This is a genomic window from Candidatus Contendobacter odensis Run_B_J11 (assembly GCF_000531125.1).
GTDB classification, from domain to species: Bacteria; Pseudomonadota; Gammaproteobacteria; order Competibacterales; family Competibacteraceae; genus Contendibacter; species Contendibacter odensensis.
The window spans coordinates 1-51504 of record NZ_CBTK010000223.1; the positions used below are offsets into that span (position 1 = coordinate 1).

50 protein-coding genes are annotated in these 51504 nt (G+C 58.5%); 30 read left to right on the top strand and 20 right to left on the bottom strand.

Annotated elements, in window-relative coordinates; translation table 11 throughout:
• Positions 1–201 precede the first annotated feature (201 nt).
• Entirely contained in the window at positions 202–447 is a 246-nt protein-coding gene (locus tag BN874_RS12870; RefSeq protein ID WP_034434055.1) for a hypothetical protein, read from the top strand.
• A 36-nt stretch (positions 448–483) separates the two neighbouring features.
• The gene (locus BN874_RS12875) at positions 484–1236 is read left to right on the top strand and encodes a DUF8198 family protein (RefSeq protein ID WP_051497813.1); all 753 of its coding nucleotides are present in this window, start codon (positions 484–486) and stop codon (positions 1234–1236) included.
• Here BN874_RS12875 and BN874_RS12880 read toward each other — a convergent pair.
• Both BN874_RS12880 and BN874_RS12885 read right to left on the bottom strand, forming a co-directional pair.
• A complete protein-coding gene (locus BN874_RS12880; protein ID WP_034434059.1) occupies positions 1215–1505 on the bottom strand; it encodes a polyhydroxyalkanoic acid system family protein in 291 nt (96 codons plus the stop codon). The genes BN874_RS12875 and BN874_RS12880 overlap by 22 nt on opposite strands.
• A 20-nt stretch (positions 1506–1525) precedes the next feature.
• Positions 1526–2752, bottom strand: coding sequence for an esterase/lipase family protein (locus BN874_RS12885; protein WP_154724923.1), 1227 nt, complete (start codon positions 2750–2752; stop codon positions 1526–1528).
• A 309-nt stretch (positions 2753–3061) separates the two neighbouring features.
• On the opposite strand from BN874_RS12885, the gene BN874_RS24600 reads away from it, so the two are divergent.
• Together BN874_RS24600 and BN874_RS12890 are read left to right on the top strand one after the other, a co-directional pair.
• Positions 3062–3202: a hypothetical protein gene (locus BN874_RS24600; protein WP_154724924.1), complete on the top strand. Its 141-nt coding sequence runs from the start codon at positions 3062–3064 to the stop codon at positions 3200–3202.
• A gap of 461 nt (positions 3203–3663) precedes the next feature.
• The gene (locus BN874_RS12890; protein WP_051497814.1) at positions 3664–5214 is read left to right on the top strand and encodes a complex I subunit 4 family protein; all 1551 of its coding nucleotides are present in this window, start codon (positions 3664–3666) and stop codon (positions 5212–5214) included.
• A gap of 59 nt (positions 5215–5273) precedes the next feature.
• Here BN874_RS12890 and BN874_RS12895 read toward each other — a convergent pair whose 3' ends face one another.
• Positions 5274–6215 (bottom strand): serine/threonine-protein kinase, encoded by a 942-nt coding sequence (locus BN874_RS12895; protein WP_034434062.1) that lies wholly within the window; start codon positions 6213–6215, stop codon positions 5274–5276.
• Between the two features lie 167 nt (positions 6216–6382).
• On the opposite strand from BN874_RS12895, the gene BN874_RS12900 reads away from it, so the two are divergent.
• From BN874_RS12900 to BN874_RS12910, 3 genes are all read left to right on the top strand, one after another.
• Positions 6383–8167, top strand: a complete 1785-nt coding sequence (locus BN874_RS12900) for a vWA domain-containing protein (RefSeq protein ID WP_034434064.1) — start codon at positions 6383–6385, stop codon at positions 8165–8167.
• 86 nt (positions 8168–8253) lie between these two features.
• On the top strand, positions 8254–8820 hold the full coding sequence (locus BN874_RS12905) for an RNA polymerase sigma factor (RefSeq protein ID WP_034434067.1): 567 nt from the start codon (positions 8254–8256) through the stop codon (positions 8818–8820).
• The gene (locus tag BN874_RS12910; RefSeq protein WP_034434070.1) at positions 8817–9527 is read left to right on the top strand and encodes a hypothetical protein; all 711 of its coding nucleotides are present in this window, start codon (positions 8817–8819) and stop codon (positions 9525–9527) included. The genes BN874_RS12905 and BN874_RS12910 overlap by 4 nt, the downstream gene beginning before the upstream one ends.
• Positions 9528–9579: 52 nt before the next feature.
• On the opposite strand, the gene BN874_RS12915 is transcribed toward BN874_RS12910, so the two are convergent.
• A complete protein-coding gene (locus BN874_RS12915; RefSeq protein WP_034434071.1) occupies positions 9580–9945 on the bottom strand; it encodes a response regulator in 366 nt (121 codons plus the stop codon).
• A gap of 222 nt (positions 9946–10167) precedes the next feature.
• On the opposite strand from BN874_RS12915, the gene BN874_RS12920 reads away from it, so the two are divergent.
• Both BN874_RS12920 and BN874_RS12925 read left to right on the top strand, forming a co-directional pair.
• On the top strand, positions 10168–10722 hold the full coding sequence (locus BN874_RS12920; protein ID WP_034434073.1) for a DUF2760 domain-containing protein: 555 nt from the start codon (positions 10168–10170) through the stop codon (positions 10720–10722).
• Positions 10719–12563 carry an Hsp70 family protein gene (locus tag BN874_RS12925; protein WP_034434075.1) on the top strand — a complete coding sequence of 615 codons (1845 nt, stop codon included), beginning with the start codon at positions 10719–10721 and terminating at the stop codon, positions 12561–12563. Before BN874_RS12920 ends, BN874_RS12925 begins: the two co-directional genes overlap by 4 nt.
• A gap of 107 nt (positions 12564–12670) precedes the next feature.
• On the opposite strand, the gene BN874_RS12930 is transcribed toward BN874_RS12925, so the two are convergent.
• Complete coding sequence (locus BN874_RS12930) at positions 12671–13258, bottom strand: class II aldolase/adducin family protein (RefSeq protein WP_320411473.1); 588 nt, start codon at positions 13256–13258, stop codon at positions 12671–12673.
• Positions 13255–14055, bottom strand: a complete 801-nt coding sequence (gene cpdA, locus BN874_RS12935) for a 3',5'-cyclic-AMP phosphodiesterase (protein WP_034434078.1) — start codon at positions 14053–14055, stop codon at positions 13255–13257. Before cpdA ends, BN874_RS12930 begins: the two co-directional genes overlap by 4 nt.
• 204 nt (positions 14056–14259) lie before the next feature.
• Here cpdA and BN874_RS12940 point away from each other — a divergent pair, with 204 nt between their 5' ends.
• Entirely contained in the window at positions 14260–16491 is a 2232-nt protein-coding gene (locus tag BN874_RS12940; protein WP_051497815.1) for an AAA family ATPase, read from the top strand.
• 299 nt (positions 16492–16790) lie between these two features.
• Here BN874_RS12940 and BN874_RS12945 read toward each other — a convergent pair whose 3' ends face one another.
• Positions 16791–18254 carry a DEAD/DEAH box helicase family protein gene (locus BN874_RS12945; protein WP_230314430.1) on the bottom strand — a complete coding sequence of 488 codons (1464 nt, stop codon included), beginning with the start codon at positions 18252–18254 and terminating at the stop codon, positions 16791–16793.
• Between the two features lie 220 nt (positions 18255–18474).
• On the opposite strand from BN874_RS12945, the gene BN874_RS12950 reads away from it, so the two are divergent.
• On the top strand, positions 18475–19821 hold the full coding sequence (locus tag BN874_RS12950; protein ID WP_081756379.1) for a cyclic nucleotide-gated ion channel: 1347 nt from the start codon (positions 18475–18477) through the stop codon (positions 19819–19821).
• Positions 19822–19839: 18 nt separating this feature from the next.
• Here BN874_RS12950 and BN874_RS12955 read toward each other — a convergent pair whose 3' ends face one another.
• The 6 genes from BN874_RS12955 to galU form a co-directional block, all read right to left on the bottom strand.
• Positions 19840–20949: an ATP-binding protein gene (locus BN874_RS12955; RefSeq protein WP_034434082.1), complete on the bottom strand. Its 1110-nt coding sequence runs from the start codon at positions 20947–20949 to the stop codon at positions 19840–19842.
• A 20-nt stretch (positions 20950–20969) separates the two neighbouring features.
• Entirely contained in the window at positions 20970–21833 is an 864-nt protein-coding gene (gene trxA, locus BN874_RS12960; protein WP_034434083.1) for a thioredoxin, read from the bottom strand.
• A gap of 126 nt (positions 21834–21959) precedes the next feature.
• Complete coding sequence (gene fdxA, locus BN874_RS12965; RefSeq protein WP_034434084.1) at positions 21960–22283, bottom strand: ferredoxin FdxA; 324 nt, start codon at positions 22281–22283, stop codon at positions 21960–21962.
• 66 nt (positions 22284–22349) lie between these two features.
• Positions 22350–22757, bottom strand: a complete 408-nt coding sequence (locus tag BN874_RS12970; protein ID WP_051497816.1) for a YajD family HNH nuclease — start codon at positions 22755–22757, stop codon at positions 22350–22352.
• A 6-nt stretch (positions 22758–22763) separates the two neighbouring features.
• Positions 22764–24602, bottom strand: a complete 1839-nt coding sequence (gene glmS, locus BN874_RS12975; RefSeq protein ID WP_034434087.1) for a glutamine--fructose-6-phosphate transaminase (isomerizing) — start codon at positions 24600–24602, stop codon at positions 22764–22766.
• 57 nt (positions 24603–24659) lie between these two features.
• The gene (galU, locus tag BN874_RS12980) at positions 24660–25601 is read right to left on the bottom strand and encodes a UTP--glucose-1-phosphate uridylyltransferase GalU (protein WP_230314431.1); all 942 of its coding nucleotides are present in this window, start codon (positions 25599–25601) and stop codon (positions 24660–24662) included.
• Between the two features lie 171 nt (positions 25602–25772).
• Here galU and pmbA point away from each other — a divergent pair, with 171 nt between their 5' ends.
• Positions 25773–27128 carry a metalloprotease PmbA gene (pmbA, locus tag BN874_RS12985; RefSeq protein ID WP_195912188.1) on the top strand — a complete coding sequence of 452 codons (1356 nt, stop codon included), beginning with the start codon at positions 25773–25775 and terminating at the stop codon, positions 27126–27128.
• 23 nt (positions 27129–27151) lie between these two features.
• Here the strand turns inward: pmbA and BN874_RS12990 are convergent, their stop codons facing one another.
• The 3 genes from BN874_RS12990 to BN874_RS13000 all read right to left on the bottom strand — a co-directional run bounded on the left by BN874_RS12990 (position 27152) and on the right by BN874_RS13000 (position 28155).
• Positions 27152–27382: a sulfurtransferase TusA family protein gene (locus BN874_RS12990; RefSeq protein ID WP_034434088.1), complete on the bottom strand. Its 231-nt coding sequence runs from the start codon at positions 27380–27382 to the stop codon at positions 27152–27154.
• Between the two features lie 102 nt (positions 27383–27484).
• Positions 27485–27901, bottom strand: coding sequence for a type II toxin-antitoxin system VapC family toxin (locus BN874_RS12995; RefSeq protein WP_034434090.1), 417 nt, complete (start codon positions 27899–27901; stop codon positions 27485–27487).
• Positions 27898–28155, bottom strand: coding sequence for an AbrB/MazE/SpoVT family DNA-binding domain-containing protein (locus BN874_RS13000; protein ID WP_034434091.1), 258 nt, complete (start codon positions 28153–28155; stop codon positions 27898–27900). The genes BN874_RS12995 and BN874_RS13000 overlap by 4 nt, the downstream gene beginning before the upstream one ends.
• A gap of 40 nt (positions 28156–28195) precedes the next feature.
• Between BN874_RS13000 and BN874_RS13005 the strand changes: the two genes are divergently transcribed.
• From BN874_RS13005 to BN874_RS13040, 8 genes are all read left to right on the top strand, one after another.
• A complete protein-coding gene (locus BN874_RS13005; protein WP_034434093.1) occupies positions 28196–28564 on the top strand; it encodes a hypothetical protein in 369 nt (122 codons plus the stop codon).
• The gene (locus BN874_RS13010; RefSeq protein ID WP_051497817.1) at positions 28539–28796 is read left to right on the top strand and encodes a hypothetical protein; all 258 of its coding nucleotides are present in this window, start codon (positions 28539–28541) and stop codon (positions 28794–28796) included. Before BN874_RS13005 ends, BN874_RS13010 begins: the two co-directional genes overlap by 26 nt.
• A gap of 30 nt (positions 28797–28826) precedes the next feature.
• Positions 28827–30440, top strand: a complete 1614-nt coding sequence (locus BN874_RS13015) for a site-specific DNA-methyltransferase (protein ID WP_034434094.1) — start codon at positions 28827–28829, stop codon at positions 30438–30440.
• Entirely contained in the window at positions 30437–32938 is a 2502-nt protein-coding gene (locus tag BN874_RS13020; RefSeq protein ID WP_034434097.1) for a DEAD/DEAH box helicase, read from the top strand. Before BN874_RS13015 ends, BN874_RS13020 begins: the two co-directional genes overlap by 4 nt.
• Entirely contained in the window at positions 32935–33192 is a 258-nt protein-coding gene (locus BN874_RS13025; protein WP_154724925.1) for a hypothetical protein, read from the top strand. The genes BN874_RS13020 and BN874_RS13025 overlap by 4 nt, the downstream gene beginning before the upstream one ends.
• On the top strand, positions 33180–33590 hold the full coding sequence (locus BN874_RS13030) for a type II toxin-antitoxin system VapC family toxin (RefSeq protein ID WP_034434102.1): 411 nt from the start codon (positions 33180–33182) through the stop codon (positions 33588–33590). Before BN874_RS13025 ends, BN874_RS13030 begins: the two co-directional genes overlap by 13 nt.
• A 78-nt stretch (positions 33591–33668) precedes the next feature.
• The gene (locus BN874_RS13035; protein WP_034434105.1) at positions 33669–35564 is read left to right on the top strand and encodes an ATP-binding cassette domain-containing protein; all 1896 of its coding nucleotides are present in this window, start codon (positions 33669–33671) and stop codon (positions 35562–35564) included.
• A 263-nt stretch (positions 35565–35827) separates the two neighbouring features.
• Positions 35828–37096 carry an ammonium transporter gene (locus BN874_RS13040; RefSeq protein WP_034434107.1) on the top strand — a complete coding sequence of 423 codons (1269 nt, stop codon included), beginning with the start codon at positions 35828–35830 and terminating at the stop codon, positions 37094–37096.
• 51 nt (positions 37097–37147) lie between these two features.
• Here BN874_RS13040 and BN874_RS13045 read toward each other — a convergent pair whose 3' ends face one another.
• Both BN874_RS13045 and BN874_RS13050 read right to left on the bottom strand, forming a co-directional pair.
• Entirely contained in the window at positions 37148–38308 is a 1161-nt protein-coding gene (locus tag BN874_RS13045; RefSeq protein WP_034434109.1) for an iron-containing alcohol dehydrogenase, read from the bottom strand.
• 25 nt (positions 38309–38333) lie between these two features.
• Positions 38334–39266: an NADP-dependent oxidoreductase gene (locus BN874_RS13050; RefSeq protein ID WP_034434151.1), complete on the bottom strand. Its 933-nt coding sequence runs from the start codon at positions 39264–39266 to the stop codon at positions 38334–38336.
• A gap of 152 nt (positions 39267–39418) precedes the next feature.
• Between BN874_RS13050 and BN874_RS13055 the strand changes: the two genes are divergently transcribed.
• The gene (locus tag BN874_RS13055) at positions 39419–40564 is read left to right on the top strand and encodes a succinylglutamate desuccinylase/aspartoacylase family protein (protein WP_034434110.1); all 1146 of its coding nucleotides are present in this window, start codon (positions 39419–39421) and stop codon (positions 40562–40564) included.
• Between the two features lie 20 nt (positions 40565–40584).
• Here the strand turns inward: BN874_RS13055 and BN874_RS13060 are convergent, their stop codons facing one another.
• Together BN874_RS13060 and argA are read right to left on the bottom strand one after the other, a co-directional pair.
• Positions 40585–41364: a bestrophin-like domain gene (locus tag BN874_RS13060; RefSeq protein WP_034434111.1), complete on the bottom strand. Its 780-nt coding sequence runs from the start codon at positions 41362–41364 to the stop codon at positions 40585–40587.
• Between the two features lie 45 nt (positions 41365–41409).
• Positions 41410–42723, bottom strand: coding sequence for an amino-acid N-acetyltransferase (argA, locus tag BN874_RS13065; protein ID WP_034434113.1), 1314 nt, complete (start codon positions 42721–42723; stop codon positions 41410–41412).
• 107 nt (positions 42724–42830) lie between these two features.
• On the opposite strand from argA, the gene BN874_RS13070 reads away from it, so the two are divergent.
• The 9 genes from BN874_RS13070 to BN874_RS13110 all read left to right on the top strand — a co-directional run bounded on the left by BN874_RS13070 (position 42831) and on the right by BN874_RS13110 (position 51463).
• Positions 42831–44183, top strand: a complete 1353-nt coding sequence (locus BN874_RS13070) for a phosphohexomutase domain-containing protein (RefSeq protein WP_034434115.1) — start codon at positions 42831–42833, stop codon at positions 44181–44183.
• Positions 44184–44233: 50 nt separating this feature from the next.
• Positions 44234–45394, top strand: a complete 1161-nt coding sequence (locus BN874_RS13075) for a trans-sulfuration enzyme family protein (RefSeq protein WP_034434154.1) — start codon at positions 44234–44236, stop codon at positions 45392–45394.
• A gap of 67 nt (positions 45395–45461) precedes the next feature.
• Positions 45462–46871 (top strand): phospholipase D-like domain-containing protein, encoded by a 1410-nt coding sequence (locus tag BN874_RS13080; RefSeq protein WP_034434116.1) that lies wholly within the window; start codon positions 45462–45464, stop codon positions 46869–46871.
• Positions 46864–48150, top strand: a complete 1287-nt coding sequence (locus BN874_RS13085) for a hypothetical protein (protein WP_034434118.1) — start codon at positions 46864–46866, stop codon at positions 48148–48150. Before BN874_RS13080 ends, BN874_RS13085 begins: the two co-directional genes overlap by 8 nt.
• 27 nt (positions 48151–48177) lie before the next feature.
• Complete coding sequence (locus tag BN874_RS13090; protein ID WP_034434121.1) at positions 48178–48639, top strand: hypothetical protein; 462 nt, start codon at positions 48178–48180, stop codon at positions 48637–48639.
• 156 nt (positions 48640–48795) lie between these two features.
• Entirely contained in the window at positions 48796–49047 is a 252-nt protein-coding gene (locus BN874_RS13095) for a hypothetical protein (RefSeq protein ID WP_034434124.1), read from the top strand.
• 46 nt (positions 49048–49093) lie between these two features.
• Entirely contained in the window at positions 49094–49813 is a 720-nt protein-coding gene (locus tag BN874_RS13100; RefSeq protein WP_051497818.1) for a macro domain-containing protein, read from the top strand.
• A gap of 11 nt (positions 49814–49824) precedes the next feature.
• On the top strand, positions 49825–50466 hold the full coding sequence (locus tag BN874_RS13105) for a DUF4433 domain-containing protein (RefSeq protein ID WP_081756380.1): 642 nt from the start codon (positions 49825–49827) through the stop codon (positions 50464–50466).
• 412 nt (positions 50467–50878) lie between these two features.
• Positions 50879–51463, top strand: a complete 585-nt coding sequence (locus BN874_RS13110; RefSeq protein WP_051497819.1) for an IS5 family transposase — start codon at positions 50879–50881, stop codon at positions 51461–51463.
• Positions 51464–51504 lie beyond the last annotated feature (41 nt).

Sequence of the window (51504 nt, forward strand, 5' to 3'; positions counted from 1 at the left end):
TAGAAATCGTAAATTTCACCATAGACAATCACATCTTCCTCTGCTGCTATCGCCCGGCCCCAGCGCCGCCCGCCGCCGATTCTGGTCGCAGTCAGCCACATTGATCAATTACGCCCGCCGCGCCAATGGCAACCGCCCTACGATCTGCTGCATCCACAGGGTTCCGCCAAGGCGACCAACATCCGGGCGGCGGTGGAAGCAGTGGCGGTAGATTTGGCGATGCCGGTGGCGGCAGTCATTCCGGTCTGTCTGGCCGAGGGGCGGATTTACAATGTGAACGATACCCTGTGGGCTGCCATTTTTGCGCAGGAAAGCGCAGCGGATCGGGTGCGCTTTCTGCGCTGTCTGGAAGCGCGCAAGCGAGCGGAAAATTGGACGCTGCTCGGACATCAACTGGCGAACACGGGACGATTCCTGCTGGATTTGCCGGGGCAACTTCTAAAATGACCGCAGAAAATCTCGCCGGCCTCATGGGTTATCGCCATGACTGATCACGATAAAACCCACAACGCGGCGCGATTGCTGGAACAGTTGCAACGCAATCAGGCGTTCCGCAGCAGCGAAACTGGCGGACTGGAGCGGGAATTGAGCCTCCTGCGCCGCTGGCAGTCGGCGCGGCTGGCGCGCACCTATGCGGATCTGCGCCAGAACGCCCGCTATCGGCTGGCGGCAGAGTTCTTTCTGCACGAACTCTACGGCGATGGGGATCTGGGTCAACGCGAGCAGGATTTGGCTCGCATCGTGCCAATGATGACCCACATTCTGCCGGGAAATGTGCTGTACACCACCGCGCTGGCACTGGAACTCAACGCCCTGTCTCGCGAACTGGATGCTCGACTGACCCGAATTCTGGTCGCGGAATTCGACTTTCGCGACTCGCTGGACGAAGCGACCTATGTCGCTGCCTACCGGCAATGCGCCCGCTACCAGCAGCGCAGTGATCAGATCGAACTGGTTGAACAACTCGGACGGGATTTGCAGAGCATCGTCCCCAGACGCTTTATTCATACCGCGCTGAAGCTGGCGAAGACGCCGGCGCGATTAGCCGGACTGGTGGAGTTGCACCGATTTTTGAGCGCGGGCTTTGAGGCTTTCCGCTGCATGGGCGCGGACGCGGAGACCTTTATTACTACCATCACCCGCCGTGAACGCGCCATTCTGGAGCGCATTCGCAGCGGTCATTCCCAGCCGCTGGAATGGAATGGCGTATCGACTTACCCCGGATCGACCTGCTGAAACACCTCGTCCAACTGGCGGTTAATTTCCTGCTCCAGCCAGGTTTTCTGCCACACCAGCAAAAATCCCAGCCGCACGTTCACCCGAACCGTACCCGGTTCCAGTTCGATGCAACCGCTCACCCCGGAACGCTCGAAATGCAGCGCATCGTCCTGCCAGTGGTAGCTGATCTCATAACGGGCGGCAAGTTGGGTGGCGAGCGTTTCCGCCGCCTGTCGCGCCTGGTCGAGCGGGAGAGAATGGGCGCGGTGTATGGCAATATGAGACATATCGTAGTGGCTCCAGAGGTTCAGGGCGGCAAATCAGCCAGCGTCCGCGCCAGCCGCAGATACCAGTTGCGCACATCGCGCAGGGTGCCGATGCCGACGATGTCCATGTGATCCCAGCCGGCCAACACGCCTTGATCATTCCACAATCCGCGTTGTGGCGGATCGCGCCAAGGCACAATCCGGTCAGACGAATTCAGGGTTGGGCCGGCCATCGAGCGGGTGTTGACCAGACCATCATTCTCCCACCAATCGGCATCAATAGTGACGTGACCGGGTTCATTACGAGAATACGCGCCGATGAACAGCGCGCTGGTCCAAAGTTGCGGCAGCAGGGTAGGAATCGGCACTTGATGATGGAACGGCCAAATCGGCAGGGTCGCCGAGGTCGCCCAGGAAAAATAGTACACCTCCGGCTGAGCCGGGAATTTTCCGTTCAATTCCTGGGCGCCGTCAGGACTGAGATCCCACCCGCTGATGTCGCGGGATTGCCAAATCGGACTGTGTTCAACCCGCGTCAGGTAAGCACTCAACGTCTCGCCAGGCTCGCGCCGCAACCCCCATTGATCCAGCTTAAAATCGTAGGGCAGTTGATCGGGCTGCACCCCAACCAGGGCGGCGAAGCCGAGCAGGCTGGTGCGAACGAAGGGCAACAACGTATCAATGCCGACGGCGATACTGGTGCCATCGTGCGGCGCAGCGAGGGTAGTCACGCTGTGAACCCAGGGCTTACCTCCTTGAAACAGCGGCGATAGTTCCCGTGTTGGCGTAGCGGCTTGTTCCACCACCGCGCCTTGTTCCAGCAAAGCCGTCAGTACCCGCACCGTTTGGCCGCCTTGACTGTGACCGATCAGGTGGATTTTGCGCATCCGGCCGCTGGTGTCCGCCGTACCCCAGTCCGGGTACAGGCCGGTAAAAGTTCGACCGTAACGGTTGTGACCGTGGGTGGCTGCGTGAACCTGACCGTAATCCACCGTGCCGCCCTTGAGGTAGGCATACAACTCGCAGGCGCGATCCCAGTTGCTGGCAAAGGGTCCAACCACGCCGGTGTAGGTGGGGTAGCCCGCCTGATTCAGCGCCTCCTGCAAATCTCCCAGTCCGCCCCAGTACTTGAAGCCGAGCAATTCCTGCCGCCCCCAGCCCATGAAGCCATGAACCAGCACCAGCGGATAGTTGTTGTCAGCATAAGCAAATGGGGAAGCCAGCAGCAGCAATAACAGTAAGAGACGCGGCAATTTGGTTAAATGCATGACGGGTACCTGAACCGGTGGCCGAAACAGGGCAAAGTTTAACGCCACCCCGTGGAAATGCCTTGCCTGAACCGGCATTACAAGACGCTGTAGCGAAGTGATTCACGGGAGTTGGGGATAAGCGGTGGGCAGTGAAAAGCGCCGGAAACTGTGGAACGCTAGCCGCTCGATCAACGAGCAGGCACCAGGATTTGAACCCGACCCCGACCGGCCCATCGCAACCCTCCCCGCTTGCTTCGTCCGCTGGGTTCCTCAACCGCTCAATATCGGCCTCGGCGCAGAACGGATGTCAATGCTGAATGCTCCACCATGAAAAGCAAAATCGTGCCGCTGCAACCCATCTTGGTCAGTTGGATCGGCCATGCCGATCTGAAAGCAGCCGCTGGCGAGGCCGGCGCGGGTTTAGGCCCCATTGCCCAGGCGGTCGCGTTCAAGGAGTTGGTACTGTAAATTTTCCGGTGATGGCGAGGGTTGGTAGCGTCAGGCTAGGGCGTTGACTGAATCCAACCCATTGATCTCAATAGGTGATGTTTATTTTACCTGCCTGCCCCACAGTTCCGATCACAGGAAAATTTACAGGAGGATATTTTTGGTGGATCTAATACTACTGAATTTACGGCAGAAGCTTTAAATAGAAAATGGCTGACCTTCGAGTTGAATCAGGAATATCTTGTATCATCTGCATTTCGGTTCCTTGAAGAGCAGAGTATTGAAACCGTCAAGCGGGTAATTGAAAAACTTAAAAATAATCATGCTAATTTCTTCATGGATGATGTGACCTGTGAACTAGGGCCAGTAAGAAAGACGAAGTTGAAAAAAGATAAACCGTTAGATCAACGAGCCTTGTTTCTTTCCCGAGTAGATGCGACATAGAAAATGCACTTAGAAAACATCTAACAGAGAAACCAACGATGAACCCCGAACCCTTATTTACAGCCGATCCACTCGGCATACCCATCCTGAGCCTGCTAATCCTGTTGCCGCTGGTCTGGGCGTTGCTACTGCCGTTCCTGCGTGAAAACCGCACCGTGCGCATCGTGACGCTGGTTGGAGCTGCTTTGGAATTGGCCTTGTCGCTGGCAATGCTGGCCGCGCTGCGTCCAGAAATTAGCGGGATGCAGTTGGTGGAACGCGCCTCCTGGATTCCCAGCCTGAATGTTCACTATCTGATCGGGATTGACGGCATCGCTGCCCTATTCCCGCCACTGACCGCGCTGCTGTTTTGCGGCGTCATTTTGGCGTCCTGGACCAGCATCCAGTCGATGCCTCGGCTGTATTTCGCGCTGCTGCTGGTGCTGGAAGGCGTTACCATGGGCGTGTTTTGCGCGCTGGATCTGGTGCTGTTTTTCCTGTTCTGGGAACTGACCCTGGCGCCAATCTACTTTCTGATCAGCCTGTGGGGCATCGGGCCGGAACGGCGTTTCGCCGCGACCAAATATACCTTGTTCATGCTGGCCGGCGGGATTCCGCTGCTGTTTGCCCTGATCCTGCTGGCGCTCTATCACGCCGATATTACCGGGAACGGGCTGAGTTTCGATTACCTGACTCTGCTTGCTCACCCACTGCCCGCTCCGTTGCAGACCGCCGTGTTTCTGCTGCTGTTCTTCGGCTTTGCGGTGAAAGCGCCGCTGTTTCCATTCCATACCTGGCTGCCAACCGTGCTGCGGGAGGGGCCGGTAGGACTGAGCGCACTGCTAGTGGGCCTCAAACTCGGTGCATTCGGTATTCTACGTTTTGCCTTGCCGCTGGCACCGACGGCGGCTCGCGAGTATTTCTGGCTGATGGCCGTTCTGGGCGGGTTCGGCGCGATTTACGGGGCGCTGGTGGCGCTGCGGCAGTCCAATCTTCGCAAGATGCTGGCTTTCTCCAGCGTGAGCCACGTTGGTCTGGTCATCGTCGGCATCGCCGCCATGAATATCCAAGGCGTGCAGGGTGCGATTTTCCAACTGGTGAATTTTGGAGTGGTCGCGGGCGGTCTGATGCTCCTCACCGGCTTTCTGCACCATCGCTTAGGCTCAACCGATCTGGCGAGCCTGGGCGGACTGGCGCGCCCGCTGCCGCTGCTGACGGCGTTTTTTCTGCTGCTCGGCATGGCGTCTATCGGCTTACCCGGCACTAACGGTTTTGTCGCCGAATTGCTGATCCTGATCGGCATCTTCCAGGTTTCCCCCGGCGTGGCGTTCATCGCGCTGTTCGGCGTCATTCTGAGCGCCGCCTACTTTCTCGGCCTCTTCCAGCGGGCGTTCCTGGGTCCAGTCACTCAGCCGACGGTCGCCGCCGCTCTTGATCTGCGGCCACGCGAGTTGCTGATTGCAGGCGTCATGGCGGTATTGGTTCTTGCGGGCGGGCTGTTTCCCAGCCTGGTGCAGGAGGTCACGGCGAGCGCAGCGAACGGTTGGGTTGCACGGATGACCACCACAGGTCTGGATTCCGGCCCATCAACTGCATTGCGGGAGCCGTAATGCGGTCTTTCCGCCTCTGAGAATTCAGTATCTACTGCTCTAACGGGATGGACTCAAAATCAGGGAGACGTAACGATAGTAACGGGCCAGAACGAGTAAGTCAGCAGCGCCACCAATCCGGCCAGCAGCGCCGCCAGAATCCAGGGCCGCGCTTGTTGCCACACTGACCGGTCTGGGCCAACGGGCGCGGGAGCAGTCATAGCAACACTCTGAACGGCTTGCGCCAGTTCCTCGCCACTGGCGAACCGCGCCTCTGGATGCTTGGCCAGCAACCGGTCGAGAACCGGCTGAAAGCGGCGCAACGGCTCCGGCAAGGTCGGAATCGGCCCCTTGACATGCATCAGCGCAATCTCGAACGCATCGGCGCCCTGATACGGACGGGTTCCAGTCAGCATCTCGTAAAACACGATGCCCAAGCTGTACAAGTCGCAGCGTGAATCCACCGGCTTACCTAACGCCTGCTCTGGACTCATGTAATTGGGGGTACCAAGCCGCCAGCCGGCAGCAGTCAACTGGGTTTTATCCTCCAGATTTTTGGCGATGCCGAAATCCGACAGCACCGCCACCTCCGGATTACGAAACAGGATATTGGCCGGCTTGATATCGCGGTGAATGCAATTCTGGCGGTGCGCATAATCCAGCGCCTGCGCGATTTGGCATAGAATGTTAACTGCTTGCTCCGGCGTCAGACCCGCCTTGATCCGCTCCTTGAGCGTACCGGCTTCCAGATACTCCATCGCGATGTAATAAATATCCTCATTGCTGCCGGCGTCCCAGGTCAGGACGATATGCGGGTGGCCGAGCTTGGCGATGATCCGACCCTCTTTGATAAAACGCTTGTGGAAGGTGGGATCGGCCGCCAACTTTGGAGTCAGCACCTTGAGCGCCACCGGCCGCCCCAGCGATTCCCGGATCGCCAGATAAACGGTGGACATGGCGCCCTTGCCGATGATTTTTTCGATCCGGTAGCCGGGAATCTGGGGCATTGCCATCGGTTCCATGGAGATGATTACCTTGCGCGGAGATTCCAGGGTGGAATAGACAGTAAATGATGGGACAGGCTGGGATGAACGGCAAGCCGATCAACCTTCTCCCAATTCTTAACCCCATCGCGCGACCAGCAGCGTTTATAACCATGAACTCCTAACTCTTGCTTGTGGAGGATGTGATGAACCCGTCGTTACCGCTTTGCGCCCTGCTCGTCATCGCCCTGCTCGTGGGCTGCTCGCCCAATGCTGAACCGCCATCCAGCCCGCCCAACACCGGCAAAACCGCCGCCGAATCATCGGTCAGACAACACCCAGAGAAAGACACCCAAGTGGCGCAGCCGGTATCGACGCTGCCTCAGTTTTTGGCCTCTGCCGCGCCACCGCCACCCGCACGGGTTGATGCGAAAGCGAGACCCAACGAGGCCAGGCTGGCGTCCGGCGCCACCACGCCGGCCAGCGTCGTCGCTCAATCCCCGGAATTGGGCGGACTGCGCGCCGCCAGCGAACCGACCGACCGCGAGAATTACGCCCATCAGGAAGAAAATCCGGTCAAGCGCGCCGCCGAACAGCCGGTTTCGACCTTCAGCATCGACGTAGACACCGGTTCCTACGCCAACGTCCGCCGCTTTCTCAATGAAGGCCGGCTGCCACCGCATGACGCAGTGCGGGTTGAGGAGCTAATCAACTATTTCGATTACGACTACCCGCTGCCCGAAGGTCGCCAGCCGCCGTTTCGGGTCAGCACCGAACTCGCGCCGACGCCATGGAATCCGAAAACCCTGCTGCTGGCCGTTGGCATCAAGGGCTATAACCTGCCGAAAACCCAGTTGCCGCCGGCCAATCTGGTTTTCCTGATCGATGTTTCCGGCTCAATGGAAGCGCCCAACAAACTGGAACTGCTCAAGCCGGCGCTGAAACTGCTGACCCGGCAATTGCGCCCGGAAGACAAGGTGGCGATTGCGGTTTACGCCGGTGCGGCGGGCACGGTGCTGGAACCGACTCCCGGTAATCAGAAGGCGAAAATCGAAGCCGCGCTGAATCGGCTCAGTGCCGGCGGTTCTACCAACGGCGGCGCCGGCATTCAACTGGCCTACAATCTGGCTCGCGAAGGTTTCATCGAAGGCGGTGTCAACCGGGTGATTCTGGCTACCGACGGTGATTTCAACGTCGGCACCGTCAACTTCGAGGCGCTGAAGAATCTGGTTGAAACCCAGCGTAAAAGCGGCGTCGCCCTGACCACCCTCGGCTTCGGCGCCGGCAATTACAACGACCAGTTGATGGAGCAATTAGCCGACGCCGGCAACGGCAATTACGCTTACATCGACACCTTGCAGGAAGCCAACAAGGTGCTGGTCGAACAGATGAGCGCGACCCTGCTCACCATCGCCAAGGACGTGAAAATCCAGATCGAATTCAACCCGGCCCTGGTCGAGGAATACCGGCTGATCGGCTACGAAAACCGGGTGCTGCGGCGCGAAGACTTCGGCAATGATGCAGTGGACGCCGGCGATATCGGCGCAGGCCATACCGTCACTGCGCTGTACGAAATTGCTCTGAAAGGCGGCGGCGGCAGCCTGACCGAGCCATTGCGCTACGGTCAACCGGCGGCAGCGGAGACCGCAGATCGCGGCAACGAAATCGCCTTCCTGCGGCTGCGCTACAAACAGCCGGACAGCGATTCCAGCCAGTTGCTGGAATGGCCGATCCGCCGCGATCAGGCGGTCAGGGAGACCAAGGACGCCAGCGAGCGGTTTCGCTTCGCAGCGGCGGTCGCCGGCTTTGGTCAGACGCTGCGCGGCGCCCGTTACACCGGCGGTTTCGGCTATGACGAGGTATTGACACTGGCCCGTAGCGCGCGCGGCGCCGATCCCTTCGGCTACCGGGGCGAATTCCTGACCCTGGTTGGGCTGGCGCGGTCGCTCGACCCCGGCAAGCCCGGCGAACAAGGGCAAATGGTGCGTTGAGAGACCCCGCTCCTCGCCCGCTGGCGGGAGAGGCTGGGCGCATAGGGACTTTTCCGCCGTCTGCCAGACGGGTAAAGTCCCATTCCATGCCAACCGATGATGATGCCGACGAAATTCTGATGCTGCGCTACCGCGAGGGCGACGCCGATGCGTTCACGCGGTTATACGCCCGCCACAAGGGACCGCTCTACCGCTATCTGCTGCGTCAGTGCAACCTGCCGGCGATAGCCGAGGAACTGTTTCAGGATGTGTGGCTGAAGCTGGTTGCCGCACGAGCGAGCTACACCGTGCAGGCCAAATTCACCACCTATCTCTACCGGCTGGCTCATAACCGGCTGATCGATCACTATCGCGCCAGCGCCCGTGGCTTGCCGCTGTCTTACGCTGATGATTGCCCGGAATGGGCCGAAGTCCCAGCGCCGGCGGAAGCTCAGCCGGAGAATCAGGACGACCGCCGCCGCCAGGCCGAACAGTTATTGAACCTGCTGGCGGAATTACCTGAAGCCCAGCGCGAGGCGTTTCTGCTGAAGGAAGAAGCGGGGCTGTCGCTGGAGGCGATTGCGCAGGCGACGGGAACGGGCCGGGAAACCGTCAAGAGCCGCTTGCGCTACGCAGTAGCTCGCCTGCGGCGCGGCCTGGGAGGCGCACGATGAACGATCCCCGCCATGACGAATTTCAACCCCTTGATGGTGAATTCCTGTCTGGTTTGTATCGGGAAACTTGCAATGTTGATCCGCCGGACGAGCTGGATCAGCGCATTCTGACGGCAGCCCGAATAGCGGTGAAGCCGCGCCCGACACCCGTGATCCCTTTACCCAAGCCGCATCGCGCCCGGCGATGGACCCTGCCAATAGCCTTGGCGGCGACGGTGGTGCTGGCAGTGGGACTGATCCGGGTACTGCCGCCCGCCGGCGAGAGGAGCGGGATGCCAGCGGCGCTGGAGGAGAAAGCAGCGCGATCCCTGTCCCGGTCTGCTGCCGGGAAGGACGCGCCGGAGGCTAGGAGAGCCGAATCCACGATGGCTGATCATGCCAACCGGGCTGACCGTGCATCGCCGACATCGATTCTGCCCGCCACGCCGGCGGTCGGTGCGCTACAAAGTGCGCCGCTCGCTACGCCGAAAGCGTCAGCGGAACAGCGCCCACAGGAATCTCTCTTGCGAGCGGCGCCAGCAAAGCGGGACGTAGAAACAGTGCCGGATCGAGATCGGGCCAGGAAGCGACCGCCAGCGGAATGGTTGGCGGAAATTGCTGAACTGCGCCGTCAGGGTCGGACCGTCGAGGCCGAGGCCCGTCTGACCGAGTTCCGACAGCATTATCCCGATGAACCGTCAGACACTGTGGCAGAACCACCGCGATAACACACGGCAATGCTGGAGGATGGCGAGAGAGATGGCTGCCGGCGGCGCTGAACTACTGAGGAAGGAACTTATTGATGGTTGCGACCAGAATATCCTCGTCCACCGGCTTGACGACATAGCCTTTGGCGCCTTGGCGCTCACCCCAGATCTTGTCGGTTTCCTGATCCTTGGTGGTGACGATGATCACTGGTATCTGGCTGGTGGAAGGGTTTTTGGTGATCTGTCGGGTCGCCTGAAAACCATTCACTTTGGGCATGACCACATCCATCAGGATGAGATCCGGTAGTTCCGCCTTGGCGATAACGACGCCTTCCATCCCATCCTTGGCGGTGATGATTTCGTGCCCATGTTTTTTGAGTATTTTGGCGAGACTCAACGTCTGGGTGGGCGAGTCGTCGACAATCAGTATGCGGGCCATGCTGCCACTCCTGAAGGGATCATGCGAGCCTTGGTGCTTGGGGAAACGGGGCGACCGGCGCTCTACCAAAAATCTAGCCGACCATTCCGATATTCGCCAATGCTATTTTTAGCATCATAAGCGAAATTCATCGGTTTCGGGGATGCTCTCGTGACCCTCAGCGGTCAGCGAGTGCGTGATAGGATACCAAGAGAACAGGTCTTATTCAGGGGAGTTTGTTGCGTGAAACAGTCACAATTGAGCTTTTTCAATCGCTTGACCTTGGCGCTGCGCGTCTTTGGGCGAATTCTGACCCATGATGAGTTCGCCGAAAACCTACTGCGGCTGGAGCGGGGCGAGCTGGATCTTTCCACGCCGGCAGTTCCAGAATTGCCCAAGCCGGCGGCGCTTCGGCAGACGTTGCCGGATTCTGCGTTGCAACTGCTGGCGCTGTTGCAACAGGAAGGCCGCTTCGTGGATTTTCTGAAGGAGAACGTCACCGCCTACTCCGATGCCGAGATCGGCGGTGCGGCGCGAGTGGTGCATGAAGGTTGCTACAAGGTGATCCGCGATCATTTCCAGATCGATCCAGTGCGATCCGAAACCGAAGGGGTGCAGTTGACCTTGCCATCCGGGTTTGACGCCGCCGCAGTGCGGCTGACCGGTAATGTGGTCGGCCAACCGCCGTTCGTGGGTACCTTGATGCATCGCGGCTGGCAGGTGACCGCGATCAAACTGCCCAAGCTGGCCGAGGGCCACGATGTCCGGGTGCTGGCTCCGGCGGAGGTGGAGCTATGAGCGAGTCCCGCTACGCCGTCGGCATTGATCTGGGCACCACCCATTGCGTTATGGCGGCGGTGGATTTGACCGCCAGCGACCGCGATGCGGTGGTGGACTGGATCGAACGCATTCCGCAATTGACCGCGCCGGGTTCGGTGGAGGAACGGCCGATGCTGCCATCGTTCCTGTACCTGCCGCATCCCGACGAGTTGCGACCGGAAGACCGCGTTTTGCCGTGGGGTGAGCCATCGCCTTTGGTGATTGGCGAGCTGGCCCGGAGCATGGGCGGACGCACTCCGATCCGGCTGGTCGCCAGTGCCAAGAGCTGGCTGTGTCATCCTGGCGTTGACCGGCGCGCCGCTATTCTGCCGGTGGAAGCGCCGGAAGAAGTGGCACGAGTGTCGCCGCTGGAGGCGTCCACCCGCTATCTGGCGCATTTATGCGCGGCTTGGGATCAACAACATCCCGATGCGCCGCTGCCGGAACAGGAGGTCGTGCTAACGGTGCCGGCTTCCTTCGATCCCGTCGCTCGTGAACTGACCGCCGAGGCGGCAGCAGCGGTCGGTTTGGGCCATCTGGTATTGCTGGAGGAGCCACAGGCGGCGCTGTATCACTGGATTCTGGCTGCCCAGGGCGCCTGGCGTAAACAGGTCCAGCTCGGCGACATTATCCTGGTGGTGGATCTCGGCGGCGGCACCACCGATTTCTCGCTGATCGCGGTGACGGAGCGCGATGGTTCGCTGGAACTGGTACGGGTGGCGGTGGGCGATCACATCCTGCTGGGGGGCGACAACATGGATCTGGCGCTGGCGCATACGGTTCGCGCCAAGCTGTCCGGGCAGGGCGTTAATCTCGATCCCTGGCAGTTGCAGGCGCTGACCCACGGCTGCCGCCACGCCAAGGAAAGCCTGCTGAGCGAGGGTAGCGAAGCCGAGGCAGTTCCGGTGGTGGTGCCAAGTCGAGGTTCCCGGCTGATCGGCGGTACGCTGCGCACCGAACTGACTCGCGAAGAAGTCAGAACTACTCTGGTCGAGGGCTTTTTCCCATGGGTGGAGGCGACGGCGCGGCCTGCGATCCGGGCGCGGGCGGCATTGACCAAGCTGGGGTTGCCCTATGCCCAGGATGCGGCCATGACCCGCCATCTGGCGGCGTTTCTGGGCCGACAGGTGGGCGCCACCCGCGATCTGGCCGGTTTCGACCGGCCGATGCCAGAGAACGCCAGCTTCCTGCATCCTACCGCTGTGCTGTTCAACGGCGGCGTGTTCAAGGCCCAGTCGCTGTTGACGCGGACCCTGGAGGTGCTAAACGGCTGGCTGGCTGCGGAGGATGCGCCGCCGGTGCGACTGCTGGAAGGGGCCGATCTTGATCTGGCGGTGGCGCGTGGCGCGGCTTATTACGGCTATGTGCGACGTGGGCGTGGGGTGCGGATTCGGGGCGGCACCGCCAAGTCCTACTACGTTGGCGTGGAGAGCGCCATGCCGGCCGTGCCGGGGATGGAACCGCTGATTGAGGCGCTCTGTATTGCGCCCTTCGGCATGGAGGAGGGCACCCAGGCCGAACTGCCGCCACAGGAAGTCGGACTGGTGGTCGGCGAGCCGGTGCGTTTCCGCTTCTTCGGTTCCTCGGTGCGACGGTCGGACCATGTGGGCACGGTGCTGGAGCAATGGGCACCAGACGAGATGGAAGAGCTGGAGGAGATCGAGGCAACGTTGCCTGCCGAGGATCGCCAGCCGGGCGAAGTGGTGCCGGTGCGTCTGCACGCGGCAGTCACTGAAGTGGGGACGCTGCGTTTGGAAGCGGTGCCGCGATCCGGCGGGGAAAGTTGGAAGATCGAATTCGATGTGCGCGGGGAAAATTGAGACTGGATAGGGCGAGTGTCTATTGGCGATCCCTTGATAAAGACTAAACTAAGCTTAGTCTAAAACAGGTATGACAGCTTCATTGGCGAACGTCCTGATTCCGCTGCTTAGATTTTGCCCGCCTGCTGGGCGATGAAAGCGGTCTTGGCCGACAATTCCAGCGAGCAGGTCCATTTATAGGCGAGGTTAAGGCTGTTGGCGCAGGCGTAGACCCCATGGCCGCGTACCACGGCAATGGGATAGTCCGCCAGAATTTCGGCGACCATGCGGGGCGAACGGGCTTCATACTGATCGTAGGGAATCGTCAGCACCGGCACCCGGCTGAAATATAACTGGCCCTCAAAGTCAGCCGGCAAAAATTCTTCGTTGTCCATGGTCATCGCCACCGAATAGGGGCCGTGGCTATGCAGCACGGCGCAGATTTCGGGGTTAGACTGGTAGATGGCCAGATGCAGGCGAGCGTCCATCGAAGCACCCTTGCCAATGAATCCATCAAGGCGGCACTCAACCAGATCGCCGCTGCTGAGCGTGTCCGCGCAGCAGCCGGTCGGCGTGATCCAGAGAGAATCACTATCCCGCACCGAGGCGTTGCCGCTGTGAGAATCGTTGAGGCCATACTGGCGCAGCCAGTGGTAGTGTCGAACCAGATCGTCTTTGCTGTTCATGGTAGCGAATAATAAAGGAATGAGACTCAAGCGGGAACCCGCCGCGTCAGACCGTGCGGGCGAACCGGCCACTCGACCCGCTCCACTCCGGTCTTCAACCCGCCATCGGGATATAATTCAAACCAGCGATAACCGGGTGGCAATTCATCCGCCTCTGGCTCCAGCGCCCCCGGCTTGAATTGAATGCAAGTGGCCGGAGTCGCCAGCAGTTGAATCGTGCCCCGCCGGGCGGCGAATTCGCCATGGATATGCCCCCATACCACCGCCCGCACCTGGGGATAACGATCCACCACTGCAAACAGTGCTTCACCATTGCTGACCGTCATGGTGTCGAGCCAGACCGTGCCGACCGGTAGCGGGTTGTGATGCAGACAAACCAGGGTGTGTAATTCGGGGTGGAGGGCCAGCGCGGTATCGAGCAGCGCCAGCTCGCCGGGGGCCAGATGACCGCCGGGCGTACCGGGAAAGCTGGAATCCAGCAGCACGAACTGCCAGTGATCAGCGACCAAATACCGCTCCATCCGCACCGATCCGCCGCGCAGTACCCGCCCCATGATTCCGGGAAAATCGTGATTGCCTGGCAAGCAGTAAACCGGCACCCCCAGCGACTCCAGTATCTGCCGCAGCCGGATATACGCTTCCGGTTCATCGCCGACCAAATCACCGGTAGCGAGGATAAAATCAGCTTGGGGATGTTGCTCCCGGATTCGTGCCAGTACCGCGTTCAATCCTGCGTCCACGTCCACGCCCCACAAGCGACTGCCCGGTTGAGCCTTGAGATGGAGATCGGTGATCTGGATCACTCGAAGTGGGTTGGCAGTCGGCATCGGAACGGGCCTCGCGAGAGATAGATCGTTGTGAAATGGCTTGAGGTTTCTGGAGTCGAACGGTCGAGTTCTGTTTTTCAGCAATGAACGACTCTTCGACTGGCTCAAGATAGCTGAATGGCTGGATGGAGCGGAAATCCTGATACAGTAAGTCTTAGCATAGTGCTGTGGCAACGCATTCGATGACAACGCAGAGGACAGGACATGGCCAATCGGCGACGCGACGCAAAACATGATGGCGAGGAACCGGGGTGGGAAGAGCAAATCCCAGCTATTCCCAGCCTGGGCGAGGGCGATGGCGACCGCTGGTTCAAGGAGTTTCTGCATGACGATCTGGAAGATTGCGAACTGGAGTGTGATGGCGACATTGAAGCCATTCTCGATGAACTGGTCCACCTCAGCCCGGACTATCCCGTTACCCGCCGCCGCTGGGTGCTGCGCGCCTGGCTGAACGTGCGGCAGGAACGCAGCGAGCGCCACCTGCGCCAGAATCGCCAGTGGCGGTTATTGCCTCTTCTCGGCATTACCCTGCGTGGCCCGATTGCCGCAACCTTGCAACGGCAACTGGACAAGCTGGAGGTGGAAAAACCGCATCTCGACCGGCGTCCGCCCTTTGGCAACGCTGCCGCTATCGCCGCCGCTCTGGGTCTGGCCCCGCTGGAGCACGAGTTACTGCTACTGGTTGCCATGCTCCACCTTGATCCCATTCTGCACACCGCCCTCAAGCCACTGGGCGAATTCACTCGCCGGGGCGCCTGTGCGGCGCTGGCAGCGATGCTCGGCGCCCGCGCTGAGGCGGTACATCGCGCCTTGCTGCCAGCGGGTCTACTGGCCCGTGCCGGCCTGATTCGGGTGGATGACAGCAGCAACTACGACTTACGTGCCAAACTGGATCTGCTCGACCGCCTGCCACAGTTGCTCTTGGGCGAGCGCCTGGATACCGCTACCCTGTTCCAGCATTACATCACCCCGGCACGAGTCTCCTCGCTGACACCGGATGATTTCACCCATCTGGCCGAGGATTTTGACCTGGCCCGCCGCTTGCTGGCGCAGGCGACTGCAACCGGCGTCGCGGGCGTCAACATTCTGTTGTACGGCCCGCCCGGCACCGGCAAAACTGAAATGGCGCTGGCACTGGCCCAAGCTGCCGGTGTGGCGCTGCACACGGTACAGGCCAGCGATGAGGATGAAGACCCGCTCAACGCCCGCCAACGGCTGTCCCGCTACGGTCTGGCCCAGCACCTGCTGGCCCGGCGGCGCGAGTGCGCCTTGCTGTTCGACGAGGCCGGCGATGTACTCTCGGAAGGGGGCGAGATGGAATTGCCGTTTTTCTTCACCCGGCGCGAAAGCGGGGTTAACAAGGGTTGGCTGAACGGGGTGCTGGAGCAGAATCAGGTGCCGACGATCTGGATCATCAACCGGATTGACACCATTGATGAAGCCTTTCTGCGCCGTTTCGATCTGCATATCGCTTTGGATATTCCGCCCCGTCCCGTCCGTGAGCGGATCATTCGCCGTCATCTTGGCGAGTTGGCGGTGTCGCCGCGCTGGATCAGCGAGCGAGCGGAAAATCCCCACCTCAGCCCGGCGCTGGTACAAAAAGCGGCGCGGCTGGCACAACTGCTGCCGGAGGCGTTCGCTGAACAGGGCGAGGCGTTGCTGAACCGGATGCTCGATAACGCCTTGACCGCAACGCACTACGGCGAACCGCCCTTCCGGCCAGCGACCGTGGGCATCGCCGACGATTACGATCCCAGCCTGATCAATTGCGATTGCGATTTGCCGAATCTGGTCAAGGGTCTGTCTCGACAGGGCCAAGGCCGGATTTGCCTGTACGGACCTTCGGGAACCGGTAAGAGTGCCTTCGCCGCCTGGTTGGCGCGAACGCTGGATCGGCCTTTGTTGCTGCGCACCGCTTCTGATTTACTGAACTCGCTGGTCGGCGGCACCGAGGAGCGGATCGCCCGCATGTTTCAGGAAGCCCGCCACAGCAAAGCGGTATTGCTGATCGACGAAGCGGATTCCTTTCTGCGTGGCCGTCAGTACGCTCACCAGACTTGGGAAGTCACCCAGGTTAATGAATTGCTGGTGCGGATGGAGCAGTTCGACGGCATTTTGCTGTGCGCTACCAACCGGATTGACGATCTCGACGCGGCGGTACGGCGGCGCTTTGACATCAAGGCGCGGTTCTGGCCGCTGGCCGCCGAACAGGCTGAACACTGCTTTTGCCATGCGCTGAGTGAAGTCGGGACGCTGCCGGCGGAAGGTCTGTCCGATGAGCTGCTGACCCGGCTGTGGGCAGTGGGAGCGCTGACCTTGGGTGATTTCGCCACCGTCCGCCGTCGCGCCAGCCTGCTCGGCCAGACGTTGAGCGCTGAACTGCTGCTGATCGCGCTGACCGAAGAAGCGGCATTGCGGCGGCGGTTGGAGGAGTAAATCTAGGATTTTCGCTTTCCGTCATTCCCGCGTAGGCGGGAATCCAGTCAGCCGCTGAAAAGCCTGGATACCCGCTTTCGCGGGTATGACGAATTTACGGGTTTAGCGAAAGTCCTGAAATCATTATTCAGTCCCTTCTCAAAATTAAGGAGCCTGGAAGCGGGTCTTCAAGCCGGAATCGGGGAATTTCTCAAATTTTCCAAGGCTATTACTATTCAAATCAATATATTAGTTTTTATACAGCCTCTAACCAGCCTGCCTAAGCGAAGATCCTGAGCTGGATCGGGATCGACCGAACGCTACGGATCGAACAACGCCAGCGTGGCTTCGATCCGTTCCGCTCGCTGGCTGGCGCCAGGCGCGATGCGGCGTTGTTCGGCCACCCGTTCCTCACGGGTTTCGCGAGCGATGACTTCATACAGCACCGCCTGCTTGCCCTCGCCGCGCCGCAGAATCCGGCCCAGCCGCTGTACAAATTCCCGCGCCGAGGCGCTGCCGGACAGGATCACCCCAATCGAGGCATCCGGCACGTCCACTCCTTCATTGAGGACGTTGCTGGCAACGATGGCGGTGTAGGTACTGCTTTTGAAACCGTCGAGGATCACCTGCCGTTCCTTGATCACGGTCTGATGGGTCAGGCAGGGAATCAGAAAGCGTTGCGAAACTTCGTAGGCGGTGGCGTTATCTTCGGTGAAGATCACGGTTTTAGCGCCGGGATGGTTGGCGAGGATCAGGCCGAGTACCCGCATTTTAGCCGGGGTGGCGTGAGCAATACGGCGGGCGTCGCGGTGGGCGCGCATGGCGCGGCGACCTTCAACGCTGCGCGCCGACAGCATCACGAAGCGGTTCCAGCCGTCCAGCGTACTCAGCGATAGCCGATTCGCCTGTAAAAAGGCGTTGCGTTCGTCCAATGCCTGCTGATAAGCGGCGCGTTCCGCCGGGGACAGGTCAACATGAATGGGCCGCACCTGAAATTCCGCTAACACGCCGCCGGCCAGTTGTTCCGGGCGTTTGCGATAGACAATGGGACCGATCAGAGCGGGAAAATCGGCATCGCGGCCATCGCCACGTTCCGGGGTCGCGGTCAATCCCAGCCGGTACGGCGCCAGCGAAAATTCGGCGATGATCCGGTAGAACTCCGATGGCAGGTGATGCGCCTCGTCGAAGATCAGCAGGCCGAAACGGTCGCCCAGCCGTTCGATATGGCGGGCGGCGGAATCATAAGTCGCAATCGTCAGCGGTTGCGGTTCGTGGTAGCCGCCGCCGATTAGACCGATCTCGTTGTCGGGGAATGCCGCCCGCAACAGCGCGTACCACTGCTGCATCAAATCCAGCGTCGGCACCATAATCAGCCCGTCACGTCGCGCCCAGCACAGCGCCAGCAATCCGACCAGGGTTTTACCGGCCCCGGTCGGCAGCACCACCACGCCGCGCCCCTTGGCCGCTTGCCACGCCGCGAGCGCCTCCTGCTGATGCGGGTAGGGCGTCATCTCCAGCGCACAGACCAGTTCCCGGCGCTGATAACGCGGCGCCTTGTTGCGGGTGAGTTCACCTTTGAGCGGACCGATGATGTCGTTGTAGCAATTGGCCGGTGCCCGGTAGGCATCGACGCGGGGATCGTAGCAAAACCAGGTGTCCAGCCCGGCGGGCAGTTCAGCCACGCCTTCCAGCAGCAGCGTACCGCGATCAAAACGGAGCTGACGCCCGGTTTCATTGCGGTCGATCCGGTAAAGACCGGCGGTGTCCTTAGTACCGTGTTTCACGAAGAGCCTAATCCGGTTGGAAATGAATCATTGTTGCATATTTTCTCAAACTATAATCTCGGAGGCCGGGATGGCGGTGTGAACGGTTTTCAGCAAAGGCCATCATCAAAAAAATTAGCGATTGGCTGGGGCCGGCGTATCTTGATGCCCTTCCCTTGTCCAACTCGCTTGATGGTTGATTTGCATGATATAGAGCTAAAAGCTTAATTCCGCTCCTGATATGGCCGATTTGCCTCCATCCACGACATCCCCCGATGCGCCGATAGCCCGAAAAGCCGACGGGTGGCGATACTGGGGAATCCACCTCAGCCGCTTCAACCTGATGGGCGCCACCTTGATCGGCGGGTTCTGGATTCCGCTCCGGCTGGCCTTCCCGGCAGTGATCCAGTCACCCTGGGCCGATACCCTCTTCGACTACAGTATCCTGGTGTTGCTGCTGATCCCGCTGCTGGTCGCCGCGAGTGAGTTCAGACGCGCCCACCGGGGAATCATCTGGCCGCTGGCGCTGGGATTGGCCGCCCTGCCGCTGGTCAGCTTGGCCGAACCGACCCTGGGCAATACGGCCACGCTGCTTTATCTGGCCAAGCTCCCGCTGCTGCGCGGGTTCCGCGAAGCCTGGAAGCTGCGGCAACGTCTGGATGCATTGCATCCGGTAGCGGCTCGGCTTGGATCGGTTGGAGCGATGCTACCGCTGGTGATCCATCTGTTCGCCTGCGGCTGGGTCGGGCTGGGCAGCGGCTCCAGCGGCCCGCACCAAGACCTCTTGTTTGAATACGGACGAGCGGTGTACTGGACGATCACCACCTTGGCCACGGTTGGCTATGGCGACATCCACCCGCAAACCCTGCCGCAGATGATGTACGCCTGCCTGGCGATGATGGTGGGGGTCGGCTTCTTCGGCTTTATCCTGGGCAACGTGGCGACGCTGCTGTTTCGGATGGACGCCGAGCGGGAACGCTACCTGACCAAAGTGGATCGAGCTGAGGCGTTCATGCGCCATCACCAGATTCCCAAACCGTTGCGGGTCAAGGTTCGGGCTTATTACCGCTATCTGTGGGAGAGCCGCCACGGCTACGAGGATCGCACGGTGCTGGCGACCCTGCCCCCCATCCTCCGCGCCAAAATCGTCCTGGCCCTCCATGCGGAACTTATCGACCGAGTGCCGTTTTTTCGCGGGGCCGAGCGGCGGTCGGTAGAGGCCATTGTGTTGGCCTTCAAACCCCGGGTGGCGGTGCCCGGCGAAATCCTGTTCCGGGCCGGCGAACCCGCTGATGCGCTGTATGTGATCCAACGCGGTGCGGTGGATATTCTCACCGCGACCGGCGCGGTGATCGCGACGCTGCACAGTGGGGATTTTTTCGGCGAGATGGCGCTGCTGGATCACGCTCCGCGCAACGCCACCGTTCGGGCCACCGATTATTGCGACTTGTTCGTGCTCGCCCGGGAGGCGTTCGATCCTATTCTGGATCGCTATCCCGATTTCGCCCGCCATATCCGGGCCATCGCCGCCGCACGAAACCCCCAACGTCCACCTGGCCCGACTCCCGACCCAACTCCCGCCGCCTGAGCGCGCTTCTCTCCTGCGTCATCCCGTCGCGGAAGTCGCCTTTTTGAGTCCGTCGAGCCGCACTCGAACAGTTGCGCCATACCAGCCGGTTTCCAGCCGCTGATCTTCGCTAGCCGCCAGCGATAACGCGGCTTGATAGCAGCTCTCCGCCTCGCCCAGGGCTGCGGTCGCCAGCGCGGAAAACGGTGCAGAAAGGTCGGTAAACAACGGACCGTAATCGTTATCCACTACCGGCAAGCCCAGCGCCGCCCGCGCCCGATTCAGCGCCCAATCGCCCAGTAGCAACGGAGTTTCAAAGCGGTTGGAATCCAGCGGATGCTGGGATAGCGCGGCCTCCATTTCCGCCCAATAACCCGCCAGCGTCAACACTCGTAATGCTTCTTCGCGTGCGCCTTCGGTCGTTGCCGCCAGCACCGCCAAGGCTATTTCAACCGGCGCGGGTTCGGAAGCAGCGCAGAAAGCGTCCATAGCCCGCCGTGCCCGCCACGACAGCAACCGTGCGCGCTGGACCAGTTGCCGCTCCAAAATCGGAACCGGGCGCAGATCGGCGAGAGTTTCTGTCAGCCGTTCCAGTTCAGCAGGATCGCGGCGGCGGAAAGCGACGCGACACAGCGCCCAAAGATGGGTTGCTGCGGTCAAACGGGGATGCTCGTCGCGCCAACCGGCCCAGGCACGGGAATGCCAGTCCCCGGCGGCGGAAAAATCGCCCCGGCGGTAGGCCAACTCGCCTTCCAGAAAATCCAGCAGCGCCGTCCATGGTTGGCGGATGTCGGCCAGATAGCGCCGGCCCTGGTCCAGTAGCGCGCGACAAAAACGGGCTGGTTTACGCTCCAGGCTGATATGAACGATGGCGATCAGGGCGGCGAAGACATCGGCGGGATCAGCAGTGGCGGCCCGTTCGCCAGCAGCTTGCAGCAAGGCCGCCAGCGCCAGATCGTCTTCACCAGCCTGCCGCAGGCTGTAGCCTTCCCACAGCAGCGCCCGGGTTCGCTCGCCGGTCAGATTCAGCGCTCCGGCCAGTTCCACCGCTTGGCGTTCCAATCGGGCAGCGGCGTGGTAATGACCATCGTCACGGGCTTGACGGGCTTGGGTGCGCAGTTGCGCGAGTACCCGCCGGTCGGAAGTCATACCGGGAGCCTGCCTGGGAATCAATGCAGCAGCGAGAACATCCGCCGCCGGTAGGTGATGACCAGCGGATCTTCATTACCGAGCATCTCGAACATCGCAATCAGACCCTTGCGCCCGGCGCCCTCCTCAAACTGGGGATTGCGGCGCAGGATGTCCATGAATTGCTCCAGAGCCGCTTCGTAATCGCCGGCCAGCACATAGCGGGCGGCCAGTTGCCGGCGCGCGGCGTAATCATCCGGCGTGGCGCGGACCTGAACCTCCAGTGTGGCCAAATCTGGAGCGCCCTGCGCCAGATCGGAAAATTGCAAGCGCGCCAATAGACCGCTGGCCGGTTGGCGACCCTGATCTTCCGCCGGCAGGCTTTGCAGCAGCACCCGCGCTTTCTCGCCGCGATCCAGTTGTAACAGTTTTTCGGCCAGCGCGATTTTCAGTTCAACGCTGTCCGGCTCCTGTTTCAGCGCCTCGCCCAGCAGTTCAACCGCCTGTTTCTGGCGGCCCTGCTGCCACAGCGTTTCTACCTGCTCCAGAATCAGATCACCGGGTTTGGCGAGGAGCTGATCGATCAGCGCACGGTAGGCTGCTTCCGGCTGTACGCCCACCAGTTGTTCCACGATCTGCCCCTGCCACACCACCATCACCGTTGGCAGGCTGCGAACCTGGAAATGGGCAGCCAGCGCCTGCTCGGTCTCGGCGTTGACCTTGGCGAGAATGATGCCGCCCCGGTATTCCTGCGCCAGCTTGGTCAGCAGCGGAGTGAGGGTTTTACAGGGCTGACACCAGTCGGCCCAGAAATCCACCAGCACCGGCGCTCGCTGGGAATTCTCTACCACCACCGAGGCGAAATTGTGTTGATTGACTTCAAAAACGTAGGGGGAATCAGTCATCTTCAAGTATCCGCAAGGAAGCCGCGCCGGGCGGCAGCAAAATTTCGGCAATGGTTTGGAAGTAAGGGCGCAGGCCGGGATTTCAACGGCAGGATCGAAACGACCGCCCAGCAGCGGTCGTCTGGATCAGCGCTCGAGGTATTGCAGTTTGTCGGGCTTGCCGTCCCAATCTGCGGCGTCAGGCGGTGCATCTTTCTTGGTGGTGATCACCGGCCATTGCTTGGAGAGATCGGTGTTGAGCGCCAGGAAGTGTTGCTGGTCGGCGGGTAGGTCATCTTCGGAAAAAATGGCATGGACCGGGCACTCCGGCTCACACAGGGTGCAGTCAATGCATTCGTCGGGATCGATGACCAGGAAATTCGGTCCTTCGTGGAAGCAATCCACCGGGCAGACTTCCACACAATCGGTGTATTTGCACTTGATGCAGTTCTCGGTCACGATAAAAGTCATGGGCAATCCCCAAAAAGGCCGGTCATGAAGGGGCGTTATCTTAACCGCGATCCAGCGACTTGAGCACTATTCTGACGTGTTCCCCTTCCCGCCGCTCAGTAGCGATCTCAGGTCGGCGAACGGGTTATGGGTGGCGCCGCCCGATTTTCGGTCCGCACGATCCATCCCGCCCCGCGCTGCCGCCGCTTCTTCATAGCGCTGATGTTCGTTATCGTGGCAGTAGAGACACAGCAATTCCCAGTTGCTGCCGTCCGGCGGGTTATAGTCATGGTCATGATTGCGATGGTGGACGGTGAGTTCCTGCAGGTTCTGACGGTTGAACTCGCGGGTGCAACGCCCGCAAAGCCACGGATAGAGTTTTAGCGCCTGCTCGCGGTAGTCGCGTTCGCGCTTTTCCCGGCTCTGCCGGGCGGCAGCAACGGTTTGATCCAGTTTGCTGCCGCCGGATGAGGGAGTTTTGGGTTTGATCGGCATCTTGGTTCATTCCACGGTGACGGATTTAGCCAGGTTGCGCGGCTGATCCACGTCGGTGCCTTTGAGAATGGCGACGTGATAAGCCAGCAATTGCAGCGGCACGGTAAACACAATCGGGGCGATGGATTCAGGCACCGCGCCCAGCGACAATACATGGGTGCTGACGCCGCTAAGATGGGTGTCCACCTCGCGGTCGGCGAACAGGAACAGCTCGCCGCCGCGCGCCCGCACTTCCTGAAGATTGGACAACACCTTTTCCAGCAACCCATCCTTCGGCAACACGCAGACCACCGGCATATCGGCATCCACCAGCGCCAGCGGCCCGTGCTTAAGTTCACCAGCGGGATAGGCTTCGGCGTGGATATAGGAAATTTCCTTGAGCTTGAGCGCCCCTTCCATCGCTATCGGATATTGCGGGCCGCGCCCCAGAAATAGCGCGTGATGCTTCTCGGCAAAATGTTCAGCCAGCCGCTCGATGGCGCTGTCCAGCACCAGCGCCTCCTCCAGCACCCGTGGCAACCGTTCCAGATCCCGCACCTGCGCCGCCAGATCACTCTCGCTCAAACCGCGCCGCCGACCCAAGGCCAGCGCCAGCAAGCGCAACGCCACCAGTTGGGTAGTGAACGCCTTGGTGGACGCCACCCCGATTTCGCGACCGGCACGGGTCAGCAAAGTCAGCGCCGATTCGCGCACCAGCGAGCTTTCGGCGACGTTGCAAATGGTCAGAGTAGACAGATAGCCGCGTGCCCCGGTCGCCCGCAACGCCGCCAGGGTGTCGGCGGTTTCGCCCGACTGGGAGATGCTGACGAACAGGGTGCCCAGTGGCGTCACTCCGCGCCGGTAGCGGTATTCGCTGGCGACCTCGACGGTGCAGGGGATGCCCAGGTTTTCCAGCCAGTAGCGGGCGACCAGCCCGGCGTGATAGCTGGTACCGCAGGCGACGATGTGGACGCCCTGCACCTGATCGAATACCGCATTCGCTTCCGGTCCGAAGCTGTCTTCCAGCAATCGGCCCTGATGCACTCGCCCTTCCAGCGTTTCGGCGACCACTGCCGGCTGCTCGAAAATTTCCTTGAGCATGAAATGGCGGTAACTGCCCTTGCCGGCGGCGGCGCCCATCTGGCCGGAATAAGACAGCTTCCGTTCGACCGGCTGGCCGCTGCGGTCGTAAATGGCGAAGCGCTCGCGCTGGATCTCGGCAATATCGCCTTCTTCCAGGAACACAAAGGTTTGGGTCACCGGTGCCAGTGCGAACACATCCGAGGCGATAAAATGCTCGCCGATGCCAATGCCCAGCACCAGCGGACTGCCGGCCCTGGCCGCGATCAGTCGTTCCGGGTCTTCGCGGCAAATGACGCCAAGACTGTAGGCACCGGTCAGTTGCGCCACGCTTTGCCGCACTGCCGCCAGCAGATCAACGCCGTTGTTTCGCAATTGCTGATCGATCAGATGCGCGACCACCTCGGTATCGGTATCGGACTCGAAGCGATAACCGGCGGCGATCAAGCTGGCCTTGAGTTCCTGATAATTCTCAATAATGCCGTTATGCACCACCGCCACCGAGTCATTGCTGAGATGCGGATGGGCGTTACGCTCGCATGGCTCGCCGTGGGTAGCCCAGCGGGTGTGGGCGATGCCGAGCGGTCCGCGCACCGGTTCCTGCTGCAAACGCTCCGCCAGCGCCTGCACCTTGCCGACGGTGCGTAGCCGGTGCAAGCGGTCATCGCGACTGTCCAGAGTGACGATGCCTGCTGAGTCGTAGCCGCGATATTCCAGCCGCCGCAGACCTTCGAGCAGGATGGGAGTGACGTTGCGTTCAGCGATGGCGCCCACGATTCCGCACATGACGATACCCAACCGGTTAGTTTAGTAAGAGAAGTATGGAGGAAAATCAGGCGGCAATCAGTCTTCAGCCGGCAGACCAGCACCGCCGAGGTGCCCGGTCAGCGTTTGCAGATAGGCGCGGAACCGATCCCCGAGTTCGGGATGGCGTAGACCGTATTCAACCGTTGCCACCAGATAGCCGAGCTTACTGCCGCAATCATGACGCCGCCCGGAAAACTCATAGGCCAGCACCTGTTCTTCGTTTAGCAGCGCGGCGATGCCGTCAGTCAACTGGATTTCGTTACCGGCCCCGCGCGGGGTGTTTTCCAGCAGATCGAAGATGCGCGAAGTCAGGATGTAGCGGCCCACTACCGCCAGATTGGAAGGTGCGTTCTCCGGCTTCGGTTTCTCGACGATGCCGTCTACATTGCTGAGTCGGGTGGCGAACGGCAGCGGATGAACGATGCCATATTTTTGGGTCTCCGACTTCGGCACCCGTTCCACGCCCAGAATCGAGCATTGGTACTTGTTGAAATAACGGGTCATCTGGCTCAGCGCCCCGCCTTCGCTGGGGTCTTCCTCGATCAGATCATCGGCCAGAATTACTGCAAACGGTTCGTTGCCGACCACTGGCCGGGCGCACAACACCGCATGACCCAGCCCCAGCGCCTCGGCCTGCCGGACGTAGACGCATTCCACCTTGGGCGGCACGATATTGCGCACGATCTCCAGCAGATCCGCCTTGCCACGGGTTTCCAGCTCGACTTCCAGTTCGTAGGCTTTATCGAAATGGTCGGCAATAGCATTTTTGGTGCGGCCAATGATAAAAATCAGGGTTTCCACTCCCGCCGCCACCGCCTCCTCAACCCCATATTGAATCAATGGCTTATCCACGATGGGCAACATTTCCTTGGGACTGGCCTTGGTCGCCGGCAAGAACCGTGTTCCAAGACCGGCTACCGGGAATACCGCTTTGCGCACTTGCCGTTTCACTGAGTTCACCTCGCTGATAATGAGCATGTTGTTTCTGGATGGGACTGGTTTTGCATTGTCTGGCAACGGGATGAACCGGACAAGGGCTAATCCGCTGCTGTTGCTGCGGAGTGAGCGGTGCAATGCGCAGTTTGAATCAGGTCTAAACTATCCCACAGTCAGCGAAAGCCCTGTCAACCCTCAGCGATGCTCTCCTCCATGCCCACATCCATTGCCCCAACCACCGTACCCCTTCCCTCACGGGAACATCTGGAAGCCCTGGTCGCTGACATTCTGACCGAGGCGCGTGCGCAAGGCGCTACCGCCGCCGAAGCCGCCGTCAGCTTTGGCAGCGCCCTGTCGGTCACGGTGCGACTGGGCGAAGTTGAAACGCTGGAACATCACCGCCAGCGCGGTTTGGCGGTCACGGTCTATTTTGGCCAGAGCCGGGGTTCGGCCAGCACGGGTGACTGGCGACCGGACGCGATCGGTGAAACCGTGCGCAGCGCGTGCGCCATCGCCCGTTATACCGCTGCCGATCCCTATGCCGGGCTGGCCGATCCGGATCGGCTGGCGCGAGAAATTCCCGATCTCGATCTCTATCATCCTTGGGCATTGACCGCCGAGGACGCCATTGAACAGGCCCACGAGTGCGAAGCAGCGGCGCTGGCGCTGGACCCGCGCATCCGCAACTCGGAAGGGGGCAGTGTTGCTACCCATACTGGCTTGTCGCTTTACGGCAACTCGCACGGCTTTTGCGACGGTTATCCCACCACTCGCCATTCACTGAGTTGCTCGGTGATCGCCCAGGACGACAGCGGGATGCAGCGCAATCATTGGTACAGCGGGGCGCGGGATCGCGTCGATTTGGAAACGCCGCTTGCAGTCGGACAAAAAGCGGCGCAACGCGCCCTGCGACGCTTGGGCAGCCGCCGACTGGCCACCCGGCAGGTTCCGGTCCTGTTTGCGCCAGAACTGGCGCGAGGTCTGATCGGCCACTTCATCGCGGCGATTCGCGGCGGGGCGCTGTATCGCAAGGCTTCGTTCCTGCTGGATCGACTGGGTACGGCGGTGTTCCCGGAGTTTGTGAACATTGATGAACGACCGCACCTGTTGAAAGCGCTGTCCAGCGCCCCGTTCGATGGCGAGGGCGTGGCGACCGCAGATCGCGCTGTGGTCAGCGGCGGCGTGTTGCAGGGCTATGTGCTGGACAGTTATTCCGCGCGACGGTTGGGGATGCAGACCACTGGTAACGCCGGCGGTACGCACAATTTGATCGTCGAGGCGGGGCCATTGGGGCATGAGGAATTGATACGGCAACTGGATCGCGGGCTGTGGGTGACGGAGTTGCTCGGCCACGGGGTCAATCCGGTGACCGGCGATTATTCGCGGGGAGCGTCAGGGTTCTGGGTGGAGCACGGCCAGATTCAATATCCGGTGCATGAAATCACTATCGCGGGCAATCTGGCCGACATGTTTCAGGGCATCGTGGCGGTGGGGAACGATGTGGACGCGCGCGGCGGCATTCGTTGCGGTTCGTTGCTGCTGGAACGGATGACGGTGGCGGGAGAGTAGCGGACGTTTTTCGGATCCGCCCGTTAAGCTTTGCGCAGCAGGAAGTAGAACCGGCCCGCCTCTTCACGCACTTCCAGCAGGGTATGGCCCATCTGCTGGCTGAAGACCTGGAAATCCCGAACCGATTCGGGATCGGTGGCGGTGATCTGCAACACTTGGCCGCTGTGCAGCCCAGCGAGGGCTTTTTTGGCTTTGAGAATTGGCAGCGGACAGTTCAGCCCGGAGGTATCAAGTTCGGCGTCAATCGGGGTCATGGGATTTTGATCAGCAGGCGGTGGGTAGCAAAATTTGCTTCTGTTGGACGGTGACACATCCTCGCAGAAGCGCGACATCGAATGCGATCCGGTGGCAAAACATCATGCTTCGATAGTCAGCCAGTTTTCGACCAGGAGTCCCGGTACGCGGGAAACCTCACGCACATTATCAGTAACCAGCGTCAGCCCCAGTGATCGGGCGTGAGCGGCAATCAGCAAATCGTTGGGGCCTATCGGTGTGCCTGCGCGTTCCAGCATATGGCGAATATCAGCATAATGCTCCTCAACCGGCGGCTCCATCGGGAATATCGCTATCTGTCCCAGCACCAAATCTACATGCTGCCTCAAGCGTTGCGATCCGCTTTTAGTGGCGCCAAAGCGGATTTCACAGGCAACGATGATACTTATGCCGATTTGTTCAACTCCAACCGCTGCGATGTGCTGCATGACCCGTCCGCCGGGATGCCGGGCAAGGTCAGAGACGATGTTGGTATCCAACAGGTAGCGCGGGCTGTTCATAGCTGGATGTTGTCCAGCGGTAGCAATCCTTCATCCACATCAGGGAAATCCTCCTCGATGGGTTCCCACGACGCCAGCAGTTCCAGCAAGCCCATCTTTTTTTTCACCGGCTCCATGATCAGGCGATCACCGTCCCGGTAGAGGATGACTTCATCGCCCGGCAATTCAAATTCGCGTGGGATACGCACAGCCTGATTGCGACCATTGCGGAACAGGCGGGCGCGGCGTTCGCTAGCGGGAGTCAGTGTAGACATGGCAGCATCTCCTGTTTTTGCATAGGCAAAAGCATAGGCCATGGGTGAAATTGCGTCAAATACACTGTTGGAGGATAGACTGATCGCAATAGGCAACCTAGGTGGAGTGGCTGTGTCGAATGCGTATGAAGTAGCGAAAACGGTGGGCGCGCCTCATCACGGATGGTTGGAAAAACAGCGTCAGTTGCCGACGGCGAAATTATTGAAATCAATCCGCTCCCTTGAAAAGCAAATTGCACAGCACCGTCAATGGATTGACAATCCATACCTAAAGATTCCGGCGGATATACCAACTGAAGAAGTAGAGTATTTGGTGACTACCAAATGGCCGAATGATATTGCGCGTCAGCGTCAGCATATCGAAATTATTCGAGGAGTTCTCCATGAGCGAAACATTAGCGAAGCGTGATGCCGCGTTGGCGGTATTGGAAGAAGTTTTGTTAGCTGCCCGAAAGGCGGCGATTCAGGCCCAGAAGAAAGAGTTGGAAGATCGTTTTCAGTCTGGCTTGAAAGCGGCGTATTATGACATTCTGACGGTGGCGCTAGAACAAGCGGATCTTTTTGAGTTGGACCCCGTTGAATTTGGTTTGGCCGACTTTGATCCTGACTCGTTGCTGGGCGCTCCCCGCAAAGCAGCGTGACCTTTTTATCTATGCGCTCCTGGAAATTCCATGGCCGACCATTACGACGATTACAGCCGCGAAGAACTGATCCGCGAATTGCGCCAGCGCGACCGGCGACCTCATTTTGGTCTGGTCTGGGAGCGCAAAGAGATTGAACACGAGAAAGCGGTTAATGAGGATTTCGTCGCCCTGGATTTTGACGCTGATTTGTCGTGCGGTGCTGTGCCTTATCGTAATCTGATCATTGAGGGTGATAATTTTGACGCTGTTCGTTATTTGCGGATGACTCATGCTGGACAGGTGAAGTGCATCTACATTGACCCGCCTTACAATACCGGCAACCGGGATTTTATCTACAACGACCGCTTTATAGATAAGGAAGACGCCTACCGGCATTCCAAATGGCTGGAATTTATGTATCGGCGGCTGGAATTGGCGAAAGAGTTATTGGCCGAGGATGGGGTGATCTTTGTTTCAATTGGTGAGGATGAGGTTTTTCATCTTGCACTTCTTATGGATCATACTTTTGGGGAAGAAAATCGCATTGGGACATTGATCTGGAAAACACGGCATAGTGCGGATAGTCGCAATCTGACAGGAGTATCAATAGACCACGAATATGTTTTATGTTTCGGCACAAAATTAAAAGGCGTACCGATTGATGAAAATAAATTTTCTAATCCAGATAACGACTCTCGTGGGCCTTGGCGTAGTGCAGATATGACCGGCTTGGCTACAAAAGAACAGCGGCCTAATCTTCATTATGAATTGCTCAACCCTAACAATAATATAATCTATCCTTGTCCGAATAAAGGCTGGCGCTATGAACCAAAAACCATGCAGCGGCTTATAGAAGAAAAACGAGTTATTTGGCCTTCGATCCGATCTGGTCGGCCTCGCCTAAAGAAATTTTTAGGCGAGTTATCTACAAATAGAAAAGGTTTTTCTACTCTACTTGATGTTGCACTGACATCAGAGGGAACAAAGGAATTAGGTGAACTGGGTTTAGGGGATAGGTTTTATTTTCCAAAACCTACAGGCTTAATCCAGCAGCTTATCGAACAAAATACCAATGCTGGCGATTTAGTACTAGATTTCTTCGCCGGTTCCGGCACCACAGCCCACGCGGTGATGAAACTGAATCAGAAAGACGGCGGTCAGCGACGCTTTATTCTGGTATCCAGCACCGAGGCCACCACTGACGCGCCAGACAAAAATCTCTGCCGTGACGTATGCGCTGAACGGGTGCGGCGGGTAATGCAAGGCTACACCAATAAGAAAGGTGAAGCAGTAGCAGGCTTGGGTGGCGATTTCGCCTATCTCCGCGCTCACCGGCTTCCCGCTGAAACTCTGTTTAGCCAAATCCAGCACCAACAAATCTGGACGGCGCTGCAACTCATTCACAATAGCACACTGTCTACATTCGACGATAATGTGCTTATCCAATCTGTCACTATTGAAAATGGCGCGATGTTGTATGTGCTGAAACTCAATGAAACCACACTGGCGGAGGTCATCAAAATAATTGAAGAACAGGGTTCCACCGTGGTGTATTCGTGGCAACCGGCGTTGCTACATCAATATATCGAAGACGAGCGCGCCAGCTTTCAGCCCATTCCGCAAGCTCTGATTAACCGTTTTGGCGCGGGGAGCAAGCCGTGAGTATCATTCCCCCCAAACGCTATCAAAGCGAAGTAGTCAATAAGACGCTGGAGATTTTTCGTTACGCCGAAAGCCAGCTTCAGGCCGCAGCGGACGAAGACAGCCGCCGCACCGCCAGTGCTTTTAATGGTTGCGTACTGCTGGAAGCACCCACTGGTGCAGGCAAAACTTTAATGGCGGCTCTGATTGCCGAACGATTCGCCCAGCCCGATCACCGCCATAACGCCAAAATCGTCTGGTTCTGGTTTACCCCATTCGCCGGCTTGGTTGAACAGGCCAAAAGCGCATTGAAAAAGGATTTCGCCGGGTTGCGGATACGCGATTTGACCTGTGATCGCGTGGCCTATTCCGCTGCCAGTGGCGATGTATTCGTCACCACTTGGCAATCGGTGGCCGCGCGCAATGCTGACACCCGCAAACTGCGCACCAGTGGCGACACCTCCTTATCACTGGATGAATTCATTCCCGAATTGCGGCAGGCGGACTTTCGGATTGGCGTCGTCGTAGACGAAGCACACCATGGCTTTACCAAAGCGGCTGAAGCGGTGCGTTTTTACCGCGAAATCATGCGCCCGGATTTTACTCTGCTGATTACCGCAACACCTGACGATGCGGATGTGAACAAATTCAAGCAGGCGGCGGGACTGGCTACCCTGCATCGTCAGTCCGTCTCGCGCCGCGACGCAGTGGATGCGGGTCTCATCAAGGCTGGCATCAAGTCCATTGCCTATCTGGCCCCGGACGATCAAAAGACGCTGGTGGATTTGCCGGCTACCGCATTGGAAGACGGTTGGCGCACTCATAACGCGATTAAAACTCAATTAGCCGCTTTAGGTGTACGCATGACGCCGCTGATGCTGGTGCAAGTCGGCAACAGTGGCAAAACTGGCACTACTGCTATTGAGGATGCCAAAACTCGCCTGTTAGCGCTGGACGTACCAGAAGAAGCAATAGCCTGGTATACGGCGGACGATCCAAACGATGATTTACTCGCTGTCGCCCGCGATGAAAGCAAGCAAGTTCTCATCTTCAAAATGGCCGTAGCATTAGGTTTTGACGCGCCCCGCGCTTTTACCTTGGTGTCGCTGCGCGGCGCCAAAGATACTGACTTCGGTATTCAGGTCGTCGGGCGCATTTTGCGGGTGCATCCAAAGTTGCAGGCTCGTGCAGCGAGCAAAACACTGCCAGAGTCGTTGCGCTTTGGTTATGTCTATCTGGCGGATGCTGAAAATCAAACCGGCCTGACTCACGCGGGCGAGAAGATCAATTCCATCCAGACGCAATTATCCGGCATTAGCCCCTACACAATAGTGGTAAAAATCGCCGGACAAAATGAAGTGCAAGTCGTGCAAAACGGCCAGACTTCCCTACTGTCACGGCCTTATACGCCAACTGTTTGGCAACAGCCAGGACAAGTTACTGAGTCCGAGCTAAAATCTGTTCAGGAAGAAATCCAATCAAGTAGTACAACACCCTTGCTGTTATGGCCGGAACTGTTGACACCATCCGGTATTAAATCGCGCCAACAATCCAAGGTTTCTCCAGAACGCTTGCCCGCACCCGGCTATACCTTTTATCCATTACGCGAAAATTCACCACGCCAGTTTCAAATCGAACGCTTGCCATTAACCACTGATGAACTGCTGAAATGCATCGGGGCGCGAGTCAATTTGAGCGCCGAGGTACTTAATGCGGGTTTGCGTAGAAGCGTAAGAATCACCCGCAGAACCGTTACCGACATCTTTGCCGATCATGAAGCCATGGTGGACACCGTGCAGGCTAAACTGTCCAGCGCTGAAATCATCCGCCGGGCGCAAAGAGTATTGACCGATCCAGGATTTATCGATCCATGCGATCTGCACGGCGTATTACTGGCTAGACTGCGAACCGAATACAACGAGCATCAGGGCATCGGTTTTAACGAAGAAAAACTCGCCCGCGCCTTGAACCTGATTTTGGCGACCTACCTGCATCTGGTGCGAATAGCGGCGCGGACTTGCGCAGCACAATTCAAGGAAGTGGTGGACGCCGCCGTATTGCCGCCACAGATGGAACAGTTAGCGAATGCACCGCGCTCACCGCTAAATCTCTATGGAGTCATGCCCCCTGATTTGAATGAGCCGGAGCGCAAATTCGCCGAATTGATCGACGCCGATACCTCGGGAACGGTACTGTGGTGGCATCGCAATGAGCCGCGCAAGCCATGGTCTATCGGTATCGTATTGCCAAATGGTGAGCGCTATTTCCCTGACTTTGCGGTAGGTGTGAATGGACGTACTCGCAGCGCAGGAGTGCTGCTGGTAGAAACCAAAGGCGGACATCTTCTGAACAGTGATGAAACCTTGGAGAAAATCGCCGCCGCCCATAAGAGCTATGGCTCACCTGTAATGCTCAAGCGGCGCGATGATGGGAGTTTCTGGATTGTGCGCTATATCGAAAGCAGGAACCGCATTGAGGAAGATCAAGCCTTTCGCGTGGAAAATATGGCGCAGTATTGAGTGAAAATTACTTTGAGAAGCGAGGTAAAACCATGCAGGCTATTCGCCAAATTTACGACGATGCACCGAATACCATTCCCATTCCCGAAGCCTTCCGTCATCGTAGAATTGAAGTTTTGCTTATTGTAGAAGAAGAAACTTCATCGCCGCACGGGTTGAAATCGCTTTTGGCGGATATGCCAAATGTTGGTGACGATACCGATTTTTCCCGTCAGCGTGACTTTGGAAGACAGGAAGTGATATGGGATTCCTGATCGACACCAACATTCTGGCCGAACTACGCAAGCGCGAACGCAGCAATCCCGGCGTCTATCACTGGTATGCCGGAGTAAAAGATTCCGAAATTTATATCTCCGTTATTGTCTTGGGTGAGATTCGTCGAGGAGTAGAGCTGCTGCGCCGCCGAGATCAAGTTGCTGCGGAAAGTCTGGATGCTTGGCTAAACCGTCTGCGACATTCGCTAGATAACCGATTATTGCCGGTTACGGAGGCAATAACCGACTGTTGGGGTCGGTTAGGCGTCCCAAACCCTATCCCGATCGCCGATGGTTTATTGGCTGCTACTGCATTAATTCATAACCTTACTTTGGTGACTCGTGATACCTGTGATGTAGAACGCACTGGAGTGCGTTTGCTCAATCCCTTCTCGTAATTCATCGTTTCGTAGAAGTTTCTCCCAGCAGATTACAGCGCAAGCGCTGTGTTGCCCTGCGTATGACGGAATTCCTATATGCCCCTATTAAACATCGATAATATCTCTATCGCCTTTGGCGCCGAAAAGCTGCTGGACGGCGCCAGCTTCCAACTCGATCCTGGCGAACGGGTCTGCCTGATTGGCCGCAACGGCACCGGTAAAACCACTCTGCTGCGACTGCTGACCGGCGAATCGCTGCCCGACGGCGGCGAAATCTGGCGTCAACCCAGTTTGCGCGTCGCCACGCTGGCGCAGGAACTGCCGGCGGATACTACCGCCACCGTGTTTGAGGTGGTGGCGGGCGGACTGGAAGGGCTGGGGGCGTTGCTGGCCGAATATCACGAAGCGGCGGCGCAACTCGCGCAGGATCACGCGGCTGAAAAAATGCAGCACATCGAGCGCCTGCAACACGAACTGGAAGCGCGCGACGGCTGGCGCTGGCAGCAGCGGGTCGAAACCGTGCTGAGCCGCCTGCAACTGCCGGCGGATACCCCGCTGGCGGAGCTGTCCGGTGGCTGGCGACGGCGAGTGTTGCTGGGGCGGGCGCTGGTGTGCGAACCGGATGTGCTGCTGCTGGACGAACCGACCAACCATCTCGATCTGGAAACCATCCAGTGGCTGGAAGAAGAGTTGCTGGCCTTTCGCGGCGGGCTGCTGTTCGTCACCCACGACCGCGCCCTGCTCAAACGGCTGGCCACCCGGTTGCTGGAACTGGATCGCGGCCTGTTGACCTCGTGGCCGGGTGATTACGCGAACTTTCTGGAGAAAAAAGCGGCTTGGCTGGAAACTGAAGCCCGCCACAACGCCAAATTTGACAAGCGGCTGGCGCAGGAAGAGGTCTGGATTCGTCAGGGCATCCGGGCGCGGCGCACCCGCAACGAAGGTCGGGTGCGGGCGCTGCTGGCTTTGCGCGAAGAACGCCGCGAGCGCCGCGAACGGGTGGGCAAGGCCAGTTTTGAACTGGAGCAGGCCGAAACTTCCGGCAAACTGGCGATTGAGGCGAAAAAGGTTAGTTACGCCTGGCGCGATGAACCGCTGATCCGCGATTTTTCGGTGCGGATCCAGCGCGGAGATCGCATCGGCCTGATCGGCCCCAATGGCTGCGGAAAAAGCACCCTGCTTGGCCTGTTGTTGGGGCGCTTGACGCCGAACGCCGGCCAAGTGCAAACAGGGACGAAGCTGGAAATCGCCTATTTCGATCAGTTACGCGAACAACTGGACCCCGAACAGACCGTGCTGGACAGCGTTGCCGGCGGGCGGGAAACCATCGAGATCAACGGCCAGCGCCGCCACATCATCAGCTATCTCAGCGATTTCCTGTTCACTCCGCAGCGAGTGCGTTCGCCGATCAAGTCGCTGTCCGGCGGCGAACGCAACCGATTGATGCTGGCGCGGCTGTTCAGTCAGCCGGCCAATCTGCTGGTGCTGGACGAACCGACCAACGACCTGGATCTGGAGACGCTGGAGTTACTGGAAGAACTGCTGCTGGAATTTACCGGCACCCTGCTGCTGGTCAGCCACGACCGGGCCTTTCTGGATAACGTAGTGACCAGTTGCCTGGTGTTCGAGGGTGGCGGGCGCATCCGCGAGTATGTCGGCGGTTATAGCGACTGGTTGCGTCAGCGGCCCGCGCCGGAAGCGGCTGTCGCTGCCGCTAAACCCAAAGTGGAACCCAAACCGGCTGTTCCTCCGCTAAAATTGGCCCCGGCGGGCAAGCTCAGCTTTAACGAGCGGCGGGAACTGGAACGGTTGCCGGCCCGCATCGAGCAATTGGAACAGCGGCAGCAGGATTTACATGCGTTGACCGCCGCCCCGGCGTTCTACAAACAGGAACCGGCGGTTGTCGCTCGGCAATTGGAGGAATTGCGGGCGCTGGAAGCGGAATTGGAAACCGCCTACGGGCGCTGGGAGGAACTGGAAGGGCGGGGATAGGTGGAATAGATGCAAGTGCGAATGCACATCTTCCAAATCCGGTAAAAATATGGTTCTTCGAGGGTTCTTGTGGAAACCGGGTCTTAGTGTCTCATCAATAAGACTTTCGGCGGATTTCTCATCAATAATAGATTGATTTTAATCACTATTAACCCCATCACGAGCCGGCGCAGCGGGTCATCATCCGTCTTGAGAGACCTTCTCCACAAGAACCCTCGAAGAACCACAATAAACGAGCCTTAACCGGGCTTTTTTTCGGTTTACTGGGAGTGTTAGCGCCAGTAGCCGCTGGGGCGCAGGCCGCCGCAGGCCCGAATCTGGGCAACACCGCCTGGGTGCTTACCTCTACGGCGCTGGTGCTGTTTATGACCCTGCCGGGGTTGTCGCTGTTTTACGGCGGGCTGGTGCGATCCAGAAACGTGCTTTCCATTCTGATGCAGTGTTTCGCTATTACCTGCCTGGTGTCGCTGCTGTGGTTCGCTTATGCCTACAGCCTTGCGTTCGGGGTGGGCAATGACTGGATCGGGGGACTGGATAAGATGTTTATGGCCGGAGTGGAAGAAGATTCCTTGACCGGCGACATCCCGGAAACGGTGTTTGCCATGTTCCAGATGACCTTCGCCATCATCACTCCGGCGTTGGTGGTGGGCGCGTTCGCGGAACGGATGAAATTCTCCGCCATGCTGCTGTTCAGCGCGCTGTGGCTAACGCTGGTGTATGCACCGGTGACTCATTGGGTGTGGGGCGGGGGCTGGCTGGGCCAGATGGGAGTGCTGGACTTCGCCGGCGGAATTGTGGTGCATATCACCGCCGGGGTGGCCGCGCTGGTTTCGGCTCTGGTGCTGGGTCGGCGCCACGGCTTTCCAACCACGGCGATGCCGCCCCATAACATGACCATGGTGGTGACCGGGGCCGGCATGTTGTGGGTGGGCTGGTTCGGCTTCAACGCCGGTAGCGCACTGGCGGCCAACGGTAACGCCGGGATGGCGATGCTGGCGACGCACTTGTCCGCCGCCGCCGGCGCGCTGGCGTGGATGACCGCAGAATGGCTGAAGTACCGCAAACCGAGTGTCCTCGGCATCGTCACCGGGATGGTGGCCGGCTTGGGCACTATTACTCCGGCTTCGGGCTATGTGGGGCCAGCCGGCGCGGTGGTGATCGGCACGGTGGCGGGATTGGTCTGCTTTAGCGCCACCCAGTTCGTCAAGCGGGTGCTGAAGGTGGATGATTCGCTGGACGTATTTCCGGTGCATGGGGTGGGCGGAATGCTCGGAACCCTGGCAGTGGGCGTGTTTGCCTCCACCGAACTGGGCCTGTTCAAAGGCCAGGGTTTTGCCCAGGGGATCACCAGCATGGGGCAGCAGCTTGGCGTGCAGTTGGTGGGCGTGGTCACGACCGTTGCTTACACGGCAGTAGTGACCTTCATCGTACTCAAGCTGGTGGATCGGCTGATCGGTCTACGGGTGGGCCGGGAAGACGAGATCGGCGGCCTGGACATCGCGTTGCACGAGGAACGGGGCTACGACCTGTAGTGGATAGAATCCGCCCTCTCCCGTTGGGAGAGGGAATAAAGGCTTGGTTTTTCAAGCTGCTACGCATCGTTCCAGAATCGTTCGGCTGGTCACCAGAGTAACATCCTGATGCTCGCCTAATGCGGTCAAGCCGTGCCGTTCCAGTTGTTGCAGGACGACGGCGACAGCTTCCGGCCCGATGCCATAACCGCGCAAGTAGGTTTTTACTCCCATGTACTCGAAAAACTCGCGGGTTTTGGCGATAGCTGCGTCAATCCGCTCGTCCTCGCCGCCGCTGGTCAGGTTCCAAACCCGGGCCGCATATTGCAGCAACTTCGCCCGCTTCTGGTTGCGCTGCACCGCCATCGTATTCGGCAACACTATCGCCAGCGTCTGCGCGTGATCCAGCCCGTAGCGGGCGGTGATCTCATGGCCGATCATATGGGTCGCCCAATCGCTGGGCACTCCCGCGCCGATCAACCCGTTCAACGCCAGGGTCGCGCACCACATTACATTGGCCCGCACCTCATAATTATCCGGCGTCGCCAGCGCCTTGGGGCCTTCCTCGATCAGCGTCAGCAACAAGCCCTCGGCAAAGCGATCCTGCACCGGCGCATTGACTGGATAGGTCAGGTATTGCTCCATGATGTGAGTGAAGGCGTCTACCACGCCATTCCCGATCTGGCGCGGCGGCAGGGTCAGAGTGGTGCTGGGATCCAGCACCGAGAAGCGCGGAAACACCAGTGGATGACCGAACGCCAGCTTATCCTGGCTGGCGCGGCGGGTGACGACGGCGAAGCTGTTCATTTCCGAACCAGTGGCAGGCAGGGTCAGCACGGTCCCGAACGGCAGCGCCCGCACGATAGGCGCATGTTGGGCGAGAATATCCCACGGTTCACCCTCGAACAACGCCGCAACGGCGATGAATTTGGTGCCGTCAATGACCGAGCCGCCGCCGACCGCCAGCAGAAAATCAATCCGTTGTTCTTTCACCACTCGCACCGCTTCCATCAGCGTTTCGTAAGTGGGATTCGGTTCGATGCCGGCGAACTCAAATACCGTATATCCAGCCAGTGCCGCCATGACCTCCGCGTAAACGCCGTTTTGCTTGATGCTGCCGCCGCCGTAAGTGATCAGCACTCGCTGATTCAGAGGGATTTCCTGGGTGATGCTGGCGATCTGGCCTTTGCCAAACAGGATTTTGGTGGGGTTGTAAAAGGTAAAATTTTGCATGGGTGTGAACTCCAGTGATGAAGGGTTAATCAGCGACGTGAAGCACAATCTTGCCACGGGCATGGCCGCCCTGGCTGATGACCTGAGCCTGCCGGGCATCGCTCAACGGCAACACGGTATGAATGATCGGTTTCATCCGGCCCGCGTCGATTAACCGGGCGATAGCGGTCAGTTGCTGGCCGCTGGGCTGGACGAAGACAAAGGCGCTACGCACGCCATGCTTAGCCGCAGTTTCCTCCGGTGGCGGGTTGATGACTGAAACCAGAATGCCGCCCGGCTTCAAGACCTGCCAGGACCGGTCTTGGGTATCGCCGCCCACCGTGTCGAACACCACATCCACCTCCTTAACGATCTCCTCGAACCGGGTTCTGGTGTAATCCACAAACTGATCGACGCCCAGTTCCGCCACAATGCCGACATTGACCGCTGAGGCCGTCGCGATCACCTGTGCGCCTTTGGCCTTGGCCAGTTGCACCGCGAAACTGCCCACTCCGCCCGCAGCGGCGTGAATCAGCACCCGCTGGCCGACTTGTAACTGGGCGGCATCCACCAAGGCTTGCCAGGCCGTCAGCGCCGCCAACGGCACGGCGGCGGCATGATCGTGATCCAGCTTGGCCGGCTTGTGGGCGGCCTCGCTGGCTTTAACCGCGATGTATTCGGCGTAACTGCCATCGCGTTCGATGTCGGGCCGCGCGTACACCGCGTCGCCGATCTTGAACCCGGTCGCTTCGGGACCCATTTTGACCACTTCGCCGGATACGTCCCAGCCGAGAATCAGCGGCAACTGATGGTTCAGAAAACCTTGCAAATGGCCTTCGCGAATCTTCCAGTCCACCGGATTGACCGCCGCCGCCCGCACCCGGATCAGCAGATCGTCGGGATTCAGCGCCGGACGGGGGATGGTTTCATAGTGCAGCAATTCGGGGCCGCCATAAGCGTGAATGCGAACGGCTTTCATGGTCGTCATGAGCAGAGTTTCTCCAGAGATAAAAATTCAGTGAAGCGTATCGTGCGCTTAGAGCAGGCGACGCGGGCGCGGTTCAGGATCAGGCGCGGTAGGATAGGCTTTCGCGACCTGTCCCCTGATGATGACCGCCCGGAGAATCCGCCATGCCTACGTCCACCACCCGAATTGTTTTGCCCTCAGCCGCGCCCGGCACTGAGCGAACACTGCGGGTTCATCGTTACGGCGCGCCCGGCGCACGCCCTAAAGCGTATGTTCAAGCCGCCCTTCATGCCGATGAAATTCCAGGGTTGCTGGTCGCGCAACATCTGCTGCGCGGGCTGGAACAGGCCCAGGCGGAAGGCCGGATTCGGGGCGAGGTGGTGGTGGTCCCGGTCGCGAATCCGGTGGGTTTAAGCCAACATCTCAATGGGCGGTTGCTGGGACGCTTCGACTGCGAGGGCACGGGTAATTTCAATCGCGGCTTTCCCGATCTGACGACAGCGACGCAGGAGCGGTTGCAGGGCCGAATGAGCGCCGATCCGGCGGTGAACGTGGCGCTCATTCGGCAAACGTTGCGATCCGTATTGGCGGAGCAGCCGGCGGCGCGGGAGACGGAAGCCCTTAAACGAGCGTTGCTGAGCCAGGCTATTGATGCAGACTTTGTATTCGACCTGCATTGCGACGGCGAAGCGCTGCTCCATCTGTACGCTTCGCAGTGGCAGCGGGAGGAGGCCGTTGCACTGGGCGCGGAACTGGGCGCGGCGGCAGTGCTGCTGGAGCAGGAAGCAGGTGGCAATCCCTTCGATGAAGCCTGCGCCGGCCCTTGGTGGAAACTGCGAGAGGCGCTGGCAACGGAAGGACCGGCGCCGCTGGCCTGTTTCGCGACCACGGTGGAACTGCGCGGTCAGGCTGATGTGACGGATGAGGACGCGGCGACCGATGCGGCGGCGCTGCTGCGCTTTTTACAGCGGCGCGGCGTGATCAACGGCGAACCGGGGCCGTTGCCGGAGTTGCGCTGCGAACCGACCCCGCTCAACGGGGTGGATGTGCTGACCGCGCCCGCCGCCGGCGTGCTGGTCTACCGCAAGCGATTGGGCGACGCGGTGGCCGCCGGCGAAGTGGTGGCGGAATTGGTCGATCCGCTCGGCGAACCGCTGGGCATGGCCCGGACGCCGATCCGCAGCAACACCCAGGGTCTGCTGTTGGCCCGCATGACCGAGCGGCTGGCCCGACCGGGGCAAAAATTCTGCAAGGTGGCCGGGCGGGAACCGCTGAACTATCGCCAGGCGGGCCAGTTGCTGGAAGATTGAGTTCGGAGGCATCAACCGGCCTACTTCATGCCCGCCCGGACCTCCATGATGACCTGATCGAAGGCGTCAACCCGGATCAGGCCGATGCGCGGGTATTCAAGATCGAGGATGACATAGATCGCAAACGCCATGATGAGCGCGAACCCGCCCATGTGGATCCAGTTGCGCGACTTGCCGCCGGCCATGCCATAACCGGCCAGCAGTGAACTGGCCAGCGCCAGCACGAAGAGCATGGCGAAAATGATCTTCGGCGGATGCATCTGGGTCGCCATGGTTCGCGTCGTGGTGATGTCAAACATCTGGTTCAGCGCAGGCAGCAGCAGCATCGTGGCGGCGGGTTGCGCCCCCTCCAGTCGGCCAGCGGCAATCGCCTGGTTCCAGATTTCATTCTGTAATTGCGCGGCCTTGGCGAGTTCTACCTTGGCGGCTTCAACATCCGGCAGTTTCCGATACGCTTCCAGCCGCGCATCCACATAACGGCGAACACTCTCCCGCAACTCCGGTTGCGCGCTGGCGGGCAGCAGGTTGATCCGCAGATAGGCGGTGCCGATATCGTTAGCTTCCTCGACGATCAAATTCCGCCGCGTGTCGAAGCGCGAAGCGGCGCCCGAAAAGGTGAAAGCAATCAGCAGGCCCAGCAGGGCAAAAACGGCCCCATCCACCGCGCCGGTTCCCGCCGTCGCGCCATCGGGATCTTGCGCCCGCCGCCGAATGCCGATACGCCGGCCAAGGTCCAGAAGCAACAACATACCGAGAAACAAACCAAGAGTGATTAAGAAAGCAAAGATTGCGTAGTCCATAAAGATTTCCTGCTGGGTTGGTCAAGGGTTGAGGTATGACGATCCTTACAGATTCTTAATAAACACCTTGGAACGGCGCTGCCAGTTGTACAGAGCCTGCTTTTGCACCGGCAGGTCGGCGACCTCGGCCGGTTCAAAGCCGCGCTCGCGAAACCAGTGCGCAGTGCGGGTCGTCAGCACAAACAGCCGCTGTAGATGCTGTTCCCCGGCCTGGCGTTCGATAAAGCGCAGCAGGGTGTCAGCGCGGCCACTATTGCGATAGGCGGGATGCACCGCGACGCAGGCCAACTCACCCAGTCGTTCTTCAGCAAAGGGGTAAAGCGCGGCGCAGCCGATAATCGCGCCATCACGTTCGAGCAGGCTGAACCGTTCGATTTCCATCTCCAGCCGTTCCCGCGAGCGCCATACCAAAGTGCCATCGCTTTCCAGCGGTCGGATCAGCTCCAGAATGCCGCCGACATCATCAATGGTTGCCGACCGCACCCCTTCGTAAATATCGGCGGTGATCAGAGTTCCTACACCATCGCGGGTGAACAGTTCCAGCAACAGCGCGCCATCTACCCGCCGACACAGTCGGTGAACCCGGCGCACCCCGCTCTGGCAGGCGCGCAGCGCCAGACGCAGATGGTGCGCAGCTTCTTCGGACAGGGCGGGAGGTTCGGCCAGCAGCCGTTCGGCCTCGCTGGGGCTGAGTTCGCGGATCGGTCGGTCGGTCGTCGGGTCACGCAATTCCGGGCCTTCACTCAGGACCAGCAGTTTGTCAGCGCCCAAAGCTATGGCGGTGGCGGTGGCGACATCCTCGGCGCTGAGATTAAAAATTTCTCCGGTCGGCGAATAGCCCAGCGGCGACAGCAGCACGATGGCGTCCTGTTCCAGCCATAGACGGATGGCCTGGGCATCCACCTTGCGCACTTCGCCGGTAAAGCCGTAATCCACCCCGTCGCGCACCCCCAGCGGGCGGGCGGTCACCACATTGCCGGACACCACCCGGAGGCGGGCGCCGTGCATCGGCGAGTTGGCGACGCCCATCGACAGCCGCGCCTCAATGCGGATGCGCACCCGACCCACCGCCTGCTTGACATAGCGCAGGTCGGTGGCGTCGGTCAGCCGCAGACCGTTGACGTAGCGCAGTTGGCGGCCAGCCTGGTGCAGACACTCCTCGACTTGGGGCCGGGCGCCGTGGACCAGCGCCAGCCGGATGCCGAGGCTGTGCAACAGGGCGAAATCGTGAATTAGACTGGAAAAGTGATCGGCTTCAACCGCTGCGCCGCCGAACAACACCACGAAGGTTTTGCCGCGATGGGCGTTGATGTAGGGGCCGGCTTGGCGGAACCACTGCACAAAATGATCGGAATCCACAAAGGTTGTTCCATTGATGATGATAGGTCATCGCATTATATTCACCCGCTATTTGGGCAGCTCTAGGGAAAAGGCGGCATCATGAAAGTATTCAACGGGAGGAAACCATGAGCAACGAACGGGCGTGTTTCAAAGCGTATGACATTCGCGGGCGAATTCCCGACGAGCTGAACGATGATCTGGCCTATCGCATCGGGCGGGCGTATGCCGTTTTTCTGCGACCCCGCAAGGTCGCGGTCGGCCATGATGTGCGGTTGAGCAGTCCAGCGCTCAGCGCGGCGCTGGCGAACGGCTTGCGGGATGCCGGCGTCGAGGTGATGGACATCGGCCAGTGCGGCACCGAGGAAATTTACTTTGCCGTTTTTCACCATCAGCTTGACGGCGGAATCATGGTCACCGCCAGCCATAACCCGATGGATTACAACGGGATGAAGCTGGTGCAGGAACAGGCCAAACCGATCAGCGGCGACAGCGGCCTGTTCGCCATCCGCGATCTGTCGGCGTCTGACGAATTTACGCTGGCGATCCGCCCCAGCAACCTCATTCACCATGAGGATAAGAGCGACTACATCCGCTACCTGCTGGGCGCGATTAACATTGATGCGCTCAAGCCGCTGAAAATCGTCGTCAATGGCGGCAACGGCGGCGCCGGACCGATCATTGATGCGCTGGAGCCGCAGTTGCCGTTTCAGTTCGTCAAAATTCATCATGAGCCGGACGGTTCTTTTCCCAATGGCATTCCCAATCCCCTGTTGCCGGAATGCCGCGAGGCCACTGCGCAGGCGGTCCGCGAGCACGGCGCTGATCTGGGACTGGCCTGGGATGGCGATTTCGACCGCTGTTTCTTCTTTGACGAAACCGGACGCTTTATTGAGGGCTATTACCTGGTGGGCCTGCTGGCGGAAATCCTGCTGGCGCGGCAACCGGGCGCGAAAATCGTCCACGATCCGCGCCTGACCTGGAACACGATAGAGCAGGTCCGCGCTGCCGGTGGAGTCGCGGTGCAGAACAAGACCGGCCATGCCTTCATGAAAGAGCGGATGCGGTTGGAGGATGCGCTGTACGGCGGCGAGATGAGCGCCCATCACTATTTCCGCGATTTCGCCTACTGCGACAGCGGGATGATTCCGTGGCTGCTGGTCGCTGAACACCTTTGCCGTACCGGCCAACCGCTCTCGACGCTGGTGGATGCGCGGATGCAGGCGTTCCCATGCAGCGGCGAGATCAATTTTCGGGTGGACGATGCGCAGGCCAAGATTCGCGAGATTCTGGTCGCTTACGCTGACCAGGAGCCGGAACTGGACGAAACCGACGGCATCAGCCTTGAATTCCCCAACTGGCGCTTTAATCTGCGCTGTTCCAACACCGAACCGCTGCTGCGGCTGAATGTGGAAACTCGTGGCGACGCGGAATTGCTGGAGCGGCGCACTAAGGAATTACGAAGGTTGATCACGGGCTAGATGGCCGTTTTTAAAACTTCCCCTTGCCCATTCGCAACGGTATTGATTTCATGACTGATTCTTCTCGTCCGTCCGGCTTCGCCACTCGCGCGATTCACGCCGGCCAATCGCCCGACCCGACGACCGGCGCGGTGGTCACGCCGATCTACGCCACCTCGACCTACGTTCAGTCCAGTCCGGGCGTGCATCAGGGCTTTGAATATTCGCGCAGCCAGAATCCCACCCGCTTTGCCTACGAGCGTTGTGTGGCCGATTTGGAAGGCGGCGACGCCGGTTTCGCTTTTGCTTCGGGATTGGCGGCCACGTCCACGGCGCTGGAACTGCTGGACAGCGGCGATCATGTGGTGGCGCTGGATGATCTTTATGGCGGCAGCCGGCGGCTGTTCGAGCAGGTGCGGCGGCGCAGCGCTGGTTTGAGTTTTTCCTACAGCGATTTGCGCGACCGGGCGGCGCTGGAGCGGGTGCTGACGCCTAAAACCCGGATGATTTGGGTCGAGACGCCGAGTAACCCGCTGTTGAAGCTGGTGGATTTGGTGATGATCGCGGAAGTGGCTCGCGAACGCGGCATTCTGGCGGTGGCCGACAACACTTTCGCCACGCCGTGGGCGCAACGGCCGCTGGAATACGGTTTCGACCTCGTTATCCATTCCGCGACCAAGTATCTGAACGGCCATTCCGACATTATCGGCGGGGTGGCGGTGTGCCGGGGGCAGGAATTAGCGGAACGGTTGGGCTATTTGCAGAATGCCATCGGCGCCATCGCCAGCCCGTTTGACAGTTTTCTGGCATTGCGTGGCCTGAAAACGCTGGCACTACGGATGGAACGGCACAGCGCCAATGCGTTGGCGATTGCGACCTGGCTGGAACAGCAGCCGAGCATTGCTAAGGTGATCTATCCCGGCCTGACCAGCCATCCGCAACATGAGTTGGCGCGGCGGCAAATGCGCGGTTTTGGCGGGATGATCGGCGCGGTGGTGCGCGGCGATTTAGCGCAAGTCACCCGATTCCTGACCCGCTGCCGGGTGTTCGCCCTGGCCGAAAGCCTGGGCGGGGTGGAAAGTCTGATCGAGCATCCGGCGATTATGACCCATGCCTCGGTGCCGCCGGAGGTGCGCCGGGAGTTGGGAATTGACGACGGGCTGGTGCGATTGTCAGTTGGCATTGAGGATGTGGCGGATTTAATCGCCGATCTGGAATGGGCGCTGGGGTAGAAACCAAACTTCAGCATCGGCTTAACGCCGGTTATGAGCCATACCCGCTTTTGAGAATCATGGAACTATGGATATTCAAGCCCATTTCAACGACATCCGGGCGGTGATCGCTGCTGATCTGGATCGCGCCCGGCAGTCTATTGATGCGGCGGTGGCGTGGCTGACTGATCCAACGCTGTTCGAGGCGCTGTTGCAAGCGGCCCGGCGCGGCTGTCGGGTGCGGTTGGCGCTGCTGGATGATGCGATCAACCGGCAGTCCGGGTTGAATCTGGAGCGGTTGCGGGCGGCAGGCGGCGAGACCTTTTGGATTCCCGAAGCGGAGGAGCGCGGGGCCGGTTCGCTGCATCACAAGTTTTGTGTCATTGACGGCGACGGGGTGATCACCGGTTCCTACAACTGGACCTGCCGCGCCAGTCGGGCCGATGAAAACATCCTGCGGGTGTGGGGCGATGCGGCGCTGGCGCAAGGCTATCTCGCCGCTTTTGATCGGCTTTTGGAGAAATATGGGTTACGCCCGGCGGTTCCGCCGCTGGATACCCAACAGGTGATGCGGCGCTTGGAGGTGCTGCGGAATTTGTTGTTGCTGGAGGATTTCGACACGGTGGCGGCGCAATGGCCCCGGCTGGAAGCGGCGCGGGCGCTGGCTCCCATCGCGGAACTGCTGGATCGGTTGCGCGCCGAGGATTGGGCGGCGGCGCTGGATCGGATTCAGGCGGTGTTGGCGCGAGGGCTGGCGGTCGTGGCTTGGCAAGACCCGGCATTGGCGGCATTGCGGCTGGAATTGCTGACGCTGGAAGCGCAGATCGTGGCGTTGAGCAGCGAACAGGCGGAATTGGAGCGGCAGATTGAGGAGTTCGCCCATCAGCAGCATCTCGCGGTCGGTGAGGCGATGGCGGAATGTCTGCACTTGCGGCGGGAGTATTGGCGGCGGCGGGCTGAACGCAGTCACGCCGAGGCCGATCAGACCGCGCAGGCCGAAGCCGAGGCGGATCAGGCGGAGTTTCAGCGCGACCGGGAGGCGTTTGACCGTGCGCCCCGGCCCGCGTCGCTGGATGCCGACCAGCAGCAGGAGTTGAAGCGGCTATATCGGGAAGCGGTGATGCGCTGTCATCCCGACCGGGTGACGGAGGCTGATCAGGCGGCGGCGCAGACGATTTTCGTGCAGGTGCAGCGGGCCTATCAGCAGAACGATCTGGACACTCTGAACCGTTTGCATCGGCATCTGACCGATGGTCAGCCGTTCGCTGATCCAGCGCAGGTGTGGACTGAACAGGAGCAGTTACGCGGGCGGATGAGCCGGTTGCGGTTGGAGGTTGAGCGGTGGCTGGCGGAGATTCGCGCCTTGCGGGCCAGCGAGACCTATCAGACCTTGGCGGCGCAGCCGGATTGGGCGGCGTATTTCGCCCGGGTTCGCCAGCGGTTGGAAGAGGAATGCGCGGAGTTGCGCCAGAAAATTGCGGAGAACGGCAATGCCTAAAACGCATGATGGTGCGTTGGTTCCGGGTTCATCATATCTGCCCGCAGTGATTGAACAGCGCACCCGGATTGTTAATCGGGTAATGGGGGAATTGACGAGTCGGGATACCGAGGCGTTTTTTCGGCGGCATCCTGATTTTTTTCGGTTGGTGGTGTCGCGGTATTACCCGCTGAGTGAGGAGTTGATTGGGCGGTATGAGGATTGTTGGGATTGGGGGCAATTGAGCCAAAACGAGGCGCTGCCTTGGAGTGAGGCTTTTATCGGACGATTTGCCGAATTATGGAATTGGGGTTCTTCTTATTACGACACAGGGTTAAGTGGGAATCTGGTATTGCCTTGGAGTGAAGCACTCATTGAACGCTTCGCCGAACGCTGGATGTGGGGATGGGGAGGGTTGAGCGAAAACAAAGCGCTGCCATGGAGTGAACCACTGATTGATTGCTTTGCTAATCGATGGGACTGGATGTATTTGAGCGGGAACGAAGCGCTACCTTGGAGTGAGGCACTCATTGATCGTTTCGTCGATCTCTGGGTGTGGGGATGGTTGGCGGGGAACGAAGCACTACCTTGGAACGTGGCGCTTATCGACCGCTGTGCTGAATACTTAGATGACTTGAACTGGGGGTCACTGAGTGTGAACCGTGTACTACCTTGGAGTGAAGTACTTCTTGAACGCTATGCTGAACGGTGGTTGTGGGGTTCAGAACCTGGGTTAAGCGAAAATGAGGGGCTACCTTGGAGTGAGATACTCCTTGAACGCTACGCCGAACAATGGGACTGGGGTTATGGATTAAGCTACAACAGGGCACTACCTTGGAGTGAGACGCTTCTTGACCGCTACGTCGAGCGTTGGGCGTGGGGGTGCTTGAGTGGAAATGAAGCACTGCCTTGGAGCGAGTCCTTCTTCGAACGCTATATTGAATATTGGGAGTGGGGAGGAAACGGGTGTTTGAGTGGAAATGAAGCACTGCCTTGGAGCGAAGCGTTGATCGAGCGATACGCTGATCGGTGGAAGTGGGGAGGGTGGCGTGGGTTAAGCGACAATATGGGGCTGCCTTGGAATGGACATTTGATTACTTGCTACGCTGATTTCTGGGACTGGTCATGTTTGAGCCATAATAAGGGATTGCCTTGGTCACACGCACTTTATGATCGTTTTTCTGAGCGTTGGGAAATCAAAGGTATCGCTGGACACTATGATGGCAATGTTCGATCTCTGACGCCAGAACAGATTGAGCGGTTGATGAGAATCTGCTTTCTGGAAAGTAAATTTAGTTAAGAAACCATAGATTGATAGGAGTGGAAAATGAAGAAAGATGAACAGAAGACTCCAGAAGCAATAGAGAGTGAGAGCTTTTTTAGAAAGATGATGCTTGATAATTTAAAAAGCACATCCACCATTGATGGCTACGAGCTTCAGTTATTTGATTGGTATATACGAGAGACAGAGCAACTTATAGCTGGAATGCTTTCTGCTGAAAAGACGTATATTCAAGAGCAAATTGATGCTGGGGCTGAAGATATAAATGATAGCGGAATAGTGGCAGCAGAATATCACCTCAAGAGGGTTCGCTATTCTCATGTGATTTATATGACCTCTCTACTTGAAATTTTTCTGGAGCGATCATGTGAAAAATTAACGAATATAATTGGAAAACAAAACATGCCTTTCAATGTTGGTGATTTGCAAGGTGATCCATGGTCTGTAAAGCGGAAATTCCTTGAAAGATACGGAAAGTTTGAAATACCAAAAAATATCCTCCTGTAAATTTTCCTGTGATGGCGATGATTTGCGGCTTGGGCTAGAACATCGGCTTCATCTAACTCTTTGATCTTGCTGAGAGGTGTGCGTTGTACTCACCCAACCCGTCGTGCGAATCACAGGAAAATTTACAGGAGGAAAAATATTTATTCTGAGATTAATTTGTTGACTTTTTTGAGAAACAACTTTGTTCACGATAATGGTTCTACAAGCGAGTTAAAAACTGACAAAAATAAAGAAAAGAAAGCTATGCTTGATAAGCAACCTTGGGTAAATTTAAGCGGCTCTGAGATTTTGATTGAAGCTGATTATATTCGCAGTGCCTTCAAAGTAATCAAGTCATTAATACAGTTCGTCGAAGCACGTCTTGGAGAGATCGCCGATAAAGCAATCCATCCAAAGATCGTCTCATGATCAGTTGCGATTATGCGAAACTTCAACTCTACACAGTTATAATTTTATGAGTATAATCAGCGAATTTCGAGGCAATATCTTTCAATCATCCTGCCAAACCTTGGTCAACACGGTTAATTGTGTTGGCGTGATGGGAAAAGGGATAGCATTGGAATTTAAGAACCGCTTCCCGGAAATGTATGATGAATACGCCCGTTATTGTGCCGATAAACGCATTCATCCCGGCGTTCTTCATCTGTGGAAGAAGTCCGAACCGTGGATTCTCAATTTTCCGACCAAAAGCAACTGGAAGCATCCGTCGAAACTTGAATACATCGAACAGGGCATGGCGAAATTTTGCGCCACTTACGCGACAAAAGGCATCACTTCAATCGCTTTTCCCGAATTAGGCACCAGTTTGGGAGGACTACAGTGGAGCGCGGTGAAAGAAGTGATGTATCGGTTTCTGGAGCCATTACCGAATCTGGACGTTGAGATTTACCACTTTGATCCAAATGCGGAAGACTCACTTTTTGATAGGCTGCATCAGCGCATTCATCGCTTTTCTGTAGAAGACTATAAAAGATACTTAGGGATAAACGCCAAACAGGCAAAATTACTCATGGATGCTTTTAGCACCAGCACGATACATACCATGCTTGAAATACAACAAATCAAAGGAGTTGGGGATAAAACTATTCAATCTCTCTATGAATTTGCCAAAGCGACTGTCGAAACACGACGCTTGGTTACTCAAGCAGAACGCCAACCAACTCTGGTATTTTAGGACGTAAACGCATGGGTTTAGCCGAATGGAGAAGATCGAAAATTCGCGAATATCCAATTACGGAATTTTTCTACTTCGCCATGATCGAGAATTTGGACAATCTTTTAAGGTACGGGATACTCCCAAAAAATGAGGTGATCAAAAGCGGTTGGGATTATGTTTCGTTTGCAGAAGAATCAGTTCAGGATCGTCGACATGTCCGTGACATTGAGCTGACTAATCATACTACAGTAACGATTCATGATTTGGTGCCTGTGTATTTAGTACCACGAACACCTACACTTTCCGCAAGAAGAGACTGCCAGGATAGAATTTTCTTCATAGTAATTAGTGCAGACATATTGACTCAGGAAAACATTGAGTTTGCCTTTTCTGATGGAAATGCCGCATCAAAAAAAACTAAGTTTTTTAATAGCTTATACAAGCTAAAACATATCCCTTGGGATGTGCTTAAAGCCGATTATTGGAATGATTTTCCAGACGGAAAGCGAAAACGTAATGCAGAGTTTTTGATTTTCCATCGGATAGAACCTAAATACTTTCAGCGCATCGTTATTTGCAATCCAAACCTTCAAGAAAATTGCAAAAAATTGGTTGAGCAGGCTGGTTTATCGCTTGATGTAGTTTTAGATGGCAGCTACTTTTTTACCTAAAGACGTAAACTTAATAACGCATTTATTCAAAATGATTTAGCCCGGCATTACACCCCGCCGCACAGAACTCTGTATTAACGCGAACGATGACTTACAACAGATCGAGCAAGCGCCCCGGTTCCTTATTAACGGCGCGACCATCCTAATCGACCGAGACCCGCTCCATGAGCAATATCAACGAGTTACTGCAAGGTTTTCAACGCTTTCAGGTCAAAAGCTTCGAGCCAAACCGGGAAGCCGGTATGCCGCACTTTAGGGCGTTTAATCGGTATCGGTATTTGATGGTCCCGAAAACCGTTGAATAGAGTACTTCTAATCCATGGGTGGCTAAGAGGATATCCGGCACAAAAGATGCTTGAGCCATAAAGTTTGGTAGGTTATGGGGCAAGGCAATCACTCGGTAGAGGACGTTATGGCCTACCAAGAAATTTCCGATGCTTTTTGGAACCCAGTGGATCCCCTGTTGGATCCCTTTAAGCGGAAAAAGTCCGGGGGCAGTCCGCCCGTGGAGTTCCGATGCATCTTGAACGGCATTTTCTCCCTGCTCAAGACGGGCTGCCAGTGGGGACATCTCCCGCCGTGCTATGGTTCCAAAAGCACGGTTCACGAGCACTTTCAGCGGTGGGTGCAGGCCGGGGTGTTTGCCGAAATTTTCCGCGTGTACGCCGAAGAATATCAAGAAGCTCATGGGATCGAATGGACCTGGCAAGCCATGGACGGGGCGTTGATGCAAGCACCGGTGCGGGGGCAAGCGGTGTGCCTAGCCGATGAGGCGCTGGGGCGCAATCCGACCGACCGGGGGCGCAGTGGTAGTAAGATGCATCTGCATGTCGATCAAAACGGGATCCCGCTGGGGGTGACCTTGGTCGGCGCCAATGTCCATGATAGTCGGTTGGTGTCCTCGACCTTGGTCGCCGCGATCCTCCCGCGGCCCGAACCGACGCCCGATCAGCCGCAACACCTGTGCCTAGACAAGGGTTATACCATTTCTCTATAGATTTAATTATAATTTTGATGCCAACTTACGATAGGGTATTG

What these genes read in the sequence shown, in the direction of transcription:
- BN874_RS12990 (WP_034434088.1), bottom strand. Translation starts at nt 27,382, where the DNA reads ATGACCCCGATTGACGCCGAACTTGATACCTCCGGGCTGAACTGTCCG.
- trxA (WP_034434083.1), bottom strand. Translation starts at nt 21,833, where the DNA reads ATGACTGATTCCCCCTACGTTTTTGAAGTCAATCAACACAATTTCGCC.
- BN874_RS12875 (WP_051497813.1), top strand. Translation starts at nt 484, where the DNA reads ATGACTGATCACGATAAAACCCACAACGCGGCGCGATTGCTGGAACAG.
- BN874_RS13005 (WP_034434093.1), top strand. Translation starts at nt 28,196, where the DNA reads ATGGGTGAAATTGCGTCAAATACACTGTTGGAGGATAGACTGATCGCA.
- BN874_RS12890 (WP_051497814.1), top strand. Translation starts at nt 3,664, where the DNA reads ATGAACCCCGAACCCTTATTTACAGCCGATCCACTCGGCATACCCATC.
- BN874_RS12925 (WP_034434075.1), top strand. Translation starts at nt 10,719, where the DNA reads ATGAGCGAGTCCCGCTACGCCGTCGGCATTGATCTGGGCACCACCCAT.
- BN874_RS12895 (WP_034434062.1), bottom strand. Translation starts at nt 6,215, where the DNA reads ATGGAACCGATGGCAATGCCCCAGATTCCCGGCTACCGGATCGAAAAA.
- BN874_RS13075 (WP_034434154.1), top strand. Translation starts at nt 44,234, where the DNA reads ATGACTGATTCTTCTCGTCCGTCCGGCTTCGCCACTCGCGCGATTCAC.
- BN874_RS13015 (WP_034434094.1), top strand. Translation starts at nt 28,827, where the DNA reads ATGGCCGACCATTACGACGATTACAGCCGCGAAGAACTGATCCGCGAA.
- BN874_RS24600 (WP_154724924.1), top strand. Translation starts at nt 3,062, where the DNA reads ATGAAAAGCAAAATCGTGCCGCTGCAACCCATCTTGGTCAGTTGGATC.
- galU (WP_230314431.1), bottom strand. Translation starts at nt 25,601, where the DNA reads ATGCTCATTATCAGCGAGGTGAACTCAGTGAAACGGCAAGTGCGCAAA.
- BN874_RS13110 (WP_051497819.1), top strand. Translation starts at nt 50,879, where the DNA reads ATGGCCTACCAAGAAATTTCCGATGCTTTTTGGAACCCAGTGGATCCC.
- BN874_RS12955 (WP_034434082.1), bottom strand. Translation starts at nt 20,949, where the DNA reads ATGACTTCCGACCGGCGGGTACTCGCGCAACTGCGCACCCAAGCCCGT.
- BN874_RS13010 (WP_051497817.1), top strand. Translation starts at nt 28,539, where the DNA reads ATGAGCGAAACATTAGCGAAGCGTGATGCCGCGTTGGCGGTATTGGAA.
- BN874_RS13030 (WP_034434102.1), top strand. Translation starts at nt 33,180, where the DNA reads ATGGGATTCCTGATCGACACCAACATTCTGGCCGAACTACGCAAGCGC.
- BN874_RS13055 (WP_034434110.1), top strand. Translation starts at nt 39,419, where the DNA reads ATGCCTACGTCCACCACCCGAATTGTTTTGCCCTCAGCCGCGCCCGGC.
- BN874_RS13105 (WP_081756380.1), top strand. Translation starts at nt 49,825, where the DNA reads ATGGGTTTAGCCGAATGGAGAAGATCGAAAATTCGCGAATATCCAATT.
- BN874_RS13045 (WP_034434109.1), bottom strand. Translation starts at nt 38,308, where the DNA reads ATGCAAAATTTTACCTTTTACAACCCCACCAAAATCCTGTTTGGCAAA.
- cpdA (WP_034434078.1), bottom strand. Translation starts at nt 14,055, where the DNA reads ATGCCGACTGCCAACCCACTTCGAGTGATCCAGATCACCGATCTCCAT.
- BN874_RS12905 (WP_034434067.1), top strand. Translation starts at nt 8,254, where the DNA reads ATGCCAACCGATGATGATGCCGACGAAATTCTGATGCTGCGCTACCGC.
- BN874_RS12995 (WP_034434090.1), bottom strand. Translation starts at nt 27,901, where the DNA reads ATGAACAGCCCGCGCTACCTGTTGGATACCAACATCGTCTCTGACCTT.
- BN874_RS12880 (WP_034434059.1), bottom strand. Translation starts at nt 1,505, where the DNA reads ATGTCTCATATTGCCATACACCGCGCCCATTCTCTCCCGCTCGACCAG.
- BN874_RS12885 (WP_154724923.1), bottom strand. Translation starts at nt 2,752, where the DNA reads ATGCATTTAACCAAATTGCCGCGTCTCTTACTGTTATTGCTGCTGCTG.
- pmbA (WP_195912188.1), top strand. Translation starts at nt 25,773, where the DNA reads ATGCCCACATCCATTGCCCCAACCACCGTACCCCTTCCCTCACGGGAA.
- BN874_RS12970 (WP_051497816.1), bottom strand. Translation starts at nt 22,757, where the DNA reads ATGCCGATCAAACCCAAAACTCCCTCATCCGGCGGCAGCAAACTGGAT.
- BN874_RS13085 (WP_034434118.1), top strand. Translation starts at nt 46,864, where the DNA reads ATGCCTAAAACGCATGATGGTGCGTTGGTTCCGGGTTCATCATATCTG.
- BN874_RS13090 (WP_034434121.1), top strand. Translation starts at nt 48,178, where the DNA reads ATGAAGAAAGATGAACAGAAGACTCCAGAAGCAATAGAGAGTGAGAGC.
- BN874_RS13060 (WP_034434111.1), bottom strand. Translation starts at nt 41,364, where the DNA reads ATGGACTACGCAATCTTTGCTTTCTTAATCACTCTTGGTTTGTTTCTC.
- glmS (WP_034434087.1), bottom strand. Translation starts at nt 24,602, where the DNA reads ATGTGCGGAATCGTGGGCGCCATCGCTGAACGCAACGTCACTCCCATC.
- BN874_RS13070 (WP_034434115.1), top strand. Translation starts at nt 42,831, where the DNA reads ATGAGCAACGAACGGGCGTGTTTCAAAGCGTATGACATTCGCGGGCGA.
- BN874_RS12915 (WP_034434071.1), bottom strand. Translation starts at nt 9,945, where the DNA reads ATGGCCCGCATACTGATTGTCGACGACTCGCCCACCCAGACGTTGAGT.
- BN874_RS12950 (WP_081756379.1), top strand. Translation starts at nt 18,475, where the DNA reads ATGGCCGATTTGCCTCCATCCACGACATCCCCCGATGCGCCGATAGCC.
- BN874_RS13050 (WP_034434151.1), bottom strand. Translation starts at nt 39,266, where the DNA reads ATGAAAGCCGTTCGCATTCACGCTTATGGCGGCCCCGAATTGCTGCAC.
- BN874_RS13100 (WP_051497818.1), top strand. Translation starts at nt 49,094, where the DNA reads ATGAGTATAATCAGCGAATTTCGAGGCAATATCTTTCAATCATCCTGC.
- BN874_RS13000 (WP_034434091.1), bottom strand. Translation starts at nt 28,155, where the DNA reads ATGTCTACACTGACTCCCGCTAGCGAACGCCGCGCCCGCCTGTTCCGC.
- BN874_RS13035 (WP_034434105.1), top strand. Translation starts at nt 33,669, where the DNA reads ATGCCCCTATTAAACATCGATAATATCTCTATCGCCTTTGGCGCCGAA.
- BN874_RS12940 (WP_051497815.1), top strand. Translation starts at nt 14,260, where the DNA reads ATGGCCAATCGGCGACGCGACGCAAAACATGATGGCGAGGAACCGGGG.
- BN874_RS12910 (WP_034434070.1), top strand. Translation starts at nt 8,817, where the DNA reads ATGAACGATCCCCGCCATGACGAATTTCAACCCCTTGATGGTGAATTC.
- BN874_RS12900 (WP_034434064.1), top strand. Translation starts at nt 6,383, where the DNA reads ATGAACCCGTCGTTACCGCTTTGCGCCCTGCTCGTCATCGCCCTGCTC.
- fdxA (WP_034434084.1), bottom strand. Translation starts at nt 22,283, where the DNA reads ATGACTTTTATCGTGACCGAGAACTGCATCAAGTGCAAATACACCGAT.
- BN874_RS13080 (WP_034434116.1), top strand. Translation starts at nt 45,462, where the DNA reads ATGGATATTCAAGCCCATTTCAACGACATCCGGGCGGTGATCGCTGCT.